Source organism: Vibrio floridensis (assembly GCF_021852965.1).
GTDB classification, from domain to species: Bacteria; Pseudomonadota; Gammaproteobacteria; order Enterobacterales; family Vibrionaceae; genus Vibrio; species Vibrio floridensis.
Map to the genome: position 1 here is coordinate 230,687 of NZ_JAKGCY010000004.1, position 57,671 is coordinate 288,357.

Annotated in this window: 47 protein-coding genes (2 of these 47 running past the window's edge); 15 read left to right on the top strand and 32 right to left on the bottom strand. The window is 46.2% G+C overall.

Annotation, left to right across the window (positions count from 1 at the left end):
- The 14 genes from ptsG to yceD form a co-directional block, all read right to left on the bottom strand.
- On the bottom strand, window positions 1-655 hold the 5' portion of the coding sequence (gene ptsG / locus LZU85_RS09300; RefSeq protein WP_176297264.1) for a PTS glucose transporter subunit IIBC. Its footprint begins 776 nt before the window's first position; the window shows 655 of its 1,431 coding nt (coding positions 1-655); its start codon is at window positions 653-655; its stop codon lies beyond the left edge, outside the window.
- 443 nt (window positions 656-1,098) lie between these two features.
- Window positions 1,099-1,866, bottom strand: a complete 768-nt coding sequence (locus LZU85_RS09305; RefSeq protein WP_237286933.1) for a TatD family hydrolase — start codon at window positions 1,864-1,866, stop codon at window positions 1,099-1,101.
- Window positions 1,857-2,813 carry a DNA polymerase III subunit delta' gene (locus LZU85_RS09310; protein WP_176297262.1) on the bottom strand — a complete coding sequence of 319 codons (957 nt, stop codon included), beginning with the start codon at window positions 2,811-2,813 and terminating at the stop codon, window positions 1,857-1,859. Before LZU85_RS09310 ends, LZU85_RS09305 begins: the two co-directional genes overlap by 10 nt.
- 4 nt (window positions 2,814-2,817) lie before the next feature.
- Entirely contained in the window at window positions 2,818-3,456 is a 639-nt protein-coding gene (gene tmk / locus LZU85_RS09315; RefSeq protein WP_176297261.1) for a dTMP kinase, read from the bottom strand.
- A complete protein-coding gene (gene mltG / locus LZU85_RS09320; protein WP_237286934.1) occupies window positions 3,453-4,469 on the bottom strand; it encodes an endolytic transglycosylase MltG in 1,017 nt (338 codons plus the stop codon). The genes tmk and mltG overlap by 4 nt, the downstream gene beginning before the upstream one ends.
- The gene (gene pabC / locus LZU85_RS09325) at window positions 4,466-5,269 is read right to left on the bottom strand and encodes an aminodeoxychorismate lyase (protein ID WP_237286935.1); all 804 of its coding nucleotides are present in this window, start codon (window positions 5,267-5,269) and stop codon (window positions 4,466-4,468) included. The genes mltG and pabC overlap by 4 nt, the downstream gene beginning before the upstream one ends.
- A gap of 85 nt (window positions 5,270-5,354) precedes the next feature.
- The gene (gene fabF, locus LZU85_RS09330) at window positions 5,355-6,596 is read right to left on the bottom strand and encodes a beta-ketoacyl-ACP synthase II (RefSeq protein ID WP_011149969.1); all 1,242 of its coding nucleotides are present in this window, start codon (window positions 6,594-6,596) and stop codon (window positions 5,355-5,357) included.
- 91 nt (window positions 6,597-6,687) lie between these two features.
- A complete protein-coding gene (acpP, locus tag LZU85_RS09335; protein WP_011080818.1) occupies window positions 6,688-6,924 on the bottom strand; it encodes an acyl carrier protein in 237 nt (78 codons plus the stop codon).
- A gap of 165 nt (window positions 6,925-7,089) precedes the next feature.
- Window positions 7,090-7,836: a 3-oxoacyl-ACP reductase FabG gene (gene fabG / locus LZU85_RS09340; RefSeq protein ID WP_176297258.1), complete on the bottom strand. Its 747-nt coding sequence runs from the start codon at window positions 7,834-7,836 to the stop codon at window positions 7,090-7,092.
- A 12-nt stretch (window positions 7,837-7,848) separates the two neighbouring features.
- Entirely contained in the window at window positions 7,849-8,772 is a 924-nt protein-coding gene (gene fabD / locus LZU85_RS09345) for an ACP S-malonyltransferase (protein WP_237286936.1), read from the bottom strand.
- 74 nt (window positions 8,773-8,846) lie between these two features.
- On the bottom strand, window positions 8,847-9,797 hold the full coding sequence (locus tag LZU85_RS09350) for a beta-ketoacyl-ACP synthase III (protein ID WP_011149967.1): 951 nt from the start codon (window positions 9,795-9,797) through the stop codon (window positions 8,847-8,849).
- Between the two features lie 5 nt (window positions 9,798-9,802).
- Complete coding sequence (plsX, locus tag LZU85_RS09355) at window positions 9,803-10,828, bottom strand: phosphate acyltransferase PlsX (protein WP_237286937.1); 1,026 nt, start codon at window positions 10,826-10,828, stop codon at window positions 9,803-9,805.
- A gap of 10 nt (window positions 10,829-10,838) precedes the next feature.
- Window positions 10,839-11,009, bottom strand: a complete 171-nt coding sequence (gene rpmF, locus LZU85_RS09360) for a 50S ribosomal protein L32 (RefSeq protein WP_039429829.1) — start codon at window positions 11,007-11,009, stop codon at window positions 10,839-10,841.
- Between the two features lie 36 nt (window positions 11,010-11,045).
- Window positions 11,046-11,570 carry a 23S rRNA accumulation protein YceD gene (gene yceD / locus LZU85_RS09365; RefSeq protein ID WP_039447703.1) on the bottom strand — a complete coding sequence of 175 codons (525 nt, stop codon included), beginning with the start codon at window positions 11,568-11,570 and terminating at the stop codon, window positions 11,046-11,048.
- A gap of 149 nt (window positions 11,571-11,719) precedes the next feature.
- Here yceD and LZU85_RS09370 point away from each other — a divergent pair, with 149 nt between their 5' ends.
- On the top strand, window positions 11,720-12,304 hold the full coding sequence (locus LZU85_RS09370; RefSeq protein WP_176297255.1) for a Maf family protein: 585 nt from the start codon (window positions 11,720-11,722) through the stop codon (window positions 12,302-12,304).
- Window positions 12,305-12,339: 35 nt separating this feature from the next.
- On the opposite strand, the gene rluC is transcribed toward LZU85_RS09370, so the two are convergent.
- On the bottom strand, window positions 12,340-13,287 hold the full coding sequence (rluC, locus tag LZU85_RS09375) for a 23S rRNA pseudouridine(955/2504/2580) synthase RluC (protein WP_176297254.1): 948 nt from the start codon (window positions 13,285-13,287) through the stop codon (window positions 12,340-12,342).
- A gap of 638 nt (window positions 13,288-13,925) precedes the next feature.
- Between rluC and rne the strand changes: the two genes are divergently transcribed.
- Window positions 13,926-17,063 (top strand): ribonuclease E, encoded by a 3,138-nt coding sequence (gene rne, locus LZU85_RS09380; RefSeq protein ID WP_237286938.1) that lies wholly within the window; start codon window positions 13,926-13,928, stop codon window positions 17,061-17,063.
- Window positions 17,064-17,334: 271 nt separating this feature from the next.
- Window positions 17,335-18,894, top strand: coding sequence for a SulP family inorganic anion transporter (locus LZU85_RS09385; RefSeq protein ID WP_176297252.1), 1,560 nt, complete (start codon window positions 17,335-17,337; stop codon window positions 18,892-18,894).
- 39 nt (window positions 18,895-18,933) lie between these two features.
- Here the strand turns inward: LZU85_RS09385 and LZU85_RS09390 are convergent, their stop codons facing one another.
- A complete protein-coding gene (locus LZU85_RS09390; protein ID WP_237286939.1) occupies window positions 18,934-19,410 on the bottom strand; it encodes a low molecular weight protein-tyrosine-phosphatase in 477 nt (158 codons plus the stop codon).
- Window positions 19,411-19,490: 80 nt separating this feature from the next.
- Between LZU85_RS09390 and cobO the strand changes: the two genes are divergently transcribed.
- Complete coding sequence (cobO, locus tag LZU85_RS09395) at window positions 19,491-20,132, top strand: cob(I)yrinic acid a,c-diamide adenosyltransferase (RefSeq protein ID WP_237286940.1); 642 nt, start codon at window positions 19,491-19,493, stop codon at window positions 20,130-20,132.
- 164 nt (window positions 20,133-20,296) lie between these two features.
- Window positions 20,297-21,040: a substrate-binding periplasmic protein gene (locus tag LZU85_RS09400; RefSeq protein ID WP_176297249.1), complete on the top strand. Its 744-nt coding sequence runs from the start codon at window positions 20,297-20,299 to the stop codon at window positions 21,038-21,040.
- 84 nt (window positions 21,041-21,124) lie between these two features.
- Here the strand turns inward: LZU85_RS09400 and LZU85_RS09405 are convergent, their stop codons facing one another.
- The 3 genes from LZU85_RS09405 to apbC all read right to left on the bottom strand — a co-directional run bounded on the left by LZU85_RS09405 (window position 21,125) and on the right by apbC (window position 25,279).
- Window positions 21,125-23,233: an AsmA family protein gene (locus LZU85_RS09405; RefSeq protein ID WP_237286941.1), complete on the bottom strand. Its 2,109-nt coding sequence runs from the start codon at window positions 23,231-23,233 to the stop codon at window positions 21,125-21,127.
- 142 nt (window positions 23,234-23,375) lie between these two features.
- On the bottom strand, window positions 23,376-24,017 hold the full coding sequence (udk, locus tag LZU85_RS09410) for a uridine kinase (protein ID WP_011080832.1): 642 nt from the start codon (window positions 24,015-24,017) through the stop codon (window positions 23,376-23,378).
- Window positions 24,018-24,199: 182 nt separating this feature from the next.
- The gene (apbC, locus tag LZU85_RS09415) at window positions 24,200-25,279 is read right to left on the bottom strand and encodes an iron-sulfur cluster carrier protein ApbC (RefSeq protein ID WP_237286942.1); all 1,080 of its coding nucleotides are present in this window, start codon (window positions 25,277-25,279) and stop codon (window positions 24,200-24,202) included.
- Window positions 25,280-25,435: 156 nt separating this feature from the next.
- Here apbC and metG point away from each other — a divergent pair, with 156 nt between their 5' ends.
- Together metG and LZU85_RS09425 are read left to right on the top strand one after the other, a co-directional pair.
- Entirely contained in the window at window positions 25,436-27,508 is a 2,073-nt protein-coding gene (metG, locus tag LZU85_RS09420; protein WP_103198124.1) for a methionine--tRNA ligase, read from the top strand.
- 198 nt (window positions 27,509-27,706) lie between these two features.
- A complete protein-coding gene (locus tag LZU85_RS09425; RefSeq protein WP_176297246.1) occupies window positions 27,707-28,513 on the top strand; it encodes a hypothetical protein in 807 nt (268 codons plus the stop codon).
- A 70-nt stretch (window positions 28,514-28,583) separates the two neighbouring features.
- On the opposite strand, the gene fadR is transcribed toward LZU85_RS09425, so the two are convergent.
- Window positions 28,584-29,423, bottom strand: coding sequence for a fatty acid metabolism transcriptional regulator FadR (fadR, locus tag LZU85_RS09430; RefSeq protein WP_176297245.1), 840 nt, complete (start codon window positions 29,421-29,423; stop codon window positions 28,584-28,586).
- A gap of 638 nt (window positions 29,424-30,061) precedes the next feature.
- On the opposite strand from fadR, the gene nhaB reads away from it, so the two are divergent.
- Window positions 30,062-31,651, top strand: coding sequence for a Na(+)/H(+) antiporter NhaB (nhaB, locus tag LZU85_RS09435; RefSeq protein ID WP_176297244.1), 1,590 nt, complete (start codon window positions 30,062-30,064; stop codon window positions 31,649-31,651).
- A gap of 87 nt (window positions 31,652-31,738) precedes the next feature.
- On the top strand, window positions 31,739-32,257 hold the full coding sequence (gene dsbB / locus LZU85_RS09440) for a disulfide bond formation protein DsbB (RefSeq protein WP_072616033.1): 519 nt from the start codon (window positions 31,739-31,741) through the stop codon (window positions 32,255-32,257).
- Between the two features lie 78 nt (window positions 32,258-32,335).
- Here the strand turns inward: dsbB and LZU85_RS09445 are convergent, their stop codons facing one another.
- Complete coding sequence (locus LZU85_RS09445; RefSeq protein WP_237286943.1) at window positions 32,336-32,944, bottom strand: SEC-C metal-binding domain-containing protein; 609 nt, start codon at window positions 32,942-32,944, stop codon at window positions 32,336-32,338.
- A gap of 159 nt (window positions 32,945-33,103) precedes the next feature.
- On the opposite strand from LZU85_RS09445, the gene dusC reads away from it, so the two are divergent.
- Entirely contained in the window at window positions 33,104-34,060 is a 957-nt protein-coding gene (dusC, locus tag LZU85_RS09450; RefSeq protein ID WP_176297242.1) for a tRNA dihydrouridine(16) synthase DusC, read from the top strand.
- On the opposite strand, the gene LZU85_RS09455 is transcribed toward dusC, so the two are convergent.
- From LZU85_RS09455 to yfbV, 6 genes are all read right to left on the bottom strand, one after another.
- A complete protein-coding gene (locus LZU85_RS09455; protein ID WP_237286944.1) occupies window positions 34,030-35,523 on the bottom strand; it encodes a sensor domain-containing diguanylate cyclase in 1,494 nt (497 codons plus the stop codon). The two genes, dusC and LZU85_RS09455, sit on opposite strands and share 31 nt — an antisense overlap.
- Before the next feature lie 111 nt (window positions 35,524-35,634).
- A complete protein-coding gene (gene malZ, locus LZU85_RS09460) occupies window positions 35,635-37,473 on the bottom strand; it encodes a maltodextrin glucosidase (protein ID WP_237286945.1) in 1,839 nt (612 codons plus the stop codon).
- 142 nt (window positions 37,474-37,615) lie between these two features.
- The gene (locus LZU85_RS09465) at window positions 37,616-38,410 is read right to left on the bottom strand and encodes an ABC transporter ATP-binding protein (RefSeq protein ID WP_176297239.1); all 795 of its coding nucleotides are present in this window, start codon (window positions 38,408-38,410) and stop codon (window positions 37,616-37,618) included.
- Window positions 38,407-39,339: an ABC transporter permease gene (locus tag LZU85_RS09470; RefSeq protein WP_080536404.1), complete on the bottom strand. Its 933-nt coding sequence runs from the start codon at window positions 39,337-39,339 to the stop codon at window positions 38,407-38,409. Before LZU85_RS09470 ends, LZU85_RS09465 begins: the two co-directional genes overlap by 4 nt.
- 60 nt (window positions 39,340-39,399) lie before the next feature.
- Window positions 39,400-40,365, bottom strand: a complete 966-nt coding sequence (locus LZU85_RS09475; RefSeq protein WP_176297237.1) for an ABC transporter substrate-binding protein — start codon at window positions 40,363-40,365, stop codon at window positions 39,400-39,402.
- A 263-nt stretch (window positions 40,366-40,628) separates the two neighbouring features.
- Entirely contained in the window at window positions 40,629-41,081 is a 453-nt protein-coding gene (gene yfbV / locus LZU85_RS09480) for a terminus macrodomain insulation protein YfbV (RefSeq protein ID WP_176297236.1), read from the bottom strand.
- Between the two features lie 343 nt (window positions 41,082-41,424).
- Here yfbV and LZU85_RS09485 point away from each other — a divergent pair, with 343 nt between their 5' ends.
- Window positions 41,425-42,621, top strand: a complete 1,197-nt coding sequence (locus tag LZU85_RS09485) for an acetate kinase (RefSeq protein ID WP_176297235.1) — start codon at window positions 41,425-41,427, stop codon at window positions 42,619-42,621.
- 138 nt (window positions 42,622-42,759) lie between these two features.
- Window positions 42,760-44,904, top strand: coding sequence for a phosphate acetyltransferase (gene pta / locus LZU85_RS09490; RefSeq protein ID WP_176297234.1), 2,145 nt, complete (start codon window positions 42,760-42,762; stop codon window positions 44,902-44,904).
- Window positions 44,905-45,022: 118 nt separating this feature from the next.
- On the opposite strand, the gene metE is transcribed toward pta, so the two are convergent.
- Window positions 45,023-47,359 (bottom strand): 5-methyltetrahydropteroyltriglutamate--homocysteine S-methyltransferase, encoded by a 2,337-nt coding sequence (gene metE, locus LZU85_RS09495; RefSeq protein WP_237286946.1) that lies wholly within the window; start codon window positions 47,357-47,359, stop codon window positions 45,023-45,025.
- A 319-nt stretch (window positions 47,360-47,678) separates the two neighbouring features.
- Here metE and metR point away from each other — a divergent pair, with 319 nt between their 5' ends.
- Window positions 47,679-48,590 (top strand): HTH-type transcriptional regulator MetR, encoded by a 912-nt coding sequence (gene metR / locus LZU85_RS09500; protein ID WP_017421925.1) that lies wholly within the window; start codon window positions 47,679-47,681, stop codon window positions 48,588-48,590.
- A gap of 11 nt (window positions 48,591-48,601) precedes the next feature.
- Here the strand turns inward: metR and LZU85_RS09505 are convergent, their stop codons facing one another.
- The 4 genes from LZU85_RS09505 to LZU85_RS09520 form a co-directional block, all read right to left on the bottom strand.
- Window positions 48,602-48,802, bottom strand: a complete 201-nt coding sequence (locus tag LZU85_RS09505; RefSeq protein ID WP_013571464.1) for a DUF4250 domain-containing protein — start codon at window positions 48,800-48,802, stop codon at window positions 48,602-48,604.
- Between the two features lie 103 nt (window positions 48,803-48,905).
- Complete coding sequence (locus LZU85_RS09510) at window positions 48,906-49,592, bottom strand: hypothetical protein (RefSeq protein WP_193785079.1); 687 nt, start codon at window positions 49,590-49,592, stop codon at window positions 48,906-48,908.
- A 90-nt stretch (window positions 49,593-49,682) separates the two neighbouring features.
- Window positions 49,683-52,145, bottom strand: a complete 2,463-nt coding sequence (locus tag LZU85_RS09515; protein ID WP_237286947.1) for an EAL domain-containing protein — start codon at window positions 52,143-52,145, stop codon at window positions 49,683-49,685.
- A 101-nt stretch (window positions 52,146-52,246) separates the two neighbouring features.
- Entirely contained in the window at window positions 52,247-54,481 is a 2,235-nt protein-coding gene (locus LZU85_RS09520; RefSeq protein WP_237286948.1) for an EAL domain-containing protein, read from the bottom strand.
- A gap of 433 nt (window positions 54,482-54,914) precedes the next feature.
- Between LZU85_RS09520 and LZU85_RS09525 the strand changes: the two genes are divergently transcribed.
- Both LZU85_RS09525 and LZU85_RS09530 read left to right on the top strand, forming a co-directional pair.
- Window positions 54,915-57,200 carry a YgiQ family radical SAM protein gene (locus LZU85_RS09525; protein ID WP_237286949.1) on the top strand — a complete coding sequence of 762 codons (2,286 nt, stop codon included), beginning with the start codon at window positions 54,915-54,917 and terminating at the stop codon, window positions 57,198-57,200.
- 162 nt (window positions 57,201-57,362) lie between these two features.
- A protein-coding gene (locus LZU85_RS09530; RefSeq protein WP_237286950.1) for a methyl-accepting chemotaxis protein crosses the window boundary here: on the top strand, window positions 57,363-57,671 show its start. The gene runs 1,704 nt beyond the window's last position; the window shows 309 of its 2,013 coding nt (coding positions 1-309); it begins with the start codon at window positions 57,363-57,365; the stop codon falls past the right edge of the window.

Sequence of the window (57,671 nt, forward strand, 5' to 3'; positions counted from 1 at the left end):
CGTTCACACAGCTACCCGCTTCAAAGAAGAATGGTACGTTCCACACGTGGTGCAGACCGAATGGGATAAGAGAACGTTCAACAATACCGTAGATACCGAACGCAACTTGTGGGTTCTGATGAGCAGCCCAATCAGAGAAAGAAGCAATAGCACCACCGATTGGAGGCCATACGATGGATAGTAGAATACCAAGAGCGATAGCGGTGAAACCCGTGATGATTGGCACAGCACGTTTACCTGCAAAGAAGCCTAGGTACTCTGGTAGTTGAATCTTGAAGAAACGGTTGAATGCCCAAGCAGCAACACCACCGACTAGGATACCGCCAAGAACACCTGTGTCGATTTTATCAACGCCCATTACGCCAGCCATAACTGCAAGTGTTGCTGTCATGATGCCGTAACCAACGATCGCAGCCAGACCTGCTACGCCGTCATTGTTGGTAAAGCCAAGTGCCACACCTACAGCAAACAGTAGTGCCATTTGACCAAATACAGAACCACCCGCCTGCTCCATCAGATTTGATACGATATCTGGAATGAAGCTAAGGTCGGCAGCGCCCACACCTAGTAGAATACCTGCAACTGGTAAAACTGATACTGGTAGCATCAGCGCCTTACCCACTTTTTGCAGGTTAGCAAAAAGGTTTTTAAACATGTTTATGCTCCTGATTAATTTATAAGTATTTTGGGTTCTAACGGCACACCCCCGTAGCCTAAATGTTAGCACCCAATGAAAATGTAACCACATGTTGCATTATATTTTCTGCCTCTAAATATATCTTGATGCCCCTCAAACTTTCTACAGAGTTACGAAAATTAGTTTCAAAACAAGTCACGGATCACACACAAATAAGCCTATCAATAGGCTCACATCAGATCATATATCATTGTTTTATATGAGTTATTTTAATAACACTATTAATTTCGATGGGTAAATAAAATTGATTGCAATGTTATTTTTAGTAACAAAATTACATTTGATTAAATTTCGACAATTTCAATCAACAGATTTAGTTAACAAGAAAAATTAATTTACTTTATGGGGTTAAAAATAAAAAAAGAGAGCATTTGCTCTCTTTTTAATCAATATTTCTTTTTCTATCGCAAAAAAAGATTTTTAAAGTTTTGGGTGGTTTTTTCACCAACGCTTGCCAAGGAAATGTTTTTAAGCTGTGCGATATATGCAGCAACTTCGATAACATAGGCAGGTTGATTCTCTTTGCCCCTATGAGGTACAGGTGCCAAGTACGGGGAGTCCGTTTCAATCAACAACCGTTCCAAAGGAATGTGTTTTACAACCTCTTTAAGCTCCGTTGCTTGTCTGAACGTGACAATTCCAGAGATAGAGATGTAAAAACCGAGTGCCATTGCCGCTTCAGCAAAAGCAAGATCTTCGGTAAAACAGTGAATCACGCCACCGCATTTGTCTGCCCCTCTATTGCGAAGAATGGCTAAGGTATCTTCTCTCGCTTGCCTCGTATGGATAATCAGTGGCTTGTTCAGCTCAACCGCGAGTGCGACTTGCTGTTCAAAACGTTCACGCTGCAATGCTTGCGTCTCTGGCTTATAGTGATAATCAAGACCCGTTTCACCAATAGCCACAACTTTAGAATGCGAGGCATAGGCTTTCATTTTGTCCAAGCAAAAGGGACTTTCCACGTCTAATGGGTGCACTCCACAAGAGGCGTGTACGTTGTCAAAAGGCTCAATGAGCTCAAGCATTTTTGGAAAAGAATCCAATGTCACACCGACAGACAGCAATTGCTCCACATTTACCTGCTTGGCTTTGTTGATCACGTCAGCAATATCTATGTGCAGATCATCGTAATTCAATTTGTCTAGGTGACAATGAGAGTCTACAAACATAATGCCTCTCTAGTTTCGATTAACCAGTTGATGATCATCAGTTCTTCGTTTAAACCCGAAAACTGATGTAACTGTTGATTTAATTGATTGAGTTTTACCATTGAGGTTTGTAATCCACTCAAAGGCAGTTGCCCTAGCGCTTGACTACCTTGCAATGTTTCTTCATTTTGCAAGCCAAAATGAACCTTCTGCGCATCAGAAAGCAGTAACCACAACCATGAGAGATTACGTAACGTCGCGGCTTGAATTGTCTGACACAGTGACACGTAGTCAGAATCCGCCTGAATTAAGAAATCCACAAACTGTCTTTCGAGTTTTTCATAGTGTTGAAACTCTGATTCTTTTGCCATGTGCATTGCCGTCACGGGCGAGTAATGAGCCAATTTCAGAAAGGACTCATTCACGCTGACCCCTTGTTGCTGCAACCATTGCATTGACTCCGAGACCGCAGGAGGCGTTATGTTCCACTGTTGACAACGGCTGATGATAGTGGGCAACAACCTTTTCTTATCGTGGCAAATCAACATAAATAGGCAGCTACCAGACGGCTCTTCCAATGTTTTTAACAACGCATTGGAAGCCGATTCGTTCATCGCCTCCGCAGGTTCGATAACAAACAAACGATATCCGCCCATTTGAGAGGATTCTTGTGCCTGACGGTTACATTGGCGTATCTGCTCAACCGTAATTGCCTTGCCTTCTTTCTCAGCCCTAATGAAATGAAGATCAGGATGGTTTTGCGACTTTAACAGCTCGCAACTATGGCAAAAGCCACACCCCTCATCAGGGTAAGTCTTACACAGCAAAGCCGCCGAAAACTTTTCGATAAGCTCGTCAACACCGAGCTCAACGTCAGATTGCAACAAGATGGCACCAGGTAACCGCTGTGCCGACATGGCGGACTGCAGCCCTTGCCATGTCGATGCTAACCAAGGATAGTGTGTCAAAACCTTAATCCTGTAACTGTTCTAGCCAAAGGTTGAGCGCAGATCGAATGTCGTTCGCGACCTGCTCAATGCTTTGCTCTGCGTTAATCGTAACGATAGACGCATCGCTCTTCGCTAACTCCAAATAACGCTGACGTGTTCTTTCGAAAAAGCTGATGTCCATTTTTTCGATGCGATCGAGCTCTCCACGCCCTCTCGCTCGCTCCAAGCCCACTTTAGGATCGATATCCATATACAGAGTAAAGGCTGGCTTAAACTCTCCTAATACAGTGTCACGCAGATTTTTCATTAGTGTTGCATCAATTTGACGACCACCGCCTTGGTACGCTTGGGAAGAGAGATCATGACGATCACCCACCACCCACTTTCCTTCGTGTAGCGCAGGCTTAATGACATTCTCAACTAACTGAACTCGTGCAGCGTAGAGCAGTAGCAGCTCCGTCATGTCGTGCAAATGCTCGCCAGGATGCTCTTCCTTCACCAGAGCTCGCATCTTTTCCGCCAAAGGTGTGCCACCCGGTTCGCGCGTTTGTGCAATCTCATTAATCCCTGCTTGGCGTAATGTGTCCAAAACCGTTTGAATTGCCGTGCTTTTCCCAGCGCCTTCTAAACCTTCAATGACGATAAATTTTGCTTGCTTCATCTTTTCTTCAATTCCCGCAGATATGCTCTTACTGCTCTATTATGTTCAGCTAATGTTTTTGAGAACACATGCCCACCTTTACCGCTAGCGACAAAGTAAAGATAGCTGCTGTCCTCTGGATTTAATGCGGCAGCGATAGAGGCTTCTCCCGCCATCGCAATCGGCGTCGGTGGCAATCCGTTAATCACGTAAGTATTGTATGGCGTTGGCGTGCGCAGATCTTTCTTGCGAATGTTGCCATCGTAGGCCGCCCCCATGCCATAGATCACCGTAGGGTCCGTTTGCAAGCGCATTCGCTTATTTAAGCGGTTCACAAATACAGACGCAACTCGCTCTCTTTCTTCATCAATCGCGGTTTCTTTCTCAATAATGGAAGCTAAAATTAGCGCTTCATAACTGTTTTTTAGCGGCAACTTATCTTGACGCTGCTGCCAATGTTTATCCAGCACTCGATTTAACTTCTCATGTGCACGTTTGAGTAACTCAACATCAGAGGTGCCGTAGGTATAGTGATAGGTTTCCGCAAGAAAAAGGCCTTCAAGCTTTTCATAGGGAATCTCCAGTCGCTTGGCCATTTCTGCTTCGCTCAAACCTGCCAATTCATGAACCAAATAAGGGTCTTGTGCCATCTGCACCATCCATTCTTGGAAACGACTTCCCTCGACAAATGTGATGGTAAATTGATGTTCTTTGCCAAGATTGAACACTTCCAACGCTTGATAAAGCGACATCTCTGATTGGATTTGGTAAGTACCTGCTTTAATTCGATTAATTTCTGGGTAGAGTTTTGGAATTAAGCGCGCCAGAGGTGTGGGTTCCTCAATCCAGCCTTTCTCTGTCAGTATGGCCAATGTGCGGCCAAAACCACTTCCTGAAGGAATGGTGATGATCTCACTGCCCTCGAGTTTGAGCGGTTGGTTAACGTAGGTTTTGGTTTGTGAATATGCCCAAAAAGTAGCAACGCCTATCATCAACGCGGCAACAAAGAGCAGCCCTATTATTTTTTTTATCACGAGTTAAAAATTCCTTGAAAATATCGTGTTGTGGCACCAATTGGGTAACGGGTTTCGAGAATCTGATTGATCGGAGCAACACCCAGTAAAGAGTTGGTCATGAATACTTCCTCAGCCGCCAATAAAGAGAACAAGTCTGCTTTGATTTCCTGACACGCTATCGCACGACGTTGTGCTTCGCCCATCACCAAGCGACGCATCACACCAGATACCCCACTTAAAGTGAGATCGGGAGTAAAAAGTACTCCATTCTTAACCCAAAAAAGATTGGCTATTGTAGTTTCAATCACATGGTTTTGCACATTAAACGTCACCCCATCTAGGTAACCCAACGCATCGAGTTCCCCTTTGCAAAGAACTTGCTCAAGACGATTATTATGCTTGTGTCCTGCAAGAATAGGATTGATACCGAGTGGTGTTTGACACACACCGAGCTCTACACCATGTTGTTGCCATTGGGAATAATGAACAGGATAGGAAAAACTCGAGATGGTAACATTTGGCGTAGCAACACCACTGGGACTGTAACCGCGACCGCCTTCTCCGCGGCTAATGTGCAATTTCAACCCACCTCGTGCATCCGGTAACGCAGCCTGGTGTAGCCACTGTTCAACCAATGCCCAATCAGGGAGAGGAATAGAAAGAACCTGTAAGCACGCTTCCATACGTTCAATATGTAATGGCCAATGCTCGATTTGGCCATTCAATGTTTTCATGGTGGTAAAGCAGCCATCACCATACTGGAATGATCGGTCTGAGAGAGAAACTTCCGTTGCTACAACGCCATTGACCCAATACATGCTATCTATATCCCAATAAAAACAAAACGGCTTAATGCTAAGCATCAAGCCGTTTAAATACAAGTTTCAGAAACCTAAATGAGTGTTAGATTTTCTTAAATACGAGTGAGCCGTTTGTTCCACCGAAGCCGAATGAGTTACAGATCGCGTATTCCATATCCACTTTCTTCGCAGTATGTGGAACAAGATCGATATCCAAACCTTCTTCTGGATTATCCAGGTTAATGGTTGGTGGAACGATCTGATCAACCAGCGACAACACGGTAATGATCGCTTCAACAGAGCCTGCAGCACCAAGTAGGTGGCCGGTCATAGATTTTGTTGAAGATACTTTAACTTGTTTTGCGCCCTCTTCACCAAGAGCACGTTTTACGCCTTTAATTTCAGCCACATCGCCTGCTGGTGTTGATGTACCGTGAGCGTTCACATAACCCACTTGTGTACCAACAATACCTGCGTCACGCATTGCCGCTTCCATCGCTAGTGCGCCACCAGAGCCGTCTTCGCTTGGTGAAGTCATGTGATAAGCATCACCCGACATACCAAAGCCAACCAGCTCAGCGTAAATTTTTGCGCCACGTGCTTTTGCATGTTCGTACTCTTCAAGTACCATGATGCCAGCACCATCGCCTAATACGAAACCATCGCGATCTTTATCCCAAGGACGAGACGCTTTTTGTGGTTCATCGTTACGAGTAGAAAGAGCTTTCGCCGCACCAAAGCCAGCCATACCCAGCGGTGTGGATGCTTTCTCTGCACCACCAGCAACCATAGCGTCAGCATCGCCGTAAGCGATCATTCGCGCTGCATGGCCGATGTTATGCAAGCCAGTAGTACATGCCGTAGAAATCGCGATGTTCGGACCGCGCATACCACGCATGATAGATAGATTACCTGCAACCATGTTTACAATGGTTGAAGGAACGAAGAATGGGCTAACTTTACGTGGGCCTTTTTCAACTAAAGCGGTGTGGCCTGCTTCAATAAGATCAAGACCGCCGATACCAGAGCCGATCGCAACACCAACGCGGTGTGCGTTTTCATCCGTAATTTCAAGACCTGAATCGTCTAAAGCCTGAATACCTGCTGCAATGCCGTACTGGATAAAGAGATCCATTTTACGCGCATCTTTTTTAGACATGTATTCTTCGCAGTTGAAGTCTTTTACCAAACCGGCGAAACGGGTAGAGAAGTTAGTTGCATCGAAATGTTCGATATTGACGATACCACTTTTGCCTTCAAGCAGGGATTTCCAGGATTCTGCTACGGTGTTGCCAACCGGTGACAACATACCCATGCCAGTGACAACTACACGACGCTTGGACACGATATAATTCTCCGGGGATTGAATTTCTATGAGAGGATAGAAGAAGTTAGAAAAAACACAGGCGGTCTAGGTGACCGCCTGGGGGAGATGATTACTGAGCGTTCGCAGTTACGTAATCGATCGCAGCTTGAACAGTTGTAATCTTTTCAGCTTCTTCGTCAGGGATCTCAGTGTCGAATTCTTCTTCTAGTGCCATTACTAGTTCAACGGTGTCTAGAGAATCAGCGCCTAGGTCGTCTACGAAAGAAGCTTCGTTTTTAACTTCAGACTCATCCACACCTAGTTGTTCAACAATGATTTTCTTTACGCGTTCTTCGAGGTTGCTCATTTTTCTTTTCCTTTACAGAGTTCGCTTTATGCGATGTTTTCCGTAGTTTATTCAAACTATTAAAAGTTGCAAGACCAACTTTTCTGGTCAAACCACAATTTACGCGATTTTAACCGATTTTCATTACATATTTGACCTAAATCATGCACAGACAGTGAACATAATTTAGACCATATACATTCCGCCGTTGACGTGCAGTGTTTCGCCAGTGATGTAAGCAGCAGCTGGCGACGCCAAAAATACCACAGCTTCCGCAATTTCACGAGGATCACCAAGACGACCTGCTGGAACATTCGCCAAAGTGGTGGCACGTTGCTCATCATTTAGAGCACGAGTCATATCCGTCTCAATGAAACCTGGCGCTACAGTATTGACCGTTACACCACGAGATGCAACTTCACGAGCCAATGATTTTGTGAAACCAATAACACCCGCTTTCGCCGCCGCGTAGTTGGCTTGGCCTGCGTTACCCATTGTGCCAACAACCGAACCAACGTTAATGATGCGGCCATCACGTTTTTTCATCATGCCACGCATCACTGCTTTAGAAAGACGGAAAATAGACGTTAGGTTAGTGTCCATAATGTCGTTCCACTCGTCGTCTTTCATACGCATAAGCAGATTATCGCGTGTGATACCTGCGTTATTAATCAAGATATCGACAGCGCCAAACTCATCATTAATTGCTTTTAGTACGCTTTCAACCGATTCAGCATCTGTCACATTCAGAGCAAAGCCTTTGCCATTTTCGCCTAGGTATTCTGAAATTGCCGTTGCCCCGTTCTCTGAAGTCGCAGTACCAATTACTGTCGCGCCGCGTGCAACCAGAGTTTCTGCGATTGCACGACCGATACCACGGCTCGCGCCCGTTACTAACGCAACTTTACCGCTTAGGTTTAATAAGTCAGTCATTTTTATTCCCTATTACTTTACAGCGTCAAGCGATGCAACATCGTTTACTGCCGCTGCGTCTAGTGATTTGACAATACGTTTTGTCAAACCTGTCAATACTTTACCAGGGCCCATTTCAAGCAATTTTTCGACACCCTGTGCACTCATTAGTTCCACACTTTCAGTCCAACGAACTGGGCTGTACAGTTGACGAACTAAGGCATCTTTGATTTTCGCTGGATCGGTTTCTGCAACCACATCCACGTTATTGATCACTGGTAGCTGTGGGGCTTTGAATTCGATAGATTCCAGTGCAACCGCGAGTTTCTCCGCTGCTGGTTTCATTAGTGCACAGTGTGAAGGCACAGAAACTGGAAGAGGAAGAGCACGTTTAGCGCCCGCTTCCTTACACAGTGCGCCCGCACGCTCTACTGCGTCTTTGCTACCTGCAATCACCACTTGGCCAGGCGAGTTAAAGTTCACTGGAGAGACCACGTCGCCTTGCGCAGCTTCTTCACAAGCTTTGGCAATCGCTTCATCATCTAGACCGATGATTGCGTACATCGCGCCAGTCCCTGCAGGTACCGCTTCTTGCATAAGTTGACCACGAAGCTCAACAAGTTTGATCGCTTCTTGAAAATCAATCACGCCTGCACACACTAATGCTGAGTATTCACCCAAGCTATGGCCTGCCAGGTTTTCTGGCTGAGCAAGACCTAATTCTTGCCACACACGCCAGAGCGCTACCGACGAAGCCAGCAATGCAGGTTGGGTACGGAACGTCTGATTCAAATCTTCCGCAGGACCGTTTTGTACCAGTGCCCATAAATCGTAGCCAAGCGCTTCTGACGCTTGTGCAAATGTTTGTTTAACGATTTCATACTGTTCGCCAAGATCTGCCAGCATACCAACTGCTTGAGAACCTTGACCTGGAAATACGATAGCAAACTTGCTCATAGTTATTTTCCTTAACCGAAGCTAAATAAAATGCTGTTACTACTCACGAGCAACAGCAAAATTAGAATTCTTAATTAAAAGCGAACTAATGCCGAACCCCAGGTAAAACCACCACCAAAGGCTTCGAGTAGTAGCGTCTGACCACGCTGAATACGCCCATCACGCACGGCCTCATCTAATGCCGTCGGTACGGTTGCCGCAGAGGTATTGCCATGACGGTCAAGGGTAATCACTACTTGATCGAGCGACATAGACAGTTTTTTCGCTGTTGCTGAGATGATCCGGTAGTTCGCCTGATGTGGAACTAACCAATCCAACTCAGATTTATGCATGCCGTTCGCTTCTAGAGTATCTTTCACCAGTTTCGATAACTGAGTCACCGCAACTTTGAATACTTCGTTACCCGCCATGTGTAACCATTTGTCGGCATCTTTGCCACGTTCAGGTACTTCTAAGCTAAGAAGATCGCCAAACTCACCATCCGCGTAGATGTGAGTAGACAGAATACCCGGCTCTTCGCTTGCGCCAACAACCACAGCACCTGCACCATCACCGAATAAGATAATGGTCGAGCGGTCCGTTGGATCGCACGTTTTCGATAAAGTATCAGAACCGATAACCAGTACGTTTTTACACATACCCGTTTTAATATGTTGATCAGCAATAGAGAGTGCGTAGACAAAGCCAGAGCACGCCGCGGCTAAATCGAACGCAGGACAACCTTTGATGCCAAGCTTTGCCTGCACCTGACATGCAGATGAAGGAAAAGTATGGCTTCCACTTGTCGTCGCGACGATGATCAGGTCAATATCGTTTTTGTCGATACCTGCCATCTCTATCGCGTTTTGAGCCGCATAAAAGCCCATATCAGCTACCGTTTCATTTTCAGCAGCAATACGACGCTCTTTAATACCAGTTCGGGCAACAATCCACTCATCACTTGTCTCTACCATTTTCTCTAGATCGGCATTGGTGCGGATCTGAGATGGCAGGTAGCTGCCAGTACCTAAAATTTTGCTATACATGAAGACTAATAATGCCTCTCGAGTAAAACCGCTTCCAAACGATCGCTTATACGGCTTGGTACTTGTCGTTTGACCTCGTGTACCGCCTCGCCAATGGCATTAACTAAGGCAGACACATCAGCACTTCCATGACTTTTTATCACAATGCCGCGCAATCCTAGCAAACTTGCGCCGTTATACTGGTCGGGGTTCAGTGTTTTTAGTTCATTAAATAGTCCAGAAAACAATATTCTGGCTATCCAACCCTTTATCGACGAAGCCATCATGCTGGTTTTTATTTTTTCGATAAACAGCTGCGCTGTCCCTTCGCTGGCTTTCAAACAGACATTGCCGACAAATCCATCGCACACAATTACGTCTGCTACGTTCTTTAAAATTTGGTTCCCTTCAATGTAACCGACAAAGTGAACCGCTTGTGTTTGCGATAGCAGTTCAGCGCAACGTTTCACCAAATCATTGCCTTTCGTTTCTTCCTCACCGACGTTCAATACCGCAACACGCGGGGGGCGACTTAAATGCTCTTGCGCTAAAGCTGACCCCATAACCGCAAACTGGAAAAGCGTATCGGCATCGCAAGAAACGTTGGCACCGAGGTCCAACATCCAGCTTTTCCCCCCTGTAACGGTAGGTAACGCGGAAATCAAAGCAGGTCGGTCAATGCCCGGCAGCAGTTTAAGAATAAAACGAGAAAGGGCCATGAGTGCGCCGGTATTGCCACCGCTGATACAAGCATCGGCTTTTGCATCGGCAACCAACTCAATCGCATGACGCATTGAACTGCCTTGGCTGTTACGCAAGGCTAAAGAGGGTTTTTCTGAGTTAGATATATTGCGTTCGCAGTGTTCAATACGCAAGCGATCGCTAGGCTTATAGCCCACTAAGGAAAGTTGAGACGTGATCTGTTGTTGATCACCTGTAAGAATCACTTTTAGCTCTGGGAAATGAGACAGTGCCTGCACGGCGGCAGGCACTGTGACGCGTGGACCGAAGTCCCCGCCCATTGCATCAAGTGCAACGGTAATACTTTGCAAAGGATCAACCTTACTTGTTGATAACCTTTTTACCACGGTAGTAACCTTCAGCAGTTACGTTGTGGCGTAGATGAGTTTCACCAGAAGTCGCGTCTACAGATAGAGCAGCTGTAGTTAGCGCATCGTGTGAACGACGCATACCACGTCTTGAACGTGTTTTACGGTTTTGTTGTACGGCCATTGACCCTACTCCTATGTTATGGGTTCAGCGTAAAGCTTATCGCTTTAGGCTTTTTAAAACGTCGAACGGATTTGGTTTTGTTTCCTCAATTTCTTCAGGAATCTCACCAAACACCATGTTATTTGAATCAACGCTACAATCCGCTTCGTCGTGCATTGCGATTTGAGGTAATTCAAGGATGAACTCATCTTCAACTAGTTGTATGAGATCGACTTCGCCATATTCGTTAAGATCTACCAAATCGTAACATTCAGGGGCATCTTGCTCACTTTTCTCACTGTAATAAGGAGTATAAGTAAACTGCACTTCACTCAGATGTGTGAAGGTCTCATTACAACGCTGACATTCTAATTCGACTTCGATGTTAGCTTTACCAGAGATAACAACGAGTCGCTGTTCATCTATCTCAAATGACAAATAGACTTCTGCGTCGCGTTTTACGCCTTCGGTCATTTCAGCTAGGCGCTTAAACAGACTGGCTTGGATGATGCCATCGTAATCCAATCTTTTCTGCGCGGCTTTAGCTGGATCCACCGTTCGCGGTATTTTTACCTTTTGCATAGGGCGCGAATATTATCTTCCAAAAAGAATTTAGTCAAAGGAAAAGGCAAAAAAGTTGTACTTTTTTGCGCTTGTTATACAGAGCATTAGCACGCTCCTACAGCAATCCGTTATGCTATCAGAAATGCTCCATCAAATTGTAAGCCAAAATGAAAAATTACCAACTAGTTTTAGCATCTACCTCACCATTTCGTCAGCAACTGCTGGAAAAACTGGCAATTCCTTTTTCAACTCTCTCACCACACTGCGATGAAACCCCGCTTGAAGGCGAGTCCCCACAGCAGTTGGTCTTGAGACTTGCCGAAAGCAAAGCGCAATCCTGTCAAATCAATCAACCAAGCTTGGTGATAGGCAGCGATCAAGTGTGCGTTATTGACGGTAACATTGTTGGTAAACCTCATAATCGACAAAATGCCATCGCACAACTGACCGCTCAAAGTGGCCAATCCATTGTGTTTTATACTGGGTTGGCGGTTTACAACAGCGAAACCGGAGAAACACGCTCTTGTATTGATGAGTTCAAAGTGCATTTTCGGCCACTGACCCAAGCGCAAATTGAGTGTTATGTCGATAAAGAGCAGCCATTCTTCTGTGCAGGCAGTTTCAAAAGTGAAGGATTAGGGATTGCATTGTTTGAGAAGTTGGAAGGCAAAGATCCCAATACCTTAGTTGGCCTACCCTTAATCGACCTCATTGACTTACTGGCTCAACAAGGCATGCACGTTTTGGGTTGATACAAAAAAGGGATGATTCGCTCATCCCTTTTTCCTTATCGACTGGTTCGCAATGATTGAACGACCTTTTCCAACTGCTCTCCCATCGGTGCGTTGATTTCCATTATTTGCTCTGTCGCCGGATGTGTAAAACGAATATTGGCGGCATGAAGGAACAAACGGTTCAGTCCATGCTGAGCGGTATAAGCATCGAAACGTCGATCACCGTATCTGTCATCCCAGGCAATTGGATGACCACTGTATTGTGTGTGCACTCGGATTTGGTGTGTGCGCCCCGTAATTGGGCTGGCTTGTACTAGGGTTGCCTGTGGAAACTGTTCAATCACCTTGAAACGCGTTTCCGATGGCTTACCGTTTGGATTGACGCGCACAATGCTGTTCACTTCGTTTTTCAACAATGGGGCGTTAACCACTTTACAGCTGTTTTTCCACTCTCCCATCACCAGTGCAAAATAGTATTTCTGTACTGTTTTCTCACGAAACTGCGCTTGCAAATGACGCAGAGCTGACCGTTTTTTTGCCACCAAAAGAATACCAGAGGTATCACGGTCGATGCGATGCACTAGCTCAAGAAAGCGCGCTTCTGGTCGCAGTGCACGTAGCGCTTCGATGGCACCAAACTTGAGACCACTTCCACCATGAACAGCGGTACCTGAAGGCTTATTTAACACCAACAGATGATCGTCTTCATAAATGATCAAATCTTGCAGTTCAGCCACTTTGTTGAGTTTGGTGCTCGGAGCGGCTTCTTGCTCTTTTTGTTCGATCGTAACAGGTGGGATACGCACTGAATCGCCAGCAGCCAGCTTATATTCCGCCTTTACACGTTTTTTGTTTACGCGCACTTCCCCCTTGCGCACGATTCGGTAAATCATGCTTTTGGGAACATCTTTTAATTGGTTGCGTAAAAAGTTATCAATACGCTGACCAGCCATATCGTCGTCAATTTCGACAATTTGGACTTGGGTTCTAATTTCATTCATGGCGCTATTCTAAACATAAACTCGCTAGTGTTCACTTCAATGTTGCTGTCACGACAAAGCCAAGTGACCAAAACTTACAGAACTGGGCATTTTATCTGTTTTTGATGGGTAGGAAAACTAAGGAATTTTATCGGCGTCATTCAGATACTCGCTAAAAGTTACTCACAGGTTACTAATAAACCTAACGTTGTTTATTAAACAATCAGTTAACTGACTCAAAATTGAATGAAACACGAAAAATTTTCAACGTTTGCCGCAATGCTCGTTGCTGATATCAACGCGCACTGCTATAGTTCACAGCTGCAAAGGTAGGTCTGGTTGAATTTTAGGCAAAACCGACCAATTATCCACAAGCAATTGAGTAGTTTGTCGGTGTTTGAATGCAGCAATTGGCGTAAGACATATCAAAACTGACATAACTGTCACACTACTCGTCGCACACTCATGTTGAGTAATTACCGATATTAATACGGGTCACAGGCATTTACTTGTTTGTGATGACTGACGTGCCCCTAGAGCATCCCCTTCCAGCCGTGAGGCTGCAACGCGTAAACCACGGGATCTGGCACCATGAGATAGCGATAATCGATGACAGATAATTAAAGACAAATAAAGATAAAGACAACGAGAAATTATCAATGAAAAGAATGTTGATTAACGCAACTCAAAAAGAAGAGTTGCGTGTCGCGTTGGTTGATGGCCAGCGACTTTACGATTTGGATATCGAAAGTCCAGGACATGAATCAAAAAAAGCAAATATCTATAAAGGACGTATTACCCGTGTTGAACCTAGCCTGGAAGCTGCATTTGTAGATTACGGTGCTGAACGTCACGGTTTCCTTCCTCTAAAAGAAATTGCCAAAGAATACTTCCCTGATGGTTACTCTTACCAAGGTCGTCCAAGCATCAAAGAGGTGCTGACTGAAGGTCAAGAAGTCATCGTCCAAATCGAAAAAGAAGAACGCGGTAGCAAAGGTGCTGCACTAACCACCTTTATTTCCCTAGCGGGCAGTTACTTAGTTCTGATGCCAAACAACCCACGTGCTGGCGGTATTTCTCGTCGCATCGAAGGGGATGAACGCACTGAGCTGAAGTCTGCACTGAGTACACTAGAACTGCCACAAGGTATGGGTCTGATCGTACGTACTGCAGGTGTTGGTAAGAGCGCTGAAGAGCTAGAGTGGGATTTAAACGTTCTGCTTAAGCACTGGGCCGCCATCAAAGATGCTTCTGAATCCAATCCAGCACCGTTCTTGATTCATCAAGAAAGTAACGTCATCGTTCGTGCGATCCGCGACTATCTACGCCGTGACATTGGTGAAATCCTTATTGATAGCAACACCATCTATGAACGTGCCAAAGAACACATTCAGTTGGTTCGCCCAGATTTCGTTAATCGCGTTAAGAAATACGACGGTGAAGTGCCACTGTTTAGCCACTACCAGATCGAAAGCCAGATTGAATCGGCATTCCAACGTGAAGTGCGTTTGCCTTCCGGTGGCTCTATTGTTATCGATCCAACAGAAGCGCTGACATCTATCGATATCAACTCTGCTCGTGCAACGAAAGGCGGTGATATCGAAGAAACGGCGTTGAACACCAACCTTGAAGCGGCAGACGAAATCGCTCGCCAGTTGCGTCTTCGTGACCTTGGTGGCCTTGTGGTGATCGACTTCATCGATATGACACCAGTACGCCATCAGCGTGAAGTAGAAAACCGCCTGCGTGAAGCTGTTCGTCTCGACCGCGCTCGCGTTCAAATCGGTCGTATTTCGCGCTTTGGTCTATTAGAGATGTCTCGTCAACGCTTGAGTCCGTCTCTTGCAGAAGCAAGCCATCATATCTGTCCTCGTTGTAGTGGCACAGGTGTGGTTCGCGATAATGAATCTCTCGCACTTTCTGTTCTTCGTCTTATCGAAGAAGAAGCACTTAAAGACAACACAGCGCAAGTATTGGCTGTTGTGCCAGTACCTATCGCCTCTTACCTTCTTAACGAAAAACGTCGCTCTGTGAACCACATTGAACGTATTCAAGAAGTGAAGATCACCGTTGTTCCAAATTCAGACATGGAAACACCGCATTTTGAAGTGATTCGTGTGCGTGAAGGTGAAGAAGTCGATTTGCTCTCATATTTATTGCCGAAAAAACTTGAAGCACTTCGTGAAGCTGAAGGTAAAGAAAGCGGTGAATCCGACTACAAACCAAAGAGAATTGAAGAGCCTGTATTGAAAGGCTTCGCTTCTCCAGCTCAATCTGTGCCTGCTCCAGCACCCAAAGCAGCAACGGTCACAACAGTTGTAAAAGAGACAGCAAAAACTGAAGAACAACCGAGCTTATTCGGTCGCTTTATCAAAGCATTGGGTAACTTCTTATTCGGCGCTACCGAAGAGAAAGTAGACACTGAAAAACAAGAATCGAAAGCTGAGGCTGACAAAAACAATCGCCGTCCAAGACGAGACCGTAACGATCGCCGCCGCAATAACCGTGACACTCGTGAAACACGTGAGCCTCGTGAACCGCGTGATCGTGATGGTAAACGTCGTCAAAGAAATCGTGATGAGAATGTGGTTGAGGCACTAGATGATTCAGTGAAGCCACGTCATCAACAAAAGCGCAAACCAAAGCAAACGCCGAATAATAAAGCCGAAACAGCTGTTATTGAGAGCAAAGCGAACGCTAAGGTAGCAGAGAAAGGGTTACAACTGGCAGCAGATGCGCTTGGCGGGTCAAACCAAGAAACGCAAAAAGCGAACTCAAACGCCAAAGCTGAAAAAGTGAAAGAGCGTCGTCAGCGTCGTAAACTGAACAAACCTTTGCGCGTTAAAGATCAGATTGAACAAAGCGAAGAAACTGAACTAGATACCGTTTTGGCGGTTCAGGCTGAAATCACACAGGCTCCAGCGGCTGTAAAAGCAGAAAAAACGACCATTGAAAATGTGGACGACGCAGAAGGCAATGACGGCGAAGAGAAGCCTCGTCGTAATCGTCGATCTCCTCGCCATCTACGTGCCAGTGGCCAGCGTCGTCGACGCGGACGTGATCGTCGTCCTAACCCATTCCGCTTACGCAAAGGTGGTGTAGCTTCACCTGAGATGGCCATGGGCAAAGTGATGCCTCGTTACATTCCAAAACCAATTGCTAAGAAAGAAGAAGTGGTTAAGGACGTTGTTAAAGAAGCAGTAGTTGCGTCTCCAGCCATTGTGCCAGCAATTCAAGGTGGGTTTGCCTGCCCTGAAATGGCCATGGGCAAAGTCATCATTCGTCGTGATGTTGACGTAGCACAAACACCAGCGGAAGCGAAGCCAAAACGTTCTAGATCGAGAAGCAACCGTGCCGCTAAACCGGCAGTCGTTGAGATGAGTATCGAAGATCAAAGCGTTGTAGTAGCTGAGATTGTAGAGTCAGCTCCTGTCGTCGCATCAGAGAATGTTGATGTTGCTGTGCAAGTTGACGTTGTTACAAACAATCCTCAACGTGAGGAGTTAGCACCAGCTGTTGAAACGGTTGAAGAACCAACTCCTGTCACTCAAGAAGCGAGCATTCTTGAAGAGACGGCAACGGTACAAGTTGATGAGACGCCAGTTGTAACAGTAGTACAAGCGGTGAAAGCACAAGCGTCAGCTCCAATGACCAAGGCACCTGGCCCTCAAGAGCTTATTGAGATCCAAGTTGTTGCGGCACCATTTAGAGCAGAGCGCTATCAACAGCGTGGCGCGGGTAGTCAAGTAGCGACGAGTCAAGCCTCAGCAGCTATGACGAAGCCAGAAATGGTGTAATGTCTTAATCAGCTAAATAGACAAGGGCTATCTTCGGATAGCCCTTTTTATTACTTATAAATATCCATTCATCGCCCTAATCATTATTGAACTTAATCACACTTTTCTGTAGCATCTTGCGACTCAGCCTTTCGGCACGGGTGCAAACAAGCTCTTTTTTCCTGAGTTAGCGCTACTATAGTGTGTTTATTCAACTCTAGGATGGATTTCAGTTTTACTGTTTTGCGGACTTGTGTCGGGTAAATTCATTTAACGATATTGACCAAAACACATGTTCGAATTTCCTCAGTTTTCAAAACACTCAGTTAAAAATGATGTGTTATCCGGTTTAACCGTCGCGTTAGCTCTAGTCCCTGAAGCGGTAGCTTTTGCTTTCGTTGCGGGTGTCGATCCCATGGTGGGCCTATATGCCGCGTTCATTGTCGGCTTCATCACCTCCGTTTTTGGTGGTCGCCCTGGTATGATTTCGGGCGCTACAGGCGCAATGGCGGTTGTCATGGTTTCGCTTGTTTCTTCGCACGGCGTGCAATACTTGTTTGCCGCCATTATGCTCGCGGGTATTCTGCAAATTGCAGCCGGCCTTTTCAAACTCGGTAAGTTCATTCGTATCGTGCCACACCCTGTTATGATCGGCTTTGTCAATGGTCTCGCTATCGTGATTTTTCTCGCGCAACTCGGCCAGTTTAAAATGGCGAATGCAACAGGTGCGCTTACTTGGTTACCTCAAGATCAGATGTTGCTGATGTTGGGCCTCGTAGCACTTACTATGGCCATCATCTACTTCTTGCCAAAGCTAACTACAGCCGTTCCTTCATCTCTTGTTGCCATTGTAACGGTAACAGCATTAGTGGTTGGTCTTGATCTTGAAACTCGCACAGTGGTGGATTTCCTACGCACCATGTCAGGGGACGAAGGCGCAACTCTCGCGGGTAGCCTGCCGACCTTTGCTTTGCCTATCGTTCCTTTTGATCTGGAAACCTTACAAATCATCTTCCCATACGCGGTGATTCTTGCGGCTATTGGTTTGATTGAATCACTCTTGACGCTCACCGTGTTGGACGAAATGACCAACACACGAGGTCAGTCAAACCGTGAGTGTATCGGTCAAGGTATGGCAAACATGACCTGTTCTGTCTTCGGAGCAATGGGTGGCTGCGCGATGATCGGTCAATCGATGATTAACGTCAATTCAGGAGGACGTGGACGTCTTTCAGGTATCGTTGCAGCTGTCGCGTTATTGATGTTTATTTTGTTTGCATCCGCGCTAATTGAGATGATTCCACTAGCAGCTCTGGTTGGTGTTATGTTTATGGTGGTGATCGGTACGTTTGAATGGGCGACGTTCAAACTCGCACGTCGCGTTCCAAAACAAGATTTCTTTGTGATTGTTCTCGTGACCGTTGTGACTGTGATGACAGACCTTGCGGTGGCAGTTGCTGTCGGCGTGATCGCTTCAGCGTTGATGTTTGCTTGGAACCACGCCAAGCACATTTACGCAGATACCCGTATTAACGAGGAAGGTTCCAAAGAGTACAAGATCCACGGTCCTATTTTCTTTGGTTCAACGGCTAATTTCCTTGAACTATTCAACGCGCAGCAAGACCCAAGCGATGTCATCGTCGATTTTGCCGATTCTCGGGTTACCGATCACTCGGCAATCGAAGCGATCGAAACATTGGCAGAACGATATTCTGCCGTTGGAAAGACGCTGCACTTACGTCATTTGAGCCCAGATTGCCGCAAGTTGCTTGATAAGGCGGGAAGTTTGGTCGAGATTAACGTCAAAGAAGATCCAAGCTATAAAGTCGCCACTGACGTTCTCGCAGGCTAAAGCATAAAGGGGATGATTCATATCATCCCCTTTTTACATTTAATCGCTCACGTCTCCTGCCGCAGGAATGAGCTTATCCAACAGTGCATCACTCGCCACTTCCACTAGATCCAGAACCAAATCAAACCCTTCCTCTCCACCATAATAAGGGTCTGGTATTTCGTCGTATTCTAGGTTCGCGTGACTGAGAAACAGCGAAAGTTTGTATTGATATTTCTCTGGGCAAACTTTGCGTAAGTCGGCCAAGTTTTCTTTGTCCGCTGCTAAGACCCAATCGAAATACTCGAAATCTTTAGCCTCCACCTGTCGTGAACGAATGCGATTGAAGGAATAACCTCTGCGCTGACCAGCCTGCATCGAACGATGATCTGGTGTATTCCCAGCGTGAAATCCGATCGTGCCTGCGGAATCAACCTCAATCTCAATACCTCGTTGCTCCGCTTTCGCTCGCAGCACGGCCTCTCCTGTTGGAGAGCGGCAAATATTTCCCATACAGACAACCAAAATCTTCTTCATTATATCCCCTGTTATATCAGTGGTTTTTCTCAGTTTCTACTTGGTCTATCATAGCCGCAAAATCAAAAAGCTGAAAAGGGATGTCTATGTCTAACGAAAGCGCATCAAGCGAAAGCCTATCCACAGAGCAAGTTAAGGCTCAGCGACACAAAGAGCGCCAACAAAAGGTGAAAGAGCAAGTCGACGCTAAAATCGCTCAAGCTCAGGAAGAAAAGGGACTGCTTCTCGTCATCACTGGCAACGGAAAAGGTAAATCAACCTCCGGTTTTGGCACCATCGCTCGCGCAGTTGGGCACGGGAAAAAATGTGCCGTCGCTCAGTACATTAAAGGAACTTGGGACAATGGTGAGCGTAACTTACTGGAAAAGCTCGGTGTTGAATTTCAAGTGATGGCGACAGGCTTCACGTGGGAAACACAAAACAAAGAGAGCGATACTCAAGCCGCTCAAAAGGTATGGAAAGAGTGTCAGCGTATGCTGCAAGACAATTCGATCGATGTTGTACTCTTTGATGAGCTAACCTACATGATCAGTTACGGCTATATCGAGCTAGAGGAAGTGGTCGAAGCGCTCAACGCTCGCCCAAAAATGCAATCGGTCATCATCACAGGCCGCGGCGCTCATCGCACCTTAATTGAAATGGCAGACACAGTGTCAGAAGTGAAGAACGTGAAACACGCTTTTGAATCTGGCATTAAAGCACTTAAAGGGGTGGATTGGTAAAACAACGCCAGTTTAGCGTCGAGTATCAATGGGTAGTGGCATGGGCCCTACCTTCGTCAATTGCTTTAGTGGGATTCGCGTCATCTCGCTCACAAAATAACAAACCTCACTGTTTCTCAACTATGCTAAACAAGAAACACATTTTAAGAATTTGAGGTATGAGTATGTCAAAGATTCAAACCACGCTGCTGCTCGTGTGTTGCTTTTTGACCTTTTCCATCAATGCCAAAATTACCATCATGACCGAAGATTTCGCCCCTTTTGGTTTTTACGATGCAGACGGAAAACTAACTGGCATTGGCGTAGAGATTGTTCAGCAGTTAGCAAAAAAACTTGATCTGGAGAGCGAGATTCAAGTTCTCCCTTGGTCTCGTGCAATCAAACAGCTTGAACTTATGCCTAACAGAGCACTCTTTTGTGTTGCACGCACACCAGCTCGTAACGACAAGTTCGAGTGGGTTGGACCAATATTGTCAGATGGCGTCTATCTCTATCACAATGACAGTTTTGATTCGTCACAAGAAGACATTACCAGCGCAAAGCAGTGGGAGAGTATCGCTGTAACAGCAAACTATCCTGAGCATCAAACATTAATTGACTTAGGATTTACTAACCTCTGGGTAACGACACAACCGACCGAAAATGCAAGGCTTTTACTTCACAACAGAGTAACTGCAATGGTTGCTGGAGAGTTTGCGATGCCAAGCCTGTTGGAAGCGCAAGGGGGGGAGACCAGTAGTGTTGTTCGTTCAAATATTAGCTTGTTTGATATCGATTTGTACATCGCCTTTTCAAAAGGCACTAACCCTAAAGTTCTCGCTCAATGGCAACAAGCCTTGGAAGAGCTTCAAGCTTCTCAGGAGTATCAAGAAATCAGAAAACGCTACACTAGCTCCAAACCTAAATAATTGAAAGTCTGAGCAAACTCTACCGGTACTCTATTGAAAAGCCAGTGACTCAGATCGTGCACTGGCTTTCTTACTAGGCGTTTCCTACTTAAATAGCCCTTTCAATAAACCATCGACCGCCTCTTTGGTTTTCTCATCCTTGATCTTATCGGTCAGCTTCTCGACTCCGCGATCAATCTCTTTTTGGGCTTTTTGCTTAAACACATCATCAAACACCAACTTGAATTTTGGATCCGCCCAACTGCCTGAAATGTTGATAGGAATTGTTACGTCTCTCAGTTCATCGATGTCCTTACCGCCTTGGCCTTCTAGCGATCCCACAATCGAAGTACTGACCGTAAAATCAACCGTTTGATTGATGTAGTTTGCTTCTCCTTTCCCACGAATACGCAGTAGCGGAGATTGCATGTGCATGTTATTGGTTGTCACCTTGCCTTTGTTCAACATCAACGTTGCCGTCATTGAACTGAAGTCGGTTTTTTGCACCCCTTCGGTGGCGTCTAACTTTTCACCTTTAATCTTGGCGTAGTTTTCACGAATCATCTGCGCGACGTTAATGCCATTGACGGCACCATCAGCAAAATTGATTTCAACTGTACCGACAAGGTTTTTCTGAATACCGCTTGGCGTTAAGCTTGATCCGTTAACATCAACATCGATATTGCCAGTACCTTCCAACTTGTCGTTTTGTGCCACGTCCACCAACAGCGGTTGCACCTGAACACCTTTGATGCGTTTTTTTACACTATAGGTAGCGGGTGATCGACGTGCATCCAGTTTCGCGCTGGCGTTGATAGAACCTTGATACAGATTGGCATCAAAACGATCTAAGGTCGCGATACCACGGTTCACCGTGAACTTGGTGATGACATTTTGCAGCTTGGCATTGTTGGCTTTGAACTTATCAATACTCACTTGGCCAATCACATCCAACGTTTTTAATGCACTTAGGTCAGGCTCGACTTCGTTATTTGCCTCTGGATGCGCGTTTTTGTCATTGCTGCTGTTTGTGCTTGCGGTTTCTTGCGATGGCTGCGTTAGGCCGAGAAATTCATCGAGATCAATCTCTGGGCTGTGCAGTGAAAAGCGCACTTTCGGAATCTCAGCTAACGTCACATCGGCTTTACCGTCTAATGCAATGGCGTTGGCGGTTAGTTTATTCAGCACAAGCGATAGATGGCTGCTTGGCACATCAAAGGTCACCTCAGAGCTCATTGTCACCTTCATTGGCGATTGAGGCAGTGATTTCCCATTTAATTGTGACTCCAACTGGAATGCCTTCACCATCACTGTGCTGATGGCTGCGTCCACATGCAACTGCGCCGAGCCATTGGCCGAAAGCTCCATCCCCGATGCTTGGCCTTTGATTTCAAATGTCAGTGCGTTGTCTTTATCAAACTCGAAGGTGTCCAGTACCAACTTGATGGTATCCATCTTCGTGGCAGGATCGCTAAACTGGCTGTTTAGCTCGATATTACGCAGAGCATAAGAAGACAAATCTTGCGCCAACTGAAATTCAAGCTTGCCATTTGCACTGAACTGTTGCTGGTTGTTTTTTCCTTTGGCTGAAAATTCCGCTTTGGTCCATTGCTCAAAGGCGAACTCTGAAAGTGAGAAATTCACATCATAGAGTTCAAGTGAAGTACCTGCTTGTCGATCTTGGTTAACGAGTTTGGCATTGCTCACCGAGATCCCAGCCAACTCAATACGCCACTCTGCCGCTGCGCCAGCTTGCTGTGGAGCATCCGTAGTGGGCTCCGAGCTCACCTCTTGCTGAGCCGTTTCTTGTTGCGCTTGCTGCTGCTGAGTTAGCGCATCAATATTCTTTTGCCCATCTTTACGCGTCTCTAGATGGAATTCCGCACCATCAAGGCGAACATCACCAATTTGCAAGACTTTATCAAGTAGAGGCATCACCGAGATATCGATCCCAACGCTCTCAACTTTAAACAAGTTTTCTTGAGAAAAGCCCTGAGGATTCTTTAATTCCGTTTTGCCTAGAGAAAAACCAATCGAAGGAAAAAATTGCCATTCAATGTCGCCTTCAATCACCAATTCTAAACCCGTTTGCTTGGCCACTTGTTCGGTGATCAGCGGTTTAAATTGATTGGGGTTCACTAAGGTCACTAGCGCTATCGCAGCCATCACGACAACCGCGATAGGCGCAGCCACAATAAGGAACAGTTTTTTCATATGCGTATTCCTTTGCATGCAAGAGTTGAGACAAGAACAGAGATAACACCTATTTTACGCAGTTCTTGCTCCAAAAAAAGAAAGTGGCACTTAAAGTGCCACTTTCTTAAATAAAAATAAAGCTCGCTGACAAGACAATGACTTAAGCTTTCAATAGTTTTGCAATGTGCGCTTTCAGTACGTCAATCGCGATGCGGTTTTTACCACCACGTGGAACGATGATATCTGCGTACTGTTTAGACGGCTCAATAAACTGCATAAACATTGGGCGAACGGTTTTTTGATACTGTTTGAGTACCGATTCCATCGTACGACCACGCTCTTCCACATCGCGTTTCACACGGCGAAGTAAACAGATATCAAGTGGCGTGTCCATAAACACTGTCGCATGCATCAAATCACGCAGACGAGGATCCGTTAGAAGCAGGATGCCTTCTAGAATGATCACCTTCTTTGGTGTCATCGTAGTGGTGTTTTCAGTACGAGTGTGCTCCGTGTAGCTGTATTCAGGTACTTCAACCGACTCGCCTTTCATTAACTTTTCTAAGTGTTCACAAAGAAGATCGTGATCAAGTGCATTCGGGTGGTCATAGTTCGTTTTAACGCGCTCTTCCATACTCAGATGGCTTTGGTCGTTATAGTAGCAATCTTCCGTAATCACACCGATTTGATGGTCTCCCACCTTTGCACGTAGTTCGTTATAAATCGTACTGGCGATGAGGCTTTTACCAGAAGCAGAAGCGCCAGCAATACCGACGATGACGCATTGACTTTTTTCAGACATTAGTTGCACCCGATGATGATTTTTTGCAGTGGGAATAAGATAAACCGCCTGATTATAAGGAGTTCACTCATTAGATACTAGTCGCTTTTCCCAGTTTCGTGGTGCATTGTGTGTACTACGAAGAATAATAAACCAGGCAAACGTTTACCTGGTCATTATTTATTCTTTAACTCGTAATAAAATCATCCGTCTATACGGGTAAACAGGATCGTTTCAGGCTTTGCCTTACCATTCCAATACATCGAACTGCATATCTGCAAAGCAAGCTGACGGTATATTCTGCCGTGCTCGCTGTCTGGCCTTGCGACCACCGTTGGCACACCCGAGTCGAGATCTTCACGAACACTGATATGCAATGGCACTTGCGCCAACAAAGATAAGCCAAATTGTTGAGCCATTTGCATCGCGCCACCTTGGCCAAAAATGTGCTCTTTGGCACCGCATTGACTGCAAATATGGTAACTCATGTTTTCTACAATCCCTGCCACGGGAATGCCAATCTTTTCAAACATCGCGGCGCCCTTCTTCGCATCGGCTAACGCCAGGTCCTGCGGTGTGGTGACGATAACACTGGTCGTAACGGGAATTTGCTGTGAAAGAGTTAACTGAATATCCCCAGTGCCGGGAGGCATATCAATCACTAAATAATCCAAATCTGGCCACTCAGTTTCATTCAGTAATTGAGAGAGCGCTTTAGATGCCATCGGCCCACGCCAAATGGCCGCTTCATTCTTATCCACCAAGTAACCAATAGAGTTGGTGTAGATGCCGTGCACGAGGATCGGCTGCATCCATTTACCGTCACGAACATCCGGTCTTTGATCGACACTCCCCAACATGATAGGCAAAGAAGGTCCGTAGATATCCGCGTCTAGCAATCCCACCTTTGCGCCTTGAGAAGCGATCGCTAGTGCCAAATTCACCGCTGTGGTTGATTTACCCACACCGCCTTTAGCGGACGTGACGGCAATAATATTCTTAACCCCACGGACAGACTGAGAAACTTGAGTTTCTAACGCCTTAACTTGCTGACCTACCGTGAAAGCAAACGGTGGAACCGCACCACGCTGCTGTTGCTGAACGATCCACTCGCTGAGCGCGTCTTGAAGTTGCTGGGCAGCAAATGGGAGCTGAATGGCGAAAGTGCCATCCGCTTGAACCATCACAACACCATGCACTTCGCTCCATCGCGGAGCTAACGTTTCGTGCTCAAACTGATTCAACCAATGACAAAATTCTTGTTTAGAAGTGAACTGATGCATAACTCCTCCTTTTTCGACATCCTATCACCGAGTCTTGTCTGACTGAACCCCAAAAAAACCAGGTGATTATCCTTGTCAGCACCTTGGACTTAAAGGTTTCCTGAGTTAGTATTACCAATCAATTTTTATACCTATCGAGATAAGCGAATATTAAGTATGGCAAACGATCCAAGAAACTTTCCCCCAAGGAAATTGCTGGTAACTTGTGCCCTTCCGTACGCTAACGGTTCGATCCACCTTGGCCATATGCTTGAGCATATCCAAGCGGACATTTGGGTTCGTTACCAACGCCTACGCGGCAACATTGTAAACTTCATCTGTGCTGACGACGCTCACGGCACGCCAATTATGCTTAAAGCGCAACAGATGGGTATGTCTCCAGAAGAGATGATTGCTGCGGTGAGCATCGAGCACCAAAAAGATTTCGCTGGCTTTGATATTAGTTTCGATAACTATCACAGCACGCATTCCGATGAGAACCGTGAACTGGCGTCTCACATTTATCTGCAACTGAAAAAAAATGGCTTTATTTCAAGCCGTACTATTTCTCAGTTGTTCGACCCTGAAAAAGAGATGTTCCTACCCGATCGTTTCGTGAAGGGAACGTGTCCGAAGTGTAAGTCTGAAGATCAATACGGTGACAACTGTGATGCTTGTGGCGAAACCTACAGCCCAACAGAATTGATCAATCCAAAATCTGCCGTCTCAGGCGCGACGCCAGTGATGAAAGATTCAGAGCACTTCTTCTTCGACCTGCCTCAGTTTGAAAGCATGCTAAAAGAGTGGACTCGCTCTGGCTCTCTGCAAACTGAAACCGCAAACAAAATGCAAGAATGGTTTGAGTCTGGTCTGCAGCAGTGGGATATCTCACGTGATGCACCTTACTTCGGTTTTGAAATTCCAGGCGAAAAAGACAAGTTTTTCTACGTTTGGCTAGATGCGCCAATCGGCTACATGGGTTCATTCAAAAACCTCTGTGATAAGCGTGATGATCTTGATTTCGATGAATACTGGAATAAAGACAGTAAAACAGAACTTTACCACTTCATCGGTAAAGACATCGTTTACTTCCACAGCCTGTTCTGGCCAGCAATGCTAGATGGCTCTGGTTTCCGTAAGCCAAACAACGTTTTTGTTCACGGCTATGTAACCGTAAACGGTGCGAAGATGTCGAAGTCTAAAGGTACGTTCGTGAAAGCGAGCACTTACCTTGAGCACCTTGATCCAGAGTGTCTGCGTTACTACTACGCAGCGAAGCTAAACAGCCGCATTGATGACCTAGACCTTAACCTTGAAGACTTTACTCAGCGCGTAAACGCTGACGTCGTAAACAAAATTGTTAACCTAGCATCACGTAATGCAGGCTTCATTGCGAAACGCTTTGAAGGAAAGCTCGCTGAAAACTTCGTCGAACCAGAGCTTTACAACGAATTTGTTGCCGCAGCAGACCGTATTGCTGAACTTTACGAAGCGCGTGAGTTTGGTCGTGCGATCCGTGAAATCACCGCGTTGGCGGACAAAGCTAACCAATACGTTGATGAAAAAGCGCCTTGGGTTGTGGCAAAACAAGAAGGCAAAGATCAGGAACTTCAGGAAATCTGTTCTGTTGGTATTAACCTGTTCCGCGTTCTAATGACTTACTTGAAGCCAGTTATGCCTGCTCTTGCAGCTCGCACTGAAGCCTTCTTGAATGAAGAGCTAACCTGGGAAGGTGTTGCTCAGCCATTAACAGCACACGAAATTACTGCGTTTAAAGCGCTGTTCAATCGTATCGATCCGAAAAACATTGAAGCCATGATTGAAGCATCAAAAGAAGATGCGGCGGCTGAAATGGCGGCAAAAGAGAAAGCAGAAGCCTCTAATGCAGCTCAAGAGACCGAGCTAAGCAAAGATCCCATTGCCGAAGAAATTGAGTTTGATGACTTCGCAAAAGTGGACCTTCGTATTGCCAAAATCGTTTCTTGTGAATCGGTGCCAAAAGCTGACAAACTGTTGAAATTCCAATTGGATATCGGCGGTGAAATGCGTCAAGTCTTCTCTGGTATCAAAGCGGCGTACAATCCTGAAGATCTTGTCGGCAAGTACACAGTGGTTGTGGCGAACTTGAAACCACGTAAGATGAAGTTTGGTATGTCTGAGGGCATGATCCTAGCGGCAGGCCCTGGTGGCAAAGATCTTTGGATCCTTGAACCACATGAAGGCGCGCAGCCAGGCATGCGCGTGATGTAATTCAACGCTTCAATATTTCAAAGCCCTGCACCCGCAGGGCTTTTTTGTGCCCAAAATCACATTATTAGTGCATCTGATGCACCAAATTAACCATAGACTCAAGTCGGAATATTTCATCTCATTGTTTTATAAAGAGATTTAATATGGCATTAAAACTGCTCCTAACAACGTCAGATAAAGACAGACAAGGAGCCTGTTATGTTTACTTTCCTTTCAGCCTTGGTATCGGTAGTGATACTAGCGTCACTTTTCTATCTTGCACACAAACGTGAGCGCCACCAAGAGAACAAATATCTCACTGTCGCGACCTTGCGAGAAATCGTTCAGCTCGCCAGACAGCACCGGACTGCTACGCATTTGAGCTTGCTCTATAAACAAGTTCATTCCAATGAACTGAGGCATGTTCAAGTAGAGATCATCAATAAGTGCCAAATCCTTATCGATATTGCCCCACATGATAATAAAGCCTTGTATCGAATCTTATTGAACCAGTTTCAATCTCTGTTTGGTACTTGGTGTGAGCAAAGTATCGCAAGAAATCAACTTCTACATGGAAAGCTGATTCGTCACTCTTTGTACCTAATTGATGAAACGACGGTTGCATGGCTATCGGAATGCGAACGTGATGAATTGATTGAAGAATATCATTGCCACTGGCAAGTGGTGATTGAAAACCTTGATGCCCTAACACAATTGAGAATTGTGATTCAAGAGATACACCAACCACAAGGCATTGAACGCTTTCAGTTCAACGCGGAAAGAGTGTTGAGAAGATTAAACCAACTCTCTTTAGTTAGCCCACTCACTATTGCTTCTCCATTTGGCTCTGAGCTCACACGCACCTTAGAAGCCCATGCACAGGGAGAGATGAGAAAAATCAGCAAAGTGGCGATTTATGAGCTCACATCGCAGATTTCAACGATCATTTTCCAATGCTACGACAATATGCTCGATGAGATGATAGAAAGCCTATATCTTCCTTTGCCAAAGTTAGCGATAGCATAATACAGCGACGTTGTTGATACAAAAAAGCAAACCCATGTGGGTTTGCTTTTTATCTCTTAACTAAAGCTCGCTAGCAATCATCTTCGGTGAAATTGGTTGGCAGCTGCTTTTTCATCTCGTTCCAAATCATCGCACTCTCAATACCGTATTGACGAATCAACGCTGGTAACTGTTCACGCTGTCCTGACTCACACGTCAGCAGCAGTTGACGATAGAATTTGAGGGCTAACTCACGAGATGCTGGATTGGAGAAGTAAAAACTCCCCACTCTGTCATAAAGCTTCTTCAAACCGTTAAAGATCAGACCATAAATTTGGTTGCCTGAATGAAACGCCAAGCGTTGGAACAGCATGTAGTCGTAAAAGTTGAAGGTCTTCGCAATCAAGATTTCTTGGCGTTTCGCTTCATCTTTCTCATTGTCTTCTTTTATATTCTGTTGAATTTTGTCTGCATAAGGAGACGATGACAAAAATGCATCCCAAGATTCAGCGGCAACCAATTGTTCGCATGAATCAATAACGGTTTTGATTGTACGCTCAGAGTTCTCTTTATTCACTTTAAAGGCATAGCGCATGAATATCGGGCTGATATTTGTACGTGCTGCAAGCAAATCTTCAACGATATTTGTTGCGTTATCAACGTCTAGTGTCATCAGCGTATCAAGAATGTGCAAACCCGAGGTTTCCATAAACTGATTCACTTTGGTTGGCTTACCATGTTGAATCGTCAACCAACCATCACGAGCAAGTCTTTGTAAAACCTCACGTAGTGTGGTACGCGTAACACCAATCAGTTCAGACAGTTCACGCTCAGCAGGTAAAATTGAACCTGGAGGGAAACGCCCATTCCAGATACTTTCTATGATGTACTTCTCTGCAAAGCCTGCAGGGCTCTTTGCCTTAATGACCATTATATTTGTTGTTCCAATATTTGTTTTGGGTCGAATGGCACTCATCATACCACTACTTCTTCATTTGCGAAAATTTACTATCACAAAATGCAACCAATTCGCAATATAGAGCAAACACTCTAAGTTAAAATGAGCAAAAAATGTCTTTGCTGAATCTGGAAGTCGTCAAAAAATACATTTTACAGTGGGAAGGCCATGCACAAAGCTAGAACAAATAAAGGGTAATAGGTCACATTTTTAAATTCATAAATTGCAAATTAAAATTGAGTTAATCGATTAATACTCTTTCTTAAATTAACTTTTTTATGCTTTGAACGTAAATTATGATGATAAGCGAACTTTTGCATAGTTTGCATGATATACTTGTGCTACTTCGATCGCGTTTTGCGAAATTAAGTCAGCAAATGAAGACAGGATTGGGATTTCCTGTTGACTAAATGTTACTTGAGAGTACAGTTGCGGGCGAAAAAAGAGCGGTGCTTAAGTTCAAGGGAAGTAACTTGGCAAGACTACATTTTCACAAGGATTGTTGTTTTTCTAAGTTATTGTTTATAAAGATAGATATTTCTTCTTTAAAGCATAGGCTTAAGCACTATGTTGTAGTGTCTATTCATATATAAGTTAATAAGAGATTTATCATGCCGATGTCGCTCGGAAACGCTTTTATCAAGAATTTTCTAGGTAAGGCGCCTGATTGGTATAAAATTGCCATCATTTCTTTTTTAATCATTAACCCGATTGTTTTTTTCTTGGTTGATCCATTTATAGCTGGCTGGTTGCTTGTTGTGGAATTTATTTTCACTTTAGCGATGGCGCTTAAATGTTATCCTCTTCAACCTGGCGGCTTACTCGCAATTCAGGCTGTTGTGATTGGCATGACAAGTGCAGATCAAGTCAAACACGAACTCGTAGCGAATATCGAAGTACTGTTACTGCTTGTCTTTATGGTGGCAGGTATCTACTTCATGAAGCAATTGTTGCTATTCATCTTTACCAAGATTTTGTTAGGTATTCGCTCAAAAGCTCTCCTATCACTCGCGTTTTGCTTTGCAGCGGCTTTCTTGTCAGCATTTTTGGATGCACTAACTGTTATCGCGGTTGTCATCAGCGTAGCAGTCGGCTTTTATTCAATTTATCACAAAGTGGCATCGGGTAAGGGCGTCAGTACTGATCACGATCATACCCAAGATGAACACCTTACTGAACTGACCCGCGATGATTTGGAAAACTACCGTGCTTTCTTGCGTTCATTACTGATGCATGCCGGTGTCGGTACTGCGCTCGGTGGTGTTACCACCATGGTGGGTGAACCTCAAAACTTGATCATCGCTGATCAAGCAAGCTGGCTATTCGGCGAGTTTTTAATTCGCATGTCTCCCGTCACTTTACCTGTGTTCATCTGTGGTTTGCTCACCTGTTTTGCGATAGAAAAACTGAAAGTGTTTGGCTATGGCGCTGAGTTACCTGACAACGTTCGCCATATTCTTGTTGAGTTTGATAACGAAGAGCGTAAGGCTCGAACCAATCAAGACGTTGCAAAGCTGTGGGTTCAAAGTCTCATTGCAGTTTGGTTGATTGTTGGCCTAGCACTGCATCTTGCGGCAGTGGGTTTGATCGGCCTGTCGGTGATCATTTTAGCAACCGCATTTACAGGTGTTATCGAAGAGCACTCTCTTGGTAAAGCGTTTGAAGAAGCACTGCCATTTACGGCACTTCTTGCGGTTTTCTTCTCTATCGTGGCGGTAATCATCGACCAAGAGTTGTTTAAGCCAGTTATCGACGCAGTGCTTGCAGTGGAAGACAAAGGCACACAGTTGGCGATGTTCTACGTAGCAAACGGTTTGCTTTCGATGGTGTCAGACAATGTCTTTGTTGGCACGGTCTACATCAATGAAGTGAAAAGCGCCTTGGTGGAAGGTTTAGTGACTCGCGATCAGTTTGATTTGCTTGCGGTCGCGATTAACACAGGTACTAACTTACCTTCAGTGGCCACACCAAACGGCCAAGCGGCGTTCCTATTCTTGTTGACTTCAGCACTCGCACCATTGATTCGTCTGTCTTACGGCAAGATGGTTATCATGGCTCTGCCATACACGATTGTACTGGCTCTGGTTGGCTTGTTCGGCATCGTCTTCTTACTTGAGCCTATGACAGCTTGGTTTTACGACGCAGGTTGGATTGCTCACCATGTGGGTGAGGCAACTCACGCAGTTTCTGGCGGACATTAAATTTTTAGTTTGCTAAAGAAACTTATCCGAGATAAAAAGCTCTGAGTATTCAGAGCTTTTTTATTGAACATACAAAGGATTTTAGAAGTGAATTTATTTGCATCACTCAATCAGTTTTCAAAAAACAGAATCTCATGGCTGCTATTGCTATTCTTTGTGGTCTTTTTTGAGGGAGCGGCGCTGTTCTTTCAGCATGTGATGATGCTGTCACCCTGTGTGATGTGTATTTATGAGCGCGTGGCGATGCTTGGCGTGGGTGGCGCGGCACTCTTTGGCCTGATTGCACCCAATAACCCACTTGTTCGTTGGTTAGGTTTGGCGGCTTGGGGAGCCAGCGCTTACAAAGGGTTGGCGTTGTCATTACAACACGTTGATTACCAGTTTAATCCATCGCCTTTTGCTACTTGTGATCTGTTCGTCACCTTCCCAGATTGGGCTCCACTGAATCAATGGGCGCCTTGGATGTTTGAAGCCTATGGCGACTGTAGCAAAATCGTATGGCAGTTCATGACACTTTCGATGCCACAATGGTTGGTGATTATTTTTGCTGGCAACCTAGTGGCGCTCGCATTTATCGTTATTGCTCAGTTTTTCAAATCAAAATAGTTCCGACGCTGACTCGGATTGCAGTTAAAAAAAACAGCCGACTCATTCAGAGTCGGCTGTTTTTTTGTCGCTTGTTGATTATTGGCCACAACACTGTTTGAATTTTTTGCCACTTTGACAAGGACAAGGGTCGTTTCGCCCTACTCCTTTGAAAGGATTCAAACTTTGTGATTTGTTTCCGACCATCAGTTCATCGGCGGCAAGCGCCACTTCGTTGATCATCAAATCCATTTGGCCAATGAAATCGCTCAAAGCGGGTGGCGCTTCAATTCCCGCTGCGCGCATTTGCTGTTGAGTACCCTCTTCATCAATAGCCAACATAAAGCTGGTAAAGAGCGCCTGCATCATGCGTTGAGTGCCGTCATTGACGATGGCGGATTGCCATTGCTCTTCAACTCTTGGCCACAAAGACATAAAACCCTCAGCAAAGTCGGCCAAGTTATCTCTTTTATCGCTTACGAGTTCGAGCAATGAATATTCATTGCGTAAAATCCGATTATGCTGCTTATGAATTTGCTCCGTCACAGCCGCGCGAAGCTCGGCAGACACATCCCCCAGCAACTCGGTTAACCAAGTATCAGGATCGGTCGGTTGAATCGTTAAGTTCGCCGCCAAAACCGCGCCTTCAATAAACCAAGCAGAAGCCTGGCTGGAAGCGTCATTGAGTTCAATTAGTTGATATTGCATCGTTGAAACACTTGTTGTTCAATTTGGCCGGATTATATACCTAAGCAAAGTAAATGGGGGGATTAAATCATGAAAAGCCTCTCTCCTTGCCTCTTCTCGTGACAAGCTCTCGGTGAATCGCTACAATCGCGCCTCATTTTTTGAGAGGCCAGAGTAAAAATGCGAGTGATATTGGGACCGATGGAAGGTGTGCTCGACCACCTGATGCGAGAGATGCTTACCGAAATCAATGACTACGATTTTTGTGTCACTGAGTTTGTTCGCGTTGTCAGCCAACCACTCCCAGACCATGTGTTTTATCGCCTCTGCCCTGAACTGAAACAAGGGTCAAAAACAAAAAATGGTGTTCCTGTCAAAGTGCAGCTGTTAGGCCAAGATCCCCACTGGATGGCCGAAAATGCTATCCGCGCCGCGCAGCTCGGGGCACATGGTATCGATCTAAACTTTGGTTGTCCGGCAAAAATGGTCAATCAGAGCAAAGGGGGCGCAGCGCTGCTGCAACACCCAGAACTGATCTATCAAGTGGTCAAAGCGTGTCGTGATGCAGTGCCCTCGCACATTCCTGTTTCCGCCAAAATTCGTTTGGGTTGGGAAAACCCGGAAGATTGTTTCGAGATTGTGGACGCGGTAGAACAAGGCAAAGCGGATGAATTAACCGTCCATGCAAGAACCAAAGCTGGCGGCTATAAAGCGAGTGAAATCAAATGGGATTACATTGACCAAATCCGCCAACGTTCCACGATTCCTTTGATTGCAAATGGCGAAATCTGGAACTATGCCGACGGTCAAGCCTGCATTGAAACCACTGGCATCGATTCTTTGATGGTGTGCCGTGGCGCATTAAACGTGCCGAATCTAGGTAATATCGTTAAGCACAATCACCGAGCAATGCCGTGGCACGAAGTGGTGGATTTATTGCTCAAATACACCCAATACGAAGTGCGTGGCGACAAAGGGAAATATTACCCAAATCGTATCAAGCAGTGGTTTGCTTATTTGCGCCAAGCGTACCCACAAGCGGCTGACCTATTCCGCGACATTCGCACCTTGACGCAAGTGGAAAGCATCGTTGAGCATCTGCATCGCTATCGCGAACAGCTCGAGGTGGCACAGTAAACAATTTTGTCTTTACCACTATTTTTCGCTTGGTAAAGACTGTCATCGGCAGCTTTGAATAAAGCGTCAAAGCTGTCACCTGCGCCCATTTCACGTATCACCACGCCTGCTGAAATGGTAAAACCGTGTCTCACCACTTGAGGTGACCGTTCATTAACGGCTTCACGAACTCTCGCTAGTACTTTCTCCATGCCATCGCACTCATCGCCATAAAGGGTAATGACAAACTCTTCACCGCCAAATCGAGATGCAACATCGCATTGGCGAATATTGTCTTTAATGCAATTGGCCACTAATTTGATCGCTTCATCGCCCACATCATGGCCATGGCTATCATTGATCGATTTAAAGTCGTCAATGTCGAACACTGCAAGCGCAATCTTTTTCTTAGAAATTTTATTACGCCATACCGCTTGCATCCCGCGCCGATTTAACAACCCTGTCATCGGATCTTTGGTGGCGAGCTCTTTAAAATACTGACGCTCGGTGCGCGTATTCGCCAAAAACAGAGTAAACGTGGAAAGTAAGTAAATAAATACCGCGGCAATCACACTGTATCGTTCATAAACAAAAAAGTTTTGTAGTTCTTGCTGCCACGAAAACCCATAGTATAGCGCGTGATTATCCACTACCCTTGGCTGTTCCACGTCTTTAACAAGCAATGCGTTCTTTGGCAACGGTCTGCTTAGATTCGCAAAATGAATGCTTCCACCCAACCGCTTGTTACTTTGCAATAATGACGTAGTATCGAGCGTCATCATCAACATGCCTTTGTGCTTGCCATGATCAAAAACAGGGATCGTTAGTGAGTAACGGCTTTCGCTATCAACGGCACCTACATTGATTTCATAACCCGGTCCAGAGAACGTTACCTTCCCCGCAGAGTTGGCGGTTTTTTGCCAAAATGGTCTTGCTTTGAGTGTATTTAACAGTTCAGTAGTGAAAGTGTTAGCATAGCTGTCTGGAGAAGTCATGAGATACCCCTGCTCATCGACATAAAGAATGCCGACGACAAAAGGTTCTATGTCATGAAGAAAAGAAAGCGACGGTGCAAAACTCATCTTATTGCTGGCATGCAAACTGAGCTCGCTATTTAACTCACACAATGAGGTATCGCCAACCAACATGTAGTTAATATCCACATCAGGTTGATCTTCAACCATGCCTTCTGCTCTTAGTAGTGGATCTATTGGCCAAATGAAGCAAAGTCCATTTTCTATTTTTGAGTTGTGATGACTTAAGATGGAATAGCCACCATTGGTATAGTTGCTAAAACTGTACTCCAAGGCCGCTAACATTTTTACACTTCGATTCAGCGTTCTATTGATACGATCATACTCTTCAGCAATGTTTCGGTTTACCGAATCGTAATAGCTTTTTACCGTGATACACATCACAGTAAAAAAAATCAACGCAGGAAACAAAACCACAAAGCGTCGGCTAAATTGTCTTTTAATACTCATTCGATAACCATGATTGCCGATAAACGAAGCCCTTTGACGACTCTGAACGTCAAAGGGCTGGTGTCATTTATTTAGGAATTAAACGAATATTAATGGATTGAGCGCTAAGTGTCACTCAAGTTGCCAAATTTGAATGGATTCAGAAGAGATATTAACCACAACTTTACCATTTACTTGCAAAGCACTTTCATTACCCAATAGGGAAATCAGACGTCCTTGCGACTTTCCAAGTTGCCAAATTGGCAGCGTCATACAACATGCCTTCGTATCTAAGTTGACCATCACAAGCAGAGTGTCGTCACCATACTGACGAGCAAAACTGAACGACGTTGGCTCAACATGCAAAAATTGGATCGATCCTTGCTGCAGCGCCTTAGACGTTTTGCGAAGTTCAATTAGACGTTGGTGATATTGGAATGTCTCCACATGACCAACACGCTCCCACGGGAAACAGCGGCGGTTATCTGGGTCATTCTCACCTTCCTGTCCAACTTCACTACCATAATAGATACAAGGGGTTCCGACATAAGTGAACAGCAAGCCGAGAGCAATGTTCATGCGCGCTTGGTCATTTTCCAACAAGGTAATAAAACGTGCGGTGTCGTGGCTGTCGAGTTGATTGAACTGGCTGAGCTGGTTAAGCCAAGGTACTTTAGCGCGTGATTCATTTAGCCAATCAACAAAGTCGATGCAGTCGATCTCAATAGGATGGTAGGCAATGTCTTTTTTGGCCAATAATGCTCTCACTGGATGCGCAAAGCCGTAGTAATTCATCGAGCCGTCTTCTTGATCGCCTTGGAGCCACTTGCTCGCCTCAAAGAAATGCTCCCCCAATACATAAGCTTGAGGGTTTTCTTGTTTAGTCGCATTGCGGAACTGCTTAACATAGTAGGCATTGTTGCGCGCCCCTTCACCTTCTCCAAGCATGTGGATCACGTCAAAACGCCAACCATCGATTCGATAAGGTGCTTTCAACCAGTGGCGAATGGCCGCGTGTTCGCTGGCATAAATGTAATTACGTACCTCCGCATTTTCAAAATTCAGTACTGGTAAGCTGTCAACGCCCTTCCAGCCAATATAATTTTGGCTACCGTCTTCGAAAAAATAATAGTGGCGATACGGCGATTCGATGTGGTGATAGGCCCCCATCTCACCTACCCCATTTTTGTCAAACCAAGGGTGCTCACATGAGGTGTGATTGAAAACAGCATCAAGCACAATTTTCATACCGCGTTGATGAAGCGCTTCGCTCAACTCTGCAAACTCTTGATTGCTTCCCAAATGCGGATCAATGGTTAAGTAATCGGTGGTGTCGTATTTGTGATTGCTTGGCGCCGAAAAAATTGGATTGAGATAGAGCGCTGTCACGCCTAAGGTTTGCAGGTAATCCAGTTTGCTGCGAATGCCAGCCAAATCCCCGCCATAAAACTCACAACCCCCATAGCCATTGTGTTTATCAACGGCTACTCCCCACTCTTTTGCGACCACAGGACGTGTGCCATTTTTTACCGAATATTCGCCACTTCTAACGCTGATCTCTGGGTTACCATTACAGAAGCGATCAGGGAAAATTTGGTAGAAAATCTGCTCACTCACCCACTCTGGCGGCTGATGAGATTGGTTGTATTTGAAATGGTACTCGCTGCCTGGCATCCGTTTCTGTACGCCACGAGCGTCTAACCAGACGGTGGCACCTTCTGTGATCACTTTGAAAACGTACTGGGTGATCTCTCGGTCTTTATTCAAAGGGAATGACGCTTGCCAGCCATCGAGTTCCCCTAACTTAGAGACTCGCTGCATTTCTACTAAGTACTCTTCATTGTCAGGCTCGTGCCGCAGGTAGACGGCTTGAATTCCTTCAGGCTGAGTTCTTAAGGTAACGTGAGCGATTTGATTCTCAACGCGGAAATAATCCGGCGTTTGCGCATGAAAAAGAAAAGGTAGGGTCATTGCGAGTACTCTTTTAATCGGTATTTCATACCATTCTAAAAGCACAGCGCTGGGCAACATCCCCCCTTGATAAATAAAAATCACGTTATTTTTCAAGGGGAGATCACTATCGGTAGGAGGACGCGTAGGGCGTAGATAAAAACTAATTGAGCAACAAGCTATCGTCGGCCAACTCTTCGCCACGCACTTTAGAGAACATCTCGAGGAGATCTTTCACCTGCATCCCCTCTCGCTGCTCACCAGCGACATCCAGCACAATTTCACCTTGGTGCAGCATGACTGTGCGATCGCCACACGCCAACGCGTCTTTCATCGAGTGCGTCACCATCATAACGGTCAGGTTAAACTCTCTGACGATCCGTTTGGTGAGATCAATGATGAATGCCGCCATGCGGGGATCAAGTGCTGCTGTATGCTCATCAAGCAGTAACAGTTTGCTGTCTGACAATGTGGCCATCACAAGGCTTACTGCCTGACGTTGTCCGCCAGAAAGAAGACCAATACTGTCACCCAAACGATCTTCTAACCCTAGCCCCAAAATACTGATCCGCTCTTGGAACAGTTTGCGACGCTTTGCTGAGAGCGATAAGTGCCAACCTCGCTTTTTTCCACGCATGTACGCGAGCGCCATGTTTTCTTCAATGGTTAACGCGCCACAGGTGCCTGCAAGCGGGTCTTGGAACACCCGTGCACAAAGAGAGGCTCGTTGGTCAACCGTTTGTGATGTCACATCGACGTCATCGATCAATACTTTGCCGCCCACCATAGGCGTTTCACCTGTCACTGCGCCAAGTAAGGTCGATTTACCCGCCCCGTTAGAACCTATCACCGTCAAAAACTGATGCTCTGGTACTTCGAGCATGACACCACGTAGCGCACGATTTTCTAAAATGGTGCCTCGATTAAAGGTGACCTGAATATCTTCCAAACGAATCATAGCGCACCTCCTGACTTCTGTTTGCCACCACTCGCCCCTGAGTTAACGGGCTTTTTTATCACCATGTTGCCTTTTAGTTTGGGCGCAATCAACGCGATGGCAACCAGCACTGCGGTGACTAAATTGAGATCCGACGCTTGCAAACCAAACATGCCAGAACTTAGAGCAAAGGCCACCGCCAAACGGTAGAGCACTGAGCCGACGATGACCGCGACAACGGCAACCCAAATTTTTCGTCCCGGAATCAACGTTTGTCCCAAAATCACTGCAGCCAAACCCACTACTATGGTCCCGACACCCGACGTCACATCGGCAAAACTGTTGGTTTGCGCAAATAACGCACCAGCGAAACCGACAAAGCCATTCGACAGTGCAAGGCCAAAATAGGTGTAAAAAGAGGTACTACCACCTTGTGCGCGCACCATACGCGCGTTAACGCCTGTAGCACGTAAGCCTAAACCAAAATCACTGTTGAGCAGTCGCACCACCAGCCAAGAGGAGATCAAAACGAGAATACCGACCACCAGTGGACGGATGAACATGGGGTCACCCAAGCTTTCAAATGGGGTCAAAATGGTCTCTTCACCGAGTAACGCTAAGTTTGGTCGCCCCATAATACGAATGTTGATGGAGAACGCCGCAATCATGGTTAGGATGGAAGCCAAAAGATGAAGAATACCGCAACGCACCGCCAAAAAAGCGGTCACCCAACCAGTCATAGCACCAGCAAGAATGGCCATCCCGGTGGCTAACCATGGATTCACACCCGCAACGATGGCGGTGGCCGCAACCGCAGCACCCATCGGGAAACTGCCATCGACACTCAAATCCGGAAAGTCGAGAACCCTAAAGGTTAAGTACACCCCCAAGGCAACTAAGCCGTAAAGTAAGCCAATTTCTAGCGCACCGAAAAACGCAAAAGCAGACATAGCAACTCCTTTATTCTGCTCTAACAAAGGGCCGAATCTCCGTCGGCCCTAGATAGGATTTTATTTGACGTCTGTGGCTCGAGAAAGCACAGAGGCTGGAATAGTAATGCCTAGTTTTTCTGCCGTGCCCTGATTCACTACAAGATCGGATCCCGTAGCCACTTTCACGTCGAGCTTACCTGGTTCTTGACCTTCCAAGATCGCAGCAACGTAATCCGCCGTTTGCACGCCAACTTGGTAGTAATCGAAGCCTAAGCCTGCTATCGCCCCTTTCTCAACATAAGAAGTCGCACCACCAAATACCGGTTTTTTCGCTTGATTCGCCGCGACAATCATCCCTTCAATCGCACTGGCAACAGTGTTATCCGTTGGGGCGTAAATCACGTCAGATTTTGCAGCGATCGCTTGAGTAGCAGATTGCACATCAGCACTTTTTAGCGCTGTCGATTCCACCACTTTTAGGCCTTTTTCAGCGGCGCTTTTTTTCAATAGCTCAACCAAGGTAACCGCATTTGCTTCGCCTGGGTTGTACACCACACCAATCGCTTTGGCATTAGGCAATAGTTCTTTAATAAGGTCGACGTGCTGAGATACCGGTGAAAGATCGGAAAGACCAGTGACGTTTTTCCCCGGTTGCTCCATGGATTTCACCAGTTTTGCGCCAACCGGGTCAGTAACGGCAGTAAATACAACTGGAATAGAGCGCGTGGCCGAGACCAATGCTTGAGCCGTCGGGGTTGCGATGCCAACTAAGACATCCGGGTTTTCCCCCACAAACTGACGAGCAATTTGCACCGCAATCGCTGGATTGCCTTGCGCTGTTTTGTAATCAAACTCGAGGTTTTTGCCTTCGACATACCCTTTTGCTTTTAGTCCATCTAAAAGGCCTTGTCGTGTGGCATCAAGTGCCGGGTGTTCAACGATTTGTGAAACGGCAACTTTGGCAGTTTTTGCCATCACAGAATGGGAAGAAATTAAAGCAGCACCGGCAAGAACAGCCGTGGCGATCAGTTTTCCTGCTTTCATCTTGACTCCTTGAATTCAGCATAGGTTGGGATGTTGTGTGGTATCACGAAACCTCCACTCTAGACGAGCAAGGTTAAGCAATTATTTTTGTGCACTTTTTGTACATCTGAGTGACATTATTACCAGCAACTTCTCAATTAGGAAAGCAGGATTTAACAGAAACACAACAAAGTGAGAGATAAATGACGGTCACTCAGCAGATAAAAACAAAACGGGCAACCCGATTGGCTGCCCGTTAACGATCTTTTTGAACCAGTGGAAACTTAGAACCAACGCTCGAGTGCAGATTTATCTAAGTGACGGAAAGCGCGGTTTAAGGTATGCGCCAACTCTTTGTAACGAGGGCGGGATTTAAGCGGTTCTAGTGCCAAACCACTTTCGACGATTTTCTGATGCAACTCTCGATACCAAGTGGCCAGCGCGGGCGGCAATAGAGTGTTGGAGCGATGGCCTAACCACCACATTCCTTGCAAAGGCAAACTCAGTGCAAATAAAGCCATGACAATCGCTTGAGGCAGTGCTTGATAATTGTTGAACGCCATTTGAGTCAGGACGCTGATGGCTGCTATCGCTGGCATCACTTTAATGCCAAAACGCGTTGCTTTGATAATGCGTTGCTCAGGAAAGATGGCGCTCAGCTCTTTGCGCATCGGCCAAGTATCCATGTACTTTTGCCCATCTCTCAGACTGTGGGCAAGTCCGACTTTATTGTTCATACTGCTCTCTCACTAAAAATTAGTTGAAGACTTCAACTGAAAACGCAAAAAATTGATGAAAGTTAATATTCTTTCAAATTTTTTTTGTTATCATTGCCCATTATCGCTATCCTTCGCGAACCCTCAATCTCATTGTTGCCGTTATTTACAAATTAAGCAACTTTGAAGAGCCTCTGCAATGGATAGCGCTAGTGGTGATACGAATCACCACTTTCTCAAAAATACGGAAATTGAAAGTTTTTTGACCAAGATTAGTGCGCAGCTTTGGTTGCATCGTCTATTCTTGTGAATGATTTTTCATCCTTAACTGATCTTATATCAGACGAATAACAGGTAGTCACACATGTCTAAGCTAGTTTTAGTTTTAAACTGCGGTAGTTCTTCTCTTAAATTTGCTGTTGTTGATGCCGAGAATGGTGCAGAGCATCTTTCAGGTCTTGCTGAATGTCTTCACCTTCCTGAAGCTCGCATCAAGTGGAAACTTGATGGTAAGCACGAAGCTCAACTAGGTAACGGTGCAGCACACGAAGAAGCACTAGCGTTCATGGTAGAAACTATTCTTGCTTCTAAGCCAGAGCTTTCTGAAAACCTAGCTGCAATCGGTCACCGCGTCGTACACGGTGGTGAGCAGTTCACTCAATCAGCTCTAATCACTGACGAAGTTCTTAAAGGTATTGAAGATTGTGCAACGCTTGCTCCTCTTCACAACCCTGCGCACATCATTGGTATCAAAGCCGCTCAAAAGTCTTTCCCTGCACTGAAAAACGTTGCTGTGTTTGACACCGCTTTCCACCAAACAATGCCAGAAGAAGCGTACCTATACGCACTTCCATACAACCTATACAAAGAGCACGGCATCCGTCGTTACGGCATGCACGGCACTTCGCACCTATTCATCACGCGTGAAGTTGCAAACCTACTAAACAAGCCAGTTGAAGAAGTAAACATCATCAACTGTCACCTAGGTAACGGTGCATCTGTTTGTGCAGTGAAAAACGGCAAATCTGTTGATACTTCAATGGGTCTAACCCCACTTGAAGGTCTAGTAATGGGTACTCGTTGTGGTGACATCGATCCTGCGATCATCTTCCACCTACACGATGCGCTTGGCTACTCTGTTGAGAAAATCAACACGATGCTAACCAAAGAGTCTGGTCTTGCTGGTCTAACTGAAGTGACTTCTGACTGCCGTTTCGTTGAAGACAACTACGGTCAAAAAGAAGAAGCAACTCGTGCGATGGACGTATTCTGCCACCGCCTAGCGAAATACGTTGCTGGTTACACTGCCACTCTAGAAGGTCGTCTAGACGCAATCACTTTCACTGGTGGTATCGGTGAAAACTCTGCACCAATCCGTGAAATGGTTCTTAACCGCCTAGGCATCTTCGGTATCGAAGTGGACAGCGAAGCAAACCTAAAAGCACGTTTCGGCGGCGAAGGCGTTATCACAACAGCAAACAGCCGTATCCCAGCAATGGTTATCTCGACTAACGAAGAGCTAGTTATTGCAGAAGACACTGCTCGCCTAGCAGGTCTTTAATTGACTTCTCTGGCTAGCCTTCGGGCTAGCCAGATTTCTTTTTGATAAAGAATCTGGGGCTTCACTCCTATTGTTTGGTCCGCCAAACCATAAGCAGTAAAGCTTTAAATCCCCCAATAGTTAAAGGTACTTTCTCTGATGTCCCGTACTATTATGCTTATCCCTGCGAGTGCTGGTGTTGGTCTTACTAGCGTAAGCATGGGTATCCTTCGCGCCATGGAGCGCAAAGGTGTTAAAGTTTCTTTCTACAAGCCTATCGCACAACCACGTAGTGGCGGTGATCTGCCGGATCTTACCACTACCATCGTTCGTACCAACGTAGGTATGAAGATTGGCGAGCCATTGTTAATGTCTGTTGCTGAAAGCCTCATCGGTAACGACAACATGGACGAACTGCTAGAAACGGTTGTAGAACGTTACAACCAAATTAATAAAGATGCAGACGTTACGCTAATCGAAGGTCTTGTCCCTACTCGTAAGCACCCATTTGCTAACCAAGTGAACGCGGAAATCGCAGCAACACTTGGTGCTGAAATTGTTCTCGTGGCGACCCCAGGCACTGACAACCCAGCACAGCTAAAAGAGCGTATCGAAGTGGCTTGTTCAAACTTCGGTGGCACGAAAAACAAAAACATCTCTGGTGTTATCATCAACAAGCTAAACGCGCCAGTTGATGAAGCAGGCCGTACGCGTCCTGATCTATCAGAGATCTTCGATGACGCAGACAGCGCGAAACAAAACCAGCTAGAAGTGATGCAGATCTTCAACTCTAGCCCAATTCGCGTTCTAGGTTGTGTGCCATGGAGCATCAATCTGATTGCAACTCGTGCAATCGATATGGCGAAGCATCTGAAAGCAGAAGTGATCAACGAAGGCGACATCAATACTCGTCGTATCAAGAGCATCACCTTCTGTGCACGTTCTCTGCCACACATGATTGAGCACTTCAAGCCAGGCTCACTGCTTGTGACTTCAGCAGACCGTCCAGACGTTATCGTTGCGGCTTCTCTAGCGGCAATGAACGGCGTGGAAATCGGTGCGGTACTACTGACTGGCGGTTACGATATTCCTAAAGAGATCGAAAACCTATGTAAGCCAGCTTTTGAAACTGGTCTTCCTATTTTCAAAGCACAAGGTAACACTTGGCAGACTTCGCTCAATTTACAGAGCTTCAGCCTAGAAGTACCTGCAGACGATAAAGAGCGTATCGAGTTCATCAACGACCACGTTGCGGGTCACATCGATGGCAACTGGATTGAGTCAATGACGGAAGGTACTGAGCGTTCTCGTCGTCTAAGTCCTCCAGCATTCCGTTACCAGTTGACTGAGCTTGCTCGTAAAGCGGGTAAACGCATCGTTCTTCCTGAAGGTGACGAGCCACGTACTGTGAAAGCGGCAGCGATCTGTGCTGAACGCGGTATCGCAGAATGTGTGCTGCTAGGTAACCCTGAAGAGATCAAGCGCGTGGCAGCACAGCAAGGTGTTGAACTGGGCGCTGGCGTTAAGATCATCGATGCAGACGCGATTCGCGAAAACTACGTTGCTCGTCTTGTTGAGCTACGTGGCTCGAAAGGCATGACGGAAGTTGTCGCTCGTGAGAAGCTTCAAGATTCTGTGTTCCTAGGCACTATGATGCTTGAGAACAACGAAGTTGACGGTCTAGTATCTGGCGCGGTTCACACGACGGCAAACACCATCGTTCCTCCGTTCCAAATCATCAAGACTGCACCAAATGCGTCTATCGTATCTTCTGTATTCTTCATGCTTCTGCCTGATCAAGTACTGGTTTACGGTGACTGTGCGATCAACCCGGATCCAACGGCAGAACAGCTTGCAGAAATCGCGATTCAATCTGCGGATTCGGCAGCAGCCTTTGGCATCGACCCACGCGTAGCAATGATCTCTTACTCGACTGGTGAATCTGGTAAGGGTGCAGACGTTGATAAAGTACGTGAAGCGACCAAACTGGCTCAAGAGAAACGTCCTGATCTGATCATCGACGGTCCTCTGCAGTACGACGCAGCTATCATGGAAAACGTGGCAGCGTCTAAAGCGCCTAACTCTCCAGTAGCAGGTAAAGCGACTGTATTCGTATTCCCAGACCTCAACACGGGTAACACGACTTACAAAGCGGTACAACGTTCAGCAGACCTTGTTTCTATCGGTCCAATGCTGCAAGGTATGCGCAAGCCGGTAAACGACCTGTCTCGTGGTGCGCTAGTCGACGATATCGTCTACACCATCGCTCTAACTGCAATCCAAGCGACTCAAGATCAGCAATAATCCACTGAATCTTTTGCCTCTTGTCAGTAAGACTGAGCAGCGATAGAACGAAAAAGGGGTTGGCACTATGCCAACCCCTTTTGTTTTATGACTCATTCTGTTTTCTTACACACTCGCTTTAAGCTTCTGTTTCTACGTCTGCCACTGCCTCGCTATTCACAGCAGTAGTCTCCTTGGCGAACTCTTTTCTCAGGTGTTTTGCTGCAGACACCAAGTTTGCCAATGCGGCTTCGGTTTCTGGCCAGTTGCGTGTTTTCAATCCGCAGTCTGGGTTTACCCACAAACGCTCTACTGGGATCTTCTGCGCCGCTTTCTTCACGAGATCGACAATCCACTCTTCGCTTGGAATGTTTGGCGAATGGATATCATACACACCTGGGCCAATTTCATTCGGGTAGTTGAACTCTTCAAATGCTTTAAGCAGTTCCATGTTCGAGCGTGACGTTTCAATGGTAATCACATCCGCATCCAATGCCGCCACCGACTCAATGATTTCATTGAACTCGCTGTAACACATGTGAGTGTGGATCTGCGTTTCTGGCCTCGCACTCGCCGCTGAAATGCGAAACGCTTCGACTGCCCAATCTAGGTAGTTTTGATGATCACGTTTTTTCAGTGGCAGACCTTCACGAATTGCAGGTTCATCAATTTGAATGATGTTGATGCCTGCATCTTGCAGATCCGAGACTTCATCACGAAGCGCCAAAGCCAGTTGCTGGGCAATCGCTTTACGGCTGATGTCTTCACGTGGGAATGTCCAGCATAGAATTGTGACTGGGCCCGTCAGCATGCCTTTCATCTGTTTTGAAGTGAGCGACTGGGCGTAGGTAGACCAGCCCACCGTGATAGGCTGCTCGCGCTCAATATCCGCGACCACAATGGCCGGTTTCACACAGCGCGAGCCGTAGCTTTGCACCCAACCAAATTGCGTGGTTTGGAAGCCCGCCAGGTTTTCAGCAAAATACTCAACCATGTCGTTGCGTTCTGCTTCGCCGTGAACAAGCACGTCGAGATCGAGCGCTTCTTGGCGTTTGACCGCATCCGCTATGTGGCCTTTTAGCGCTTGTTCATACTCTGCTGAAGAAAGCTGACCGCTGCGATAGGCACTGCGCTGAACACGGATCTCGCTGGTTTGCGGGAAAGAACCAATGGTGGTGGTTGGCAATAGCGGCAACTGCAGCACCTCAGCTTGGTGTCGCGCACGCTCAGCATAAGGCACACTGCGCTGAGCAAGCTCTGCGGTAATAGCATTGACTCGTGACTGTACCGTTGCTTTGTGTACATGAGCAGCCGATTTGCGTGCTTGGATGGGCTGGCTGTACGCCTCACACTGTGCAATCGACGCCGCATCACCATCCAGCGCTTTACCAAGGAGCACCACTTCTGACACTTTTTGTTTCGCAAAAGCAAACCAACTACGCACTTCTGCAGACAAACCCGCTTCTAGCTCTAAATCCACCGGAGAATGCAGCAGCGAACATGAACTGGCGACCCAAAGGCGCTCGCCTAATGCCGCTTTCACGGGCAGCAGGCGCGCTAGCTGCGCTTTGACATCCGAGCGCCACACGTTACGACCGTTGACAACCCCAAGCGACAGCACCCAATTTTGCGGCAACTTAGCCAGCACCGCATCCAACTGCTCAGGTGCGGCAGAAAGGTCGACATGAAGGCCGTCCACTGAGAGCTCGACAATGCGATCAAGCGAATCAACAACAGAGTCAAAATAGGTGGTCAGCAGCACTTTTACATCGCTGCGGATCACTTGGTAAGCAAGCTTAAATGCATCAAGCCATGGCTTTTCCAACTCAAGTGCAAGAATAGGTTCATCAATTTGCACCCACTCAACACCTTGCTTGGCCAACTTGGCCAAAATCGCTTGGTAAGCGGTGAGCAAACGAGGTAACAGTGTTAAGCGGTCAAATCCGTCTTCAATTTCCTTCCCAAGGTAGAGGTAACTCAGTGGGCCAAGCAACACCGGTTTTACCTTGTGGCCAGCTTGTACGGCTTCGTTCACTTCTTCAAACAGTTGCGGCCAGCTGACTTCAAAGGTGTCCTCTTTACTGAACTCTGGCACGATGTAGTGATAGTTGGTGTTGAACCATTTCGTCATGTCTGACGCCGCCGCACCATGACACGCACAGCTCGATTGCGACTGACCACGGCCCACTCGGAACAAGGTATCCAAATCAGGGAAGCCATGACGATGGCGTTTTGGCACATGGCCAAGCAACAAGGTGGTGGTCAGAACATGGTCGTACCATGCGAAGTCCCCTGCAACGGCAAAGCTAAGCCCTGCTGAGGCTTGAGTTTGCCAGTTTTTGTGGCGCAGCTCCGCACCGACTTTTTTCAGCTCAGCTTGGTCGATTTCACCGCGCCAATATTTTTCTTGGGCAAATTTGAGTTCGCGTTTTTCGCCGATACGGGGATAGCCAAGGATATGCGTGGTCGTTGTCATGTCAAATTCCTTATTCTTTTATGCGTGATTTTTCTATGCTGGGATGATTATGCTGCTCGCAAACTGCTGCTGAGCGGATGCATGACATCTCGTCCGTTGCATCTCGTTCGCTTCATTCAACAAGATGTCTGGATGGCTAAACTATCTCGCTAACCTCGCGTTTCGACAATCTCCATTTATTCAACTTGTTTATTAGAAAAATTCATCATAAGAAAAGAAACATCAACCAAAATAAATAGACGTCTAGATGTTTACAGCTCCAAAAAAACTGGGTAAGTTAAAAAGGCTCATGTAACGAGCGATTGGTTGAGAGGGATTCATGATTGAGCTAAAACATTTAAAAACACTAACGTCATTGCGAGACACTGGCTCATTGACCGCTACGGCAACCTCACTGCATCTCACTCAATCGGCACTCTCCCATCAAATTAAAGATTTGGAAGCGCGCATTGGTGGTCAGCTCTTTTTACGCAAAACTCGCCCCGTCAAATTCACTTCAGAAGGGGAGATTTTGCTGCGCTTAGCCGACGAGATTTTGCCGAAGTTAGCCAGAGCAGAGAATGAGTTGGCGAGCTTAAAAGAAGACGTGAATGGCCGCTTACACATGGCGATTGAATGCCACTCCTGCTTTCAGTGGCTCATGCCTGCTCTGAAGGAATATCAGTTAACCTGGCCAAGCGTGACGCTCGATTTTTCCTCCGGTTTTGGCTTTGAGCCCCTACCCGCTTTGATGGCTGGCGAACTGGATTTGGTGATCACGTCCGATATTCAGCCTCGCTCTGAAGTGCATTACGAGCCACTGTTTGATTTTGAAATGCGCCTGATTACCGCCACCAACCATCCTCTTGCAAGCAAAGAGCGCTTACAACCTGACGATCTCGCCGATCAGACCATGTTGACTTATCCGGTACAAAAACAACGCTTAGACGTGGTGAAACACTTTTTGGCGCCCGCCGGTGTCGAGCCCGCTCGCTGGAAACAAGCAGACAACACACTGATGCTAGTGCAGATGGTTTCGGCTGGTTTGGGGGTTGCGGCTTTGCCCAACTGGGCGATCAGTGAGTTTTCCCGCCAAGGGCTGATCACCAGTATTCCATTAGGTAAAGGATTGTGGCGACGACTGTTTGCCGCGACACGCAATGCCGATAAAGACAAACGCTATCTTCAAGCCTTCTTTGCGACGGCGAGACAGCAATGCAAAAGCCATCTTGATGGCATCAAGATGGCTTAAGGGAATGGTCACTAGCGAGAGTATGATTTGAATTGGTTGGTAAGCGGATCGTATTGATAACCCAATACATCCAGTTTGCCGACCACTTGCTCAACGTCCATTTCGTACATGCTGACCAGCTCTTCAAAGCTGTCGCATTCCAGTCGTAACTTCTCGTTGACGATGCCCAGTAGAATAATGCTGTCTAAACGGGCGACGTTACTCAGATCCATGACTACGCTCCTTTGTTGGTACATCTCCATTAAGCGTAGTCACTATTTCAACGGGATAAAGTGAAGCGGGTCTAAATGTTTGAATGTTCGTCAGAGATGAGACTTATCCATTCACCACAAACAAAATCTGCATAGAGACGGTCGCAGCCACGACCATCACCCACGCGGTTGAAAGCTGGATCTTGCTGGCGGTTTTTCCGCTGAAAATGTGCCAACACCACACGACAATACCGCCAATGACCAGCGCAAGGCTGGTGAGAATCAAGGTTGTGGCTTGAGTCTGTGCTTGCTCATCAAAACCGGACGCAACAGCCAGCAACGAAAGCGCTAGGCCCATCGCCGCCACAATACCACTAAACGGCAAAATGCGGTGGAAGGCTTGCAAACGTGAGCGAGCAATCACTAACAACAAGTGCGCAAACGCCGCACCAAGCAGTACCACCATCATCACTGTCGCCACAGACGCGCCCCACATGGATTGCTTCATCGCCTGAATCGCAACAAACGAGACCGCTAAGCCATCGGCCAAGTAGAGAACCCAAAGTGGTCCTGCATCACGCGTTTTGCCGGTTTGTACTTTGGAATAGAAATAGAAAATGGCAAACACCACCAGAAAAGCCGCAATCTCAATTGAAGAGACCGCCATCCACATCAAACCAATCGCGGGCAAGAGTTTATGGATACGACCACGTTGACCTGGGCAAATATCGCCTTTAACCAAAACAAGAGTCAAAACAAGTTGTGCTCCTAGCAACATTGGAGCAAAAGAAGAGAGTAAAAACTGGATCATGATGAACAACATAATGCGACTAAAACTGGGCAGGCATGATACCCAAAGCTCTAGAGAACAGCAATTGATGTGCTTAAGATTGCCACATGCCTAACATCCCTGAGCAAAGTAACGCAGCACCTCTTTTTGCGTCACGACGCCCATGTATTTGCCCAACTCATCCAACACTATCCAAGGTAATGGCAACTCTTGAACGATCAACACGCCGATATCCACCGCTTTGGTCTGGTAGCTGATGCTCGAGAACTGAGTCTTCATCACCTGATTTAGCGTCCGTTTAGATAAAGTGAGATCTTTCATCGTTTCCAGTTTTGTGCCTAACGTAGCGGAAAGATGCAAGTTGAGCGTTTCACTATCGACAATACCGAGGCATTCATCATCATCCACAATCGGTATCACCGTAAGGGTGCCGGCATCCAAAAGCGCCTTTGCTTGCCCAACGGTATCTTGCGGCCCAAGCGTGCTTTGCGTCGCTAAAGAGAGCCTTAACACACTCCTATTGCGCACGCTCTCGTTACTCTCAAGGAAATCACTCAACTGAGATTGGTAGTTCCAAGCTAAGTGCAGTTGCTCCAGAGGTAGAGGTTTGGAGAAAAAGTAGCCTTGAATGAAATCGACCCCTAACCCACACAAGACTTCCAATTCCTGTTTGGTTTCCACTCCTTCGGCCACCACTTTCACGTTTAGGGTATGGGATAGCTCCGTGATCATTCGCACAATGTGGTACTTATGCGTACCTATACGAATATTGGTCACAAACTCTCTGTCGATTTTGAGCAAGTCAAAGTTGCAATCACTGAGGTAGGTGAACGAAGAATAACCCGTTCCGAAATCATCAATGGCGACACTAACGCCTAAGTGACGAATGCGTTTTATCAGTTCCGATTGGTTCGATTCGCTATCAAAATACGCGCTTTCCGTCAGTTCTATTGTCACGAGTTCCGGCGTATCGGCGTACATGCAAACCATCTGCTCCGCGTTTTGTAACACCTCTTCTGCACCTAACTTGGTGTTGAGTGAGCGATTGATGGTGATGCCAATCCGCTGGCCAAAACGTTGATGGATCGCCTTTAACCCTTCCAACGATTTCTTGCCTACTGTCCAATCCAGATCAGCGACCATTTCAAGATCTTCCGCAATGCCGACCATTTCTTGAGTATTTTGCCACTGACCATGTTTGTCTTTAAAACGGCACAGCGCTTCAAACTTAGCAATGTCCCACGTTACCGTATCAACGATGGGTTGATAGAACACCTCAACCGACTCTTCACGAATAGACCGCACCACCAACTCTTCCAGCTCTCGGCGTCGCAAAACTTCCCGGTGAATGGAGCCGTGGTAAAAGGTGATCATCCCCTTGTAAGCCCCTTCGTGGTTCAGCATCGCTTGTACCGCGTGTGACACCATCACTTTAGGGTTTTGTGTATCATGCCCCAGTATCGAGACACCCACTTTGCCGCGCAACACCGCATTTTGCACTTCCTCACCACTCAAATGGGTCAGCTGAGCGAAAAACTTACGGATGGTTTGATGAATGATTTGAACCTGATTCGGTCCTTGGCTTTTGTTGCATTCAATCGCCGCAACAAAGTGGTTGCCGCCTAAATAGCCCACGGTGCTACTGACGCGGTTTTTCTCTAAGCTTTCCGACAGACGTTGTTTCAGTTCATATTCATCACCTGCCGCGAAATTGGGCAAAAATGCCAGCACCATTAACAAGTCATCATTATTCGAGTCCATCCAGCGCACCGTCAGTTGCTGGGTAAACTGTTTTTCTGTGGGCAATTGTGTCAACAACTCCACACCACCATGCTCCATATCGGCCAGACGATAGAGGCGGTCAGAGAAATCAACATACAAACCAAGGTAATAGACTTTGTCGTCACAAGTGAGTTTTTGCAGCGTCAGTTCTTGCGGCACAATCGCACCACCAAAGGTACGAATAAGCACCACGCCTTGCCACAGCCCTTTGCTGTTTACCTCTTCAGAAATGCTTTGATAAAACTCATCGCTGTGTTTGCCTGAATCCAAAATCGACGCGCACTGCCCGACAATTTGATTGAGTTTGTAACCTGTGTGATTTTCGAAGTAGCGATTGCACAGCAAGATCTGTGTCGCGGCATCCGTGAGCAAAATGCCATGATGATCATTGTCGAACGCTTGGCGAAACAGCGTCGAAAACTCATTTCCTTTGCTATCGACACTAAACAGCTTGCGGATTTCCCCCGCTACGGCATTTTCCGCTTGGGGAACAAATCGAAACAGCACATAGTGACTGACCGAGTTGATACTAATCCAACAACGATAGCTGCCTGATTTTTTTGCTTGGCATGCTCGGTCGAGCAAGTTGAGCAATTGCAGTTTATCGATGGTAGTAAACGAAGACCAAAACAATGCGCTGACGTCATCACTCAGTCCGACACGCCAAAAATGACGAAATAATTCTTCGCTCACCTGCAAACAAGACTCACCGTGCTTCCAATGCCATTCATACGTTTCTAGACGAGCAGCACTGTCGCCAGAACTCGGATCCCCTCTGGTGCGTCGTAACATAGTTTTTCCTTAACGAATCTCACGCTAGCCACTGCGTTGACGTTAGTAAAAAACCTAGCCTCTTTAAAATTAGGTGATGGGGCGCGGTTACACCAGCCGATTTACATGATCTTCTCTTTTAAATATCGAAGTAATGAATGCATCTCTATGACTCCTTTGTAATGCCCACGTTCGTCGATCAGTATCCAAGGAAATGTTTCATTTTGGCTCATTATGCTAGGCAGCGCACTCAGACGAGTTTGCCAGTTCACTTCAGAAAAACCTAAAACCATGACTTGATTTACTCTTTTTTTCCAAATTGTTGCTTCCTTCATTGATTCTAAGTCCGTTCCCATTGCGGGCGTTAAGTGCAGATTCAACGCTTCTCTGTCAATAAATCCAACACAAACTCTTTCTGCAACAACAGGTAAAATGTTGAGTTCTTCTCTTTCAAAATACTCGTGAGCAAGAGAAATAGGGTCTCCAGGGTCCAGATGTGGCACATTCGGGGTAACGAGATGAAGCAGCCCCCCTCTTTCACCAAACTGTTTAGGAAATACAGTTAAGTCAAACTGACCAAACTCTTCACTTGAATCACTATTAAGCGCAAAAGGTTTAGAAAAGAAGTAGCCCTGAGCATAATCAACTCCGACTTGAACCATAAGCGTCAACTCATGCTCAGTTTCAACGCCTTCCGCCACAACTTTCAACCCAAGTTGATGTGAAAGTTCTGTCAGCGATTTAACAATACGAAACTGATTTGAATTGACTTGAATGTCTTTAATAAAAGCGCGATCTATCTTTAAAACATCAAAGTTGCATCGATTCAGATACTCAAAGGAAGAGTATCCAGTACCAAAATCATCGACGGCCAACGTAACACCTGCTTCACGTAACTCTCTCAGCCCATTGGCTTGTTGCTCTTCACTTTCAAAATAAGCATTTTCGGTGATCTCAACCGTCACCTTGCTCGGAGAGACTTGGCTCTCAACAATCATTTTCGCTGTTTGGCTAAGAATATGAGCGATGCTCGCAGAGGTATGAACTGAGCGATTAAAGGTAATCCCGACCTGATCGCCAAACGATTTCTGCAGCTCGGGCAGCGCATCTAGTGCTGTTTTCGCAACGGCAACATCCAGCTCTTCAATCAAGTCAAGGTCTTCTGCGATATTAATCAGTTCCTGCACCGATGTTTCGCAGCTTAACTCTTCTGGGAATCGACATAATGCTTCGAACTTCGAGACTTCCCATAAGTTCAAATCAATAATTGGCTGATAGAACACTTCTATTTTTTGCTTGAGAATCACATCAGTGAGTTTGATTTCAGTCGCTTTTTTTTGCTCTATCTGCTTGTGAATCGCTTGATCATAGAACGAGACGCGATGTTTGTGACCAGAATGCATTTCTAGCAACGCTTGATTGGCATGGGAGAACAAACTGCGTGGCGTTTTGGCATCAATACCGAGTACCGATATACCAATACTCCCTTGAGTCAAAGCGTTTGATATTTCATTTTCTGCCATTCGGAAGCTTGAGAAAAAACGCTTTATGGTCTGGTTGATCTGGCGAATATGTGCGATCTGTGTTTTCGAAAATTTTAAACACACGACAAATCTATCTGAACCCAGATAACCACATAAGGTTGCGCCTGAACCATTTTGTAAAAAACGGGCAAATTCTTTTTTTATCGCCGACGGGTTCTCTTCAACATACTTAGGTTGAATGGCAAGCATAATAAGGCCGACATCACTATTATTGCTTTGGCACAAGCCCTCTAGTTGATCAAGAAAGCGTTCTTTTCTCGGTAGTTGAGTAAGAAGGTCAATACCACCATTATCTTTGTCATTAATGCTATGTAATCGCTCTGAAAGGTTGGAACTGATACCGACATAGTATGCCCCTCCAACGCCATCACTGATCTTCTGAATCGTTAACTCCTGAGGAACATTGTCTCCCGAGTAGGTTCGAGTAAGGATTTCACCAGACCAATAATTGAGCTCTTTAAGTTGTTTCCATAAGTTCTGGTAGTACAAGTCAGAATGCTTTTCGGCATTAAAAATACTGGTTTTTAAACCAGTAATATCCTTTCTTTGATACCCAGTTGTATTTTCAAAATACTGATTACATACCAATATTCTGGTGTCCTCATCCGTAATCACCACGCCATGATGTGGATTTTCAAACAGAGAATAAAAGACTTCTGCCACTTGTATGCAGGACTCTATCGTTAAAAGCGGTGTGAGCGTACCAACTAAGGTCTGACTATTTTTTTTCTCTACGTAAAACTCAACAAAATGAACACGCTCTAATGGAGAGACAAGGCAACAACGGAATACTTGCGATTCACCACTCTTCATCACATGGCGAAAAGTATCAATCGCGATTTGCCGCTGGCTGGGTGCCAATCGCTTTAGCACTTCCTCTGCGTGCAAAATGTTTCTTTCAAGCCCAAATACGGTAACGAATGCGTTTTCATCAGCATGAAACTCTTTTGAATCCAGATTAAGCTGCCAATCGATTTCACCTAACTTAGGTAAAGAAAGGGGCTGAGTGCCATTTTGGTTCTCTGTTTGAATTGTTTTGCTATCCATAGCGTTAACCCCTATAAGCCACTTGTTTTATAAGTATAGTCTATGCAAAATGTCTCAACTTTGAAGTTAACTGAAAAACGCACTCGTTTTTATATCGAATCAAGCTCTTAATACCCTGCCAAAAACTTGGGTTATGTAGTGGTGGATAGTGGTCTCACAAGCCGCTATAATTCGCGCTCGCAAAATCTGAGGTTATTTTATGCACAGCGATATTACCCCTATCCATACCCACAAAAAATATTGGGCCGAATGTTTTGGCACCGCGCCTTTTCTGCCAACCTGCAGAAAAGAGATGGACGCATTGGGTTGGGATAGCTGTGACATTGTCCTAGTCACTGGCGATGCCTATGTCGACCATCCGAGTTTTGGTATGGCGATCATCGGTCGCTTGCTGGAAGCACAAGGCTTTCGCGTGGGCATCATTGCTCAACCACAGTGGCAAGACAAAACCGACTTCATGTCGCTGGGTAAACCAAACCTGTTTTTTGGTGTTACCTCAGGCAACATGGACTCGATGATCAACCGCTACACCTCAGACAAAAAATTACGTCACGATGACGCCTACACGCCAAACAATGAAGGCGGCAAGCGCCCAGACCGCGCCACTCTTGTTTACTCGCAGCGTTGTCGTGAAGCCTATAAAGACGTGCCTATCGTTTTAGGCGGCATTGAAGCTAGCTTACGCCGTGTTGCTCACTACGATTACTGGTCCGACAAAGTGCGTCGCTCTGTTTTGCTTGATGCCAAAGCAGACATTTTGTTGTTTGGTAACGCAGAACGTGCACTGGTGGAAGTGGCGCATCGTTTGGCTGAGGGCGAAGAGATCGCTCAAATGACCAACATTCGTGGCACCGCGGTTAACCTTGCGGCAGAGCCCGAAGGCTACACCATCATCGATTCCTCACGCATCGAGAAGCCACGTAAAGAAGCCTTTATTCCGCCAAATCCATACGAAGTGGAAACGCAGTGTGAAACCAAATCGGAAGAGCCCAAAGCGCAGCCGATCACCATTCGCCCTTCGCGTCACGACGCCGCAACCACGGCGGTGCGTTTGCCAAGTTTCGAGAAGCTACAAAACGACCGCATTCTTTATGCGCACGCCAGCCGTATCCTCCACTTGGAAACCAACCCTTATTCTGGCCGCGCACTGATCCAGCGTCACGGAAACCGCGAGCTTTGGGTAAACCAAGCGCCGATCCCGCTGACCACCGAAGAGATGGATTATGTGTTCGGCTTGCCATATGCGCGCGTTCCGCACCCGAAATATGGTAAGGCGAAGATTCCTGCCTATGACATGATCAAAACCTCAGTCAACATCATGCGTGGCTGTTTTGGTGGCTGTTCATTCTGCTCAATCACCGAGCACGAAGGACGCATCATCCAAAACCGTTCACAAGAGTCGATTTTGACCGAGCTGGCAGAAATCCGCGATAAAGTGCCTGGCTTTACAGGCACCATTTCTGACTTAGGCGGGCCAACGGCCAACATGTATCGTCTCGGTTGTAGCGATCCAAAAGCCGAAGCCAACTGTCGTCGCCCATCGTGTGTCTTCCCAGGTATCTGTCATAAACTCAATACCGATCATAAACACACCATCGACCTTTACCGCGCAGCGCGTCAGGTAGAGGGCGTGAAGAAGGTGATGATCGCCTCGGGCGTTCGTTATGATCTCGCGATTGAATCACCAGAATACGTCAAAGAGCTGGTCACACACCACGTTGGTGGTTACTTGAAAATTGCGCCTGAGCACACCGAAAAGGGCCCTCTCGACCTGATGATGAAGCCGGGTATGGGCACTTACGATCGCTTCAAAGAGATGTTTGATAAGTACAGCCAAGAAGCGGGCAAGAAGCAGTATCTGATCCCTTACTTCATCTCTGCTCACCCGGGCACGACCGATGAAGATATGCTGAACTTGGCACTGTGGCTGAAAAAGAACAATTACGAGTGCGATCAGGTACAGAACTTCTACCCATCGCCGATGTGTAACGCAACATCGATGTATTACTCTGAGACTAACCCGTTGAAGCGCGTTAAGTATAAGCAGCGTGAAGATGTGCCTGTCGCTAAAGGGGAACGTCAGCGTCGTCTGCACAAAGCACTGCTGCGCTACCACGATCCAGCCAACTGGCCGCAAATCCGAGAAGCACTGATCAGCATGGGTAAAAAGTATTTGATCGGTGATAAACCGGGCTGTTTGGTGCCTGCGGAAGATGTGGATGCTCGCACGCCAGCACAGCGTCGTAAATCAGGCCGCCATGGTGCCAACCGTTTTGCTACCAAACACACCAGCACCCAACCGGGTTTCCCAGGTGATAAACAGCGTCAAAATGGCGGAAAACCCGCCAATCCGGGGCAAGCGAAACGCAGTGGCGCCAAAACAGGTGGTCAGAACGTCACAAACAATGGCCAACGTAAGCAAAACCCTCGCGGTGGTAACTCACAACCTCAAGGCTCTCGACCAACCCAGAGTCGACAACGTTAAGCCGATAAAAAAACGCGCGCGAGCGCGTTTTTTTATCCCTAAAATATTCTGGTAAGTTGGACAACTCTTTCCATATCGATATTTTTATCAGTTTATTTTTGCACTTACCCAAATCCTCTCCATACTTTATTCAAAAAGCTTGCTCTTATTGGAGAGAGAATAATGCAACTCAAACTGTCCCACTCTTTATATTTAGGTTTTTCCATTATTGTCGCCACCACTTTGGCACTGGCTTTTATGGTTTGGTCTCTTGTCGACCAATCGGCAACCGTCTCACGAGAAATTGAATCTGATGATGTTCCTGGTGTTCTCGCTTACTTGAACGTACTTGACGAAGTGGGCGATCTGCAAACCAATGCATTGAAGTACATGAATGGGTCAACGGAAGAAGCAGCCGACTTCAAGCAAAATGCTGAAGAATTTAAGCACTATTATTCCATCTTACGTCCTTTGGAATCGAACAAAGCGAGT

Coding starts and splice junctions, on each gene's coding strand:
- LZU85_RS09305 (WP_237286933.1), bottom strand. CDS start 1,866: ATGTTTGTAGACTCTCATTGTCACCTAGACAAATTGAATTACGATGAT.
- tmk (WP_176297261.1), bottom strand. CDS start 3,456: ATGAAGCAAGCAAAATTTATCGTCATTGAAGGTTTAGAAGGCGCTGGG.
- pabC (WP_237286935.1), bottom strand. CDS start 5,269: ATGTATTGGGTCAATGGCGTTGTAGCAACGGAAGTTTCTCTCTCAGAC.
- acpP (WP_011080818.1), bottom strand. CDS start 6,924: ATGAGCAACCTCGAAGAACGCGTAAAGAAAATCATTGTTGAACAACTA.
- fabG (WP_176297258.1), bottom strand. CDS start 7,836: ATGACTGACTTATTAAACCTAAGCGGTAAAGTTGCGTTAGTAACGGGC.
- fabD (WP_237286936.1), bottom strand. CDS start 8,772: ATGAGCAAGTTTGCTATCGTATTTCCAGGTCAAGGTTCTCAAGCAGTT.
- LZU85_RS09350 (WP_011149967.1), bottom strand. CDS start 9,797: ATGTATAGCAAAATTTTAGGTACTGGCAGCTACCTGCCATCTCAGATC.
- rpmF (WP_039429829.1), bottom strand. CDS start 11,009: ATGGCCGTACAACAAAACCGTAAAACACGTTCAAGACGTGGTATGCGT.
- yceD (WP_039447703.1), bottom strand. CDS start 11,570: ATGCAAAAGGTAAAAATACCGCGAACGGTGGATCCAGCTAAAGCCGCG.
- LZU85_RS09370 (WP_176297255.1), top strand. CDS start 11,720: ATGAAAAATTACCAACTAGTTTTAGCATCTACCTCACCATTTCGTCAG.
- rluC (WP_176297254.1), bottom strand. CDS start 13,287: ATGAATGAAATTAGAACCCAAGTCCAAATTGTCGAAATTGACGACGAT.
- rne (WP_237286938.1), top strand. CDS start 13,926: ATGAAAAGAATGTTGATTAACGCAACTCAAAAAGAAGAGTTGCGTGTC.
- LZU85_RS09385 (WP_176297252.1), top strand. CDS start 17,335: ATGTTCGAATTTCCTCAGTTTTCAAAACACTCAGTTAAAAATGATGTG.
- LZU85_RS09390 (WP_237286939.1), bottom strand. CDS start 19,410: ATGAAGAAGATTTTGGTTGTCTGTATGGGAAATATTTGCCGCTCTCCA.
- cobO (WP_237286940.1), top strand. CDS start 19,491: ATGTCTATGTCTAACGAAAGCGCATCAAGCGAAAGCCTATCCACAGAG.
- LZU85_RS09400 (WP_176297249.1), top strand. CDS start 20,297: ATGTCAAAGATTCAAACCACGCTGCTGCTCGTGTGTTGCTTTTTGACC.
- LZU85_RS09405 (WP_237286941.1), bottom strand. CDS start 23,233: ATGAAAAAACTGTTCCTTATTGTGGCTGCGCCTATCGCGGTTGTCGTG.
- udk (WP_011080832.1), bottom strand. CDS start 24,017: ATGTCTGAAAAAAGTCAATGCGTCATCGTCGGTATTGCTGGCGCTTCT.
- apbC (WP_237286942.1), bottom strand. CDS start 25,279: ATGCATCAGTTCACTTCTAAACAAGAATTTTGTCATTGGTTGAATCAG.
- metG (WP_103198124.1), top strand. CDS start 25,436: ATGGCAAACGATCCAAGAAACTTTCCCCCAAGGAAATTGCTGGTAACT.
- LZU85_RS09425 (WP_176297246.1), top strand. CDS start 27,707: ATGTTTACTTTCCTTTCAGCCTTGGTATCGGTAGTGATACTAGCGTCA.
- fadR (WP_176297245.1), bottom strand. CDS start 29,423: ATGGTCATTAAGGCAAAGAGCCCTGCAGGCTTTGCAGAGAAGTACATC.
- nhaB (WP_176297244.1), top strand. CDS start 30,062: ATGCCGATGTCGCTCGGAAACGCTTTTATCAAGAATTTTCTAGGTAAG.
- LZU85_RS09445 (WP_237286943.1), bottom strand. CDS start 32,944: ATGCAATATCAACTAATTGAACTCAATGACGCTTCCAGCCAGGCTTCT.
- dusC (WP_176297242.1), top strand. CDS start 33,104: ATGCGAGTGATATTGGGACCGATGGAAGGTGTGCTCGACCACCTGATG.
- LZU85_RS09455 (WP_237286944.1), bottom strand. CDS start 35,523: ATGAGTATTAAAAGACAATTTAGCCGACGCTTTGTGGTTTTGTTTCCT.
- malZ (WP_237286945.1), bottom strand. CDS start 37,473: ATGACCCTACCTTTTCTTTTTCATGCGCAAACGCCGGATTATTTCCGC.
- LZU85_RS09465 (WP_176297239.1), bottom strand. CDS start 38,410: ATGATTCGTTTGGAAGATATTCAGGTCACCTTTAATCGAGGCACCATT.
- LZU85_RS09470 (WP_080536404.1), bottom strand. CDS start 39,339: ATGTCTGCTTTTGCGTTTTTCGGTGCGCTAGAAATTGGCTTACTTTAC.
- LZU85_RS09475 (WP_176297237.1), bottom strand. CDS start 40,365: ATGAAAGCAGGAAAACTGATCGCCACGGCTGTTCTTGCCGGTGCTGCT.
- yfbV (WP_176297236.1), bottom strand. CDS start 41,081: ATGAACAATAAAGTCGGACTTGCCCACAGTCTGAGAGATGGGCAAAAG.
- LZU85_RS09485 (WP_176297235.1), top strand. CDS start 41,425: ATGTCTAAGCTAGTTTTAGTTTTAAACTGCGGTAGTTCTTCTCTTAAA.
- pta (WP_176297234.1), top strand. CDS start 42,760: ATGTCCCGTACTATTATGCTTATCCCTGCGAGTGCTGGTGTTGGTCTT.
- metE (WP_237286946.1), bottom strand. CDS start 47,359: ATGACAACGACCACGCATATCCTTGGCTATCCCCGTATCGGCGAAAAA.
- metR (WP_017421925.1), top strand. CDS start 47,679: ATGATTGAGCTAAAACATTTAAAAACACTAACGTCATTGCGAGACACT.
- LZU85_RS09505 (WP_013571464.1), bottom strand. CDS start 48,802: ATGGATCTGAGTAACGTCGCCCGTTTAGACAGCATTATTCTACTGGGC.
- LZU85_RS09510 (WP_193785079.1), bottom strand. CDS start 49,592: ATGATCCAGTTTTTACTCTCTTCTTTTGCTCCAATGTTGCTAGGAGCA.
- LZU85_RS09515 (WP_237286947.1), bottom strand. CDS start 52,145: ATGTTACGACGCACCAGAGGGGATCCGAGTTCTGGCGACAGTGCTGCT.
- LZU85_RS09520 (WP_237286948.1), bottom strand. CDS start 54,481: ATGAAGAGTGGTGAATCGCAAGTATTCCGTTGTTGCCTTGTCTCTCCA.
- LZU85_RS09525 (WP_237286949.1), top strand. CDS start 54,915: ATGCACAGCGATATTACCCCTATCCATACCCACAAAAAATATTGGGCC.